Source organism: Pseudomonas sp. PDM18 (genome assembly GCF_014852585.1).
In the GTDB taxonomy this organism is placed as follows: Bacteria; Pseudomonadota; Gammaproteobacteria; order Pseudomonadales; family Pseudomonadaceae; genus Pseudomonas.
Genome location: NZ_JACVBX010000004.1, coordinates 1 through 57,514, shown reverse-complemented (window position 1 = coordinate 57,514; position 57,514 = coordinate 1). Strand labels below are relative to the sequence as shown.

The 57,514-nt window shown below is 64.2% G+C and carries 51 protein-coding genes; 35 read left to right on the top strand and 16 right to left on the bottom strand.

Annotation, left to right across the window (positions count from 1 at the left end):
• The first annotated feature begins 211 nt into the window (after positions 1 to 211).
• Both IB274_RS10280 and dapC read left to right on the top strand, forming a co-directional pair.
• A complete protein-coding gene (locus IB274_RS10280; protein WP_192431844.1) occupies positions 212 to 2,911 on the top strand; it encodes a [protein-PII] uridylyltransferase in 2,700 nt (899 codons plus the stop codon).
• A 28-nt stretch (positions 2,912 to 2,939) separates the two neighbouring features.
• Positions 2,940 to 4,136 carry a succinyldiaminopimelate transaminase gene (gene dapC / locus IB274_RS10275; protein ID WP_192431843.1) on the top strand — a complete coding sequence of 399 codons (1,197 nt, stop codon included), beginning with the start codon at positions 2,940 to 2,942 and terminating at the stop codon, positions 4,134 to 4,136.
• A gap of 184 nt (positions 4,137 to 4,320) precedes the next feature.
• Here the strand turns inward: dapC and IB274_RS10270 are convergent, their stop codons facing one another.
• Positions 4,321 to 5,985 carry a Na+/H+ antiporter gene (locus tag IB274_RS10270; RefSeq protein WP_192431842.1) on the bottom strand — a complete coding sequence of 555 codons (1,665 nt, stop codon included), beginning with the start codon at positions 5,983 to 5,985 and terminating at the stop codon, positions 4,321 to 4,323.
• A 170-nt stretch (positions 5,986 to 6,155) separates the two neighbouring features.
• Between IB274_RS10270 and IB274_RS10265 the strand changes: the two genes are divergently transcribed.
• The 5 genes from IB274_RS10265 to IB274_RS10245 all read left to right on the top strand — a co-directional run bounded on the left by IB274_RS10265 (position 6,156) and on the right by IB274_RS10245 (position 9,928).
• Positions 6,156 to 6,506, top strand: a complete 351-nt coding sequence (locus IB274_RS10265) for an ArsC family reductase (RefSeq protein WP_192431841.1) — start codon at positions 6,156 to 6,158, stop codon at positions 6,504 to 6,506.
• Between the two features lie 11 nt (positions 6,507 to 6,517).
• Positions 6,518 to 7,144, top strand: coding sequence for a LysE family translocator (locus IB274_RS10260; protein WP_192404103.1), 627 nt, complete (start codon positions 6,518 to 6,520; stop codon positions 7,142 to 7,144).
• 42 nt (positions 7,145 to 7,186) lie between these two features.
• Positions 7,187 to 8,221 carry a 2,3,4,5-tetrahydropyridine-2,6-dicarboxylate N-succinyltransferase gene (gene dapD / locus IB274_RS10255; protein WP_081517880.1) on the top strand — a complete coding sequence of 345 codons (1,035 nt, stop codon included), beginning with the start codon at positions 7,187 to 7,189 and terminating at the stop codon, positions 8,219 to 8,221.
• A 94-nt stretch (positions 8,222 to 8,315) separates the two neighbouring features.
• Positions 8,316 to 9,521, top strand: coding sequence for an aminotransferase class V-fold PLP-dependent enzyme (locus IB274_RS10250; RefSeq protein WP_192431840.1), 1,206 nt, complete (start codon positions 8,316 to 8,318; stop codon positions 9,519 to 9,521).
• Positions 9,518 to 9,928 (top strand): SufE family protein, encoded by a 411-nt coding sequence (locus IB274_RS10245; RefSeq protein ID WP_192431839.1) that lies wholly within the window; start codon positions 9,518 to 9,520, stop codon positions 9,926 to 9,928. Before IB274_RS10250 ends, IB274_RS10245 begins: the two co-directional genes overlap by 4 nt.
• A gap of 81 nt (positions 9,929 to 10,009) precedes the next feature.
• On the opposite strand, the gene tcdA is transcribed toward IB274_RS10245, so the two are convergent.
• Complete coding sequence (gene tcdA / locus IB274_RS10240; RefSeq protein ID WP_192431838.1) at positions 10,010 to 10,816, bottom strand: tRNA cyclic N6-threonylcarbamoyladenosine(37) synthase TcdA; 807 nt, start codon at positions 10,814 to 10,816, stop codon at positions 10,010 to 10,012.
• A 301-nt stretch (positions 10,817 to 11,117) separates the two neighbouring features.
• On the opposite strand from tcdA, the gene IB274_RS10235 reads away from it, so the two are divergent.
• From IB274_RS10235 to IB274_RS10215, 5 genes are all read left to right on the top strand, one after another.
• Complete coding sequence (locus IB274_RS10235) at positions 11,118 to 13,718, top strand: glycosyltransferase (protein WP_192431837.1); 2,601 nt, start codon at positions 11,118 to 11,120, stop codon at positions 13,716 to 13,718.
• An 82-nt stretch (positions 13,719 to 13,800) separates the two neighbouring features.
• Entirely contained in the window at positions 13,801 to 14,958 is a 1,158-nt protein-coding gene (dapE, locus tag IB274_RS10230) for a succinyl-diaminopimelate desuccinylase (RefSeq protein ID WP_192431836.1), read from the top strand.
• The gene (locus tag IB274_RS10225) at positions 14,955 to 15,140 is read left to right on the top strand and encodes a hypothetical protein (protein ID WP_192431835.1); all 186 of its coding nucleotides are present in this window, start codon (positions 14,955 to 14,957) and stop codon (positions 15,138 to 15,140) included. The genes dapE and IB274_RS10225 overlap by 4 nt, the downstream gene beginning before the upstream one ends.
• Entirely contained in the window at positions 15,140 to 15,949 is an 810-nt protein-coding gene (locus tag IB274_RS10220; protein WP_192431834.1) for a putative RNA methyltransferase, read from the top strand. Before IB274_RS10225 ends, IB274_RS10220 begins: the two co-directional genes overlap by 1 nt.
• 151 nt (positions 15,950 to 16,100) lie before the next feature.
• Entirely contained in the window at positions 16,101 to 16,472 is a 372-nt protein-coding gene (locus tag IB274_RS10215) for a hypothetical protein (protein ID WP_081517872.1), read from the top strand.
• A 65-nt stretch (positions 16,473 to 16,537) separates the two neighbouring features.
• On the opposite strand, the gene IB274_RS10210 is transcribed toward IB274_RS10215, so the two are convergent.
• Positions 16,538 to 16,747 (bottom strand): cold-shock protein, encoded by a 210-nt coding sequence (locus tag IB274_RS10210; protein WP_045209986.1) that lies wholly within the window; start codon positions 16,745 to 16,747, stop codon positions 16,538 to 16,540.
• 555 nt (positions 16,748 to 17,302) lie between these two features.
• Positions 17,303 to 17,773, bottom strand: a complete 471-nt coding sequence (locus IB274_RS10205; protein WP_192431833.1) for a YMGG-like glycine zipper-containing protein — start codon at positions 17,771 to 17,773, stop codon at positions 17,303 to 17,305.
• Positions 17,774 to 17,942: 169 nt separating this feature from the next.
• Here IB274_RS10205 and plsB point away from each other — a divergent pair, with 169 nt between their 5' ends.
• The 18 genes from plsB (at position 17,943) to IB274_RS10115 (ending at position 38,051) form a co-directional block, all read left to right on the top strand.
• Complete coding sequence (plsB, locus tag IB274_RS10200) at positions 17,943 to 20,453, top strand: glycerol-3-phosphate 1-O-acyltransferase PlsB (RefSeq protein WP_192431832.1); 2,511 nt, start codon at positions 17,943 to 17,945, stop codon at positions 20,451 to 20,453.
• Positions 20,454 to 20,544: 91 nt separating this feature from the next.
• Entirely contained in the window at positions 20,545 to 20,991 is a 447-nt protein-coding gene (locus IB274_RS10195) for a low molecular weight protein-tyrosine-phosphatase (protein WP_192431831.1), read from the top strand.
• A 149-nt stretch (positions 20,992 to 21,140) separates the two neighbouring features.
• On the top strand, positions 21,141 to 22,193 hold the full coding sequence (locus tag IB274_RS10190; protein WP_192431830.1) for a glycosyltransferase family 4 protein: 1,053 nt from the start codon (positions 21,141 to 21,143) through the stop codon (positions 22,191 to 22,193).
• Between the two features lie 301 nt (positions 22,194 to 22,494).
• The gene (locus IB274_RS10185) at positions 22,495 to 22,941 is read left to right on the top strand and encodes a low molecular weight protein-tyrosine-phosphatase (protein WP_192431829.1); all 447 of its coding nucleotides are present in this window, start codon (positions 22,495 to 22,497) and stop codon (positions 22,939 to 22,941) included.
• A 19-nt stretch (positions 22,942 to 22,960) separates the two neighbouring features.
• Positions 22,961 to 25,204, top strand: coding sequence for a polysaccharide biosynthesis tyrosine autokinase (locus IB274_RS10180; protein ID WP_192431828.1), 2,244 nt, complete (start codon positions 22,961 to 22,963; stop codon positions 25,202 to 25,204).
• 28 nt (positions 25,205 to 25,232) lie between these two features.
• The gene (gene rfaH / locus IB274_RS10175; RefSeq protein WP_192431827.1) at positions 25,233 to 25,739 is read left to right on the top strand and encodes a transcription/translation regulatory transformer protein RfaH; all 507 of its coding nucleotides are present in this window, start codon (positions 25,233 to 25,235) and stop codon (positions 25,737 to 25,739) included.
• 155 nt (positions 25,740 to 25,894) lie between these two features.
• The gene (locus tag IB274_RS10170; RefSeq protein WP_192431826.1) at positions 25,895 to 26,356 is read left to right on the top strand and encodes an adenylyltransferase/cytidyltransferase family protein; all 462 of its coding nucleotides are present in this window, start codon (positions 25,895 to 25,897) and stop codon (positions 26,354 to 26,356) included.
• A 5-nt stretch (positions 26,357 to 26,361) separates the two neighbouring features.
• Positions 26,362 to 27,630: an oligosaccharide flippase family protein gene (locus tag IB274_RS10165; RefSeq protein WP_192431825.1), complete on the top strand. Its 1,269-nt coding sequence runs from the start codon at positions 26,362 to 26,364 to the stop codon at positions 27,628 to 27,630.
• Complete coding sequence (locus tag IB274_RS10160; protein WP_192431824.1) at positions 27,614 to 28,297, top strand: CDP-alcohol phosphatidyltransferase family protein; 684 nt, start codon at positions 27,614 to 27,616, stop codon at positions 28,295 to 28,297. Before IB274_RS10165 ends, IB274_RS10160 begins: the two co-directional genes overlap by 17 nt.
• Positions 28,298 to 28,306: 9 nt before the next feature.
• A complete protein-coding gene (locus tag IB274_RS10155) occupies positions 28,307 to 29,497 on the top strand; it encodes a hypothetical protein (protein WP_192431823.1) in 1,191 nt (396 codons plus the stop codon).
• Positions 29,469 to 30,545, top strand: a complete 1,077-nt coding sequence (locus IB274_RS10150; protein WP_192431822.1) for a glycosyltransferase family 4 protein — start codon at positions 29,469 to 29,471, stop codon at positions 30,543 to 30,545. The genes IB274_RS10155 and IB274_RS10150 overlap by 29 nt, the downstream gene beginning before the upstream one ends.
• Positions 30,546 to 30,570: 25 nt before the next feature.
• The gene (locus IB274_RS10145; protein ID WP_192431821.1) at positions 30,571 to 31,986 is read left to right on the top strand and encodes an undecaprenyl-phosphate glucose phosphotransferase; all 1,416 of its coding nucleotides are present in this window, start codon (positions 30,571 to 30,573) and stop codon (positions 31,984 to 31,986) included.
• Between the two features lie 166 nt (positions 31,987 to 32,152).
• Complete coding sequence (locus IB274_RS10140) at positions 32,153 to 33,262, top strand: polysaccharide biosynthesis/export family protein (protein ID WP_192431820.1); 1,110 nt, start codon at positions 32,153 to 32,155, stop codon at positions 33,260 to 33,262.
• Between the two features lie 9 nt (positions 33,263 to 33,271).
• Entirely contained in the window at positions 33,272 to 33,928 is a 657-nt protein-coding gene (locus tag IB274_RS10135; protein ID WP_192431819.1) for a YjbF family lipoprotein, read from the top strand.
• The gene (locus tag IB274_RS10130; protein WP_192431818.1) at positions 33,925 to 34,698 is read left to right on the top strand and encodes a capsule biosynthesis GfcC family protein; all 774 of its coding nucleotides are present in this window, start codon (positions 33,925 to 33,927) and stop codon (positions 34,696 to 34,698) included. The genes IB274_RS10135 and IB274_RS10130 overlap by 4 nt, the downstream gene beginning before the upstream one ends.
• Positions 34,695 to 36,782, top strand: a complete 2,088-nt coding sequence (locus IB274_RS10125) for a YjbH domain-containing protein (protein WP_192431817.1) — start codon at positions 34,695 to 34,697, stop codon at positions 36,780 to 36,782. Before IB274_RS10130 ends, IB274_RS10125 begins: the two co-directional genes overlap by 4 nt.
• 81 nt (positions 36,783 to 36,863) lie before the next feature.
• A complete protein-coding gene (locus tag IB274_RS10120; protein ID WP_192431816.1) occupies positions 36,864 to 37,265 on the top strand; it encodes a YbaY family lipoprotein in 402 nt (133 codons plus the stop codon).
• 108 nt (positions 37,266 to 37,373) lie between these two features.
• Positions 37,374 to 38,051: a DUF4197 domain-containing protein gene (locus tag IB274_RS10115; RefSeq protein ID WP_192381878.1), complete on the top strand. Its 678-nt coding sequence runs from the start codon at positions 37,374 to 37,376 to the stop codon at positions 38,049 to 38,051.
• A 197-nt stretch (positions 38,052 to 38,248) separates the two neighbouring features.
• On the opposite strand, the gene IB274_RS10110 is transcribed toward IB274_RS10115, so the two are convergent.
• The 3 genes from IB274_RS10110 to IB274_RS10100 form a co-directional block, all read right to left on the bottom strand.
• Entirely contained in the window at positions 38,249 to 38,713 is a 465-nt protein-coding gene (locus tag IB274_RS10110) for a Bro-N domain-containing protein (protein ID WP_225614798.1), read from the bottom strand.
• A gap of 542 nt (positions 38,714 to 39,255) precedes the next feature.
• A complete protein-coding gene (locus IB274_RS10105; RefSeq protein WP_192431815.1) occupies positions 39,256 to 42,324 on the bottom strand; it encodes an efflux RND transporter permease subunit in 3,069 nt (1,022 codons plus the stop codon).
• Positions 42,325 to 42,330: 6 nt separating this feature from the next.
• Positions 42,331 to 43,434, bottom strand: a complete 1,104-nt coding sequence (locus IB274_RS10100; RefSeq protein ID WP_081517850.1) for an efflux RND transporter periplasmic adaptor subunit — start codon at positions 43,432 to 43,434, stop codon at positions 42,331 to 42,333.
• 97 nt (positions 43,435 to 43,531) lie between these two features.
• Here IB274_RS10100 and IB274_RS10095 point away from each other — a divergent pair, with 97 nt between their 5' ends.
• A complete protein-coding gene (locus tag IB274_RS10095; RefSeq protein ID WP_192431814.1) occupies positions 43,532 to 44,164 on the top strand; it encodes a TetR/AcrR family transcriptional regulator in 633 nt (210 codons plus the stop codon).
• A 202-nt stretch (positions 44,165 to 44,366) separates the two neighbouring features.
• Here the strand turns inward: IB274_RS10095 and IB274_RS10090 are convergent, their stop codons facing one another.
• The 8 genes from IB274_RS10090 to ppc all read right to left on the bottom strand — a co-directional run bounded on the left by IB274_RS10090 (position 44,367) and on the right by ppc (position 52,384).
• Positions 44,367 to 45,149 carry a class I SAM-dependent methyltransferase gene (locus IB274_RS10090; RefSeq protein WP_192431813.1) on the bottom strand — a complete coding sequence of 261 codons (783 nt, stop codon included), beginning with the start codon at positions 45,147 to 45,149 and terminating at the stop codon, positions 44,367 to 44,369.
• A gap of 53 nt (positions 45,150 to 45,202) precedes the next feature.
• Positions 45,203 to 45,895 carry an extensin family protein gene (locus IB274_RS10085; RefSeq protein ID WP_192431812.1) on the bottom strand — a complete coding sequence of 231 codons (693 nt, stop codon included), beginning with the start codon at positions 45,893 to 45,895 and terminating at the stop codon, positions 45,203 to 45,205.
• A gap of 3 nt (positions 45,896 to 45,898) precedes the next feature.
• Positions 45,899 to 46,726, bottom strand: coding sequence for an isocitrate lyase/PEP mutase family protein (locus IB274_RS10080; protein WP_192431811.1), 828 nt, complete (start codon positions 46,724 to 46,726; stop codon positions 45,899 to 45,901).
• A gap of 75 nt (positions 46,727 to 46,801) precedes the next feature.
• Positions 46,802 to 47,662 carry a DUF72 domain-containing protein gene (locus IB274_RS10075; RefSeq protein WP_192432140.1) on the bottom strand — a complete coding sequence of 287 codons (861 nt, stop codon included), beginning with the start codon at positions 47,660 to 47,662 and terminating at the stop codon, positions 46,802 to 46,804.
• A complete protein-coding gene (locus IB274_RS10070) occupies positions 47,659 to 48,006 on the bottom strand; it encodes a hypothetical protein (protein WP_192431810.1) in 348 nt (115 codons plus the stop codon). The genes IB274_RS10075 and IB274_RS10070 overlap by 4 nt, the downstream gene beginning before the upstream one ends.
• Positions 48,007 to 48,073: 67 nt before the next feature.
• On the bottom strand, positions 48,074 to 48,748 hold the full coding sequence (gene tsaB, locus IB274_RS10065) for a tRNA (adenosine(37)-N6)-threonylcarbamoyltransferase complex dimerization subunit type 1 TsaB (RefSeq protein ID WP_192431809.1): 675 nt from the start codon (positions 48,746 to 48,748) through the stop codon (positions 48,074 to 48,076).
• Between the two features lie 103 nt (positions 48,749 to 48,851).
• On the bottom strand, positions 48,852 to 49,499 hold the full coding sequence (adk, locus tag IB274_RS10060; protein ID WP_081517842.1) for an adenylate kinase: 648 nt from the start codon (positions 49,497 to 49,499) through the stop codon (positions 48,852 to 48,854).
• Between the two features lie 248 nt (positions 49,500 to 49,747).
• The gene (gene ppc, locus IB274_RS10055) at positions 49,748 to 52,384 is read right to left on the bottom strand and encodes a phosphoenolpyruvate carboxylase (protein ID WP_192431808.1); all 2,637 of its coding nucleotides are present in this window, start codon (positions 52,382 to 52,384) and stop codon (positions 49,748 to 49,750) included.
• Between the two features lie 197 nt (positions 52,385 to 52,581).
• Between ppc and IB274_RS10050 the strand changes: the two genes are divergently transcribed.
• A complete protein-coding gene (locus IB274_RS10050) occupies positions 52,582 to 52,917 on the top strand; it encodes a pilin assembly protein (protein WP_192431807.1) in 336 nt (111 codons plus the stop codon).
• Positions 52,918 to 52,993: 76 nt separating this feature from the next.
• On the opposite strand, the gene cadR is transcribed toward IB274_RS10050, so the two are convergent.
• Positions 52,994 to 53,461, bottom strand: coding sequence for a Cd(II)/Pb(II)-responsive transcriptional regulator (gene cadR / locus IB274_RS10045; RefSeq protein ID WP_192431806.1), 468 nt, complete (start codon positions 53,459 to 53,461; stop codon positions 52,994 to 52,996).
• An 87-nt stretch (positions 53,462 to 53,548) separates the two neighbouring features.
• Between cadR and IB274_RS10040 the strand changes: the two genes are divergently transcribed.
• From IB274_RS10040 to IB274_RS10030, 3 genes are all read left to right on the top strand, one after another.
• Entirely contained in the window at positions 53,549 to 55,897 is a 2,349-nt protein-coding gene (locus IB274_RS10040) for a heavy metal translocating P-type ATPase (protein WP_225614797.1), read from the top strand.
• A gap of 204 nt (positions 55,898 to 56,101) precedes the next feature.
• Positions 56,102 to 56,521, top strand: a complete 420-nt coding sequence (locus IB274_RS10035; protein WP_225614796.1) for a DUF4398 domain-containing protein — start codon at positions 56,102 to 56,104, stop codon at positions 56,519 to 56,521.
• A gap of 37 nt (positions 56,522 to 56,558) precedes the next feature.
• Positions 56,559 to 57,350, top strand: coding sequence for an OmpA family protein (locus IB274_RS10030; protein ID WP_192431805.1), 792 nt, complete (start codon positions 56,559 to 56,561; stop codon positions 57,348 to 57,350).
• The last annotated feature ends 164 nt before the right edge of the window (positions 57,351 to 57,514 follow it).

Here is a 57,514-nt window from a genome sequence, read left to right as displayed (position 1 = left end):
GAGTTTACGTGCTGTAAATGAGCAGTCCTCGCCTGTTTTTAACGCAGTTATGCCGACGCGCAGCAGATTTTGTGCGGTTTGCAATCTCGCCGACGGCTGGGTAGAACATACATCCCGGCCCGGCACAGCCATCGGGCCTGGCGCCATGCGCATAGGCCCGGTTGCCCTCTTGCCCCTGCCCTCCCCTAAGCCATTGATCAGGAAGGCCGCCATGCCGCAGGTGGATCCCGAGTTGTTCGACCGTGGGCAGTTCCAGGCGGAACTGGCCCTCAAATCCAGCCCCATCGCCGCCTTCAAGAAGGCCATTCGTCAGGCCAACGAGGTGCTCGACGCCCGCTTCAATGGCGGCCGCGACATCCGCCGACTGATCGAGGACCGCGCCTGGTTCGTCGACCAGATCCTGCAGCAGGCTTGGAATCGCTTCGACTGGGGCGACGACGCCGACATCGCGCTGGTCGCCGTGGGCGGCTACGGGCGCGGCGAACTGCATCCGCATTCGGACATCGACCTGCTGATCCTGCTCGACAGCGAGGACCAGGAAAGCTTCCGCGAGCCCATCGAGGGCTTCCTCACCCTGCTCTGGGACATCGGCCTGGAAGTCGGCCAGAGCGTGCGCTCGGTGGCCGAGTGCGCCGAGGAAGCGCGCGCAGACCTCACCGTAGTCACCAACCTGATGGAGTGCCGGACCATCTCCGGCCCGGACAGCCTGCGCCTGCGCATGCTCGAAGCCACCAGCACGAAGCAGATGTGGCCCAGCGGACAGTTCTACCTCGCCAAGCGCAAGGAACAGATTCACCGCCACACCAAATACAATGACACCGAATACAACCTCGAACCCAACGTAAAGGGGTCGCCCGGCGGCCTGCGCGACATCCAGACCCTGCTCTGGGTCGCCCGCCGCCACTTCGGCAGCCTCAACCTGCATGCCCTGGTCCGCGAAGGCTTCCTGGTGGAGAGCGAATGCGCGGTGCTGGCCTCCAGCCAGGAATTCCTCTGGAAAGTCCGCTACGCGCTGCACATGCTCGCCGGCCGCGCCGAAGACCGCCTGCTGTTCGACCACCAGCGGCGCATCGCCGGGATGCTCGGCTATGAAGGCAACGACGCCAAGCTGGCGGTCGAGCGCTTCATGCAGAAGTACTACCGGGTGGTGATGGCCGTTTCCGAGCTGAACGACCTGATCACTCAGCACTTCGAGGAAGTCATCCTGCGGGCCGGCGAGAACGGCCAGATCCAGTCGCTCAACAGCCGCTTCCAGTTGCGCGACGGCTATCTGGAGGTCACCCACGCCAACGTCTTCAAGCGCACCCCGTTCGCCCTGCTGGAAATCTTCGTGCTGCTGGCCCAGCACCCGGAGATCAAGGGCGTGCGCGCCGACACCATTCGCCTGCTGCGCGACAGCCGTCACCTGATCGACGACGACTTCCGCCACGACATCCGCAACACCAGCCTGTTCATCGAGCTGTTCAAGTGTCAGGAAGGCATCCACCGCAACCTGCGGCGAATGAACCGCTACGGCATCCTCGGCCGCTACCTGCCGGAATTCGGCTTGATCGTCGGGCAGATGCAGCACGATCTGTTCCACATCTATACAGTCGACGCGCACACCCTCAACCTGATCAAGCACCTGCGCAAGCTGCGCCGCCCGGACATGGCCGAGAAGTACCCGCTGGCCAGCAAGATCATGGAGCGCCTGCCCAAGCCGGAGCTGATCTACATCGCCGGCCTCTACCACGACATCGCCAAGGGCCGCGGCGGCGACCACTCGGAACTGGGCGCGGTGGACGCCGAGCACTTCTGCCAGCGCCACCAGTTGCCGCCGTGGGACACCAACCTGGTGTCCTGGCTGGTGCAGAACCACCTGATCATGTCCACCACGGCCCAGCGCAAGGACCTGTCCGATCCACAGGTGATCTACGACTTCGCCCAGCTGATGGGCAACCAGACCTACCTGGACTACCTCTACGTGCTCACCGTGGCCGACATCAACGCCACCAACCCGACGCTGTGGAACTCCTGGCGCGCCAGCCTGCTGCGCCAGCTCTACACCGAGACCAAGCGCGCGCTGCGCCGCGGCCTGGAGAACCCGGTGGACCGCGAGGAGCAGATCCGCCAGACGCAGAGCGCGGCCATCGACATCCTGGTGCGCGGCGGCATCGACCAGGACGACGCCGAGCAGCTCTGGAGCCAGCTGGGCGACGATTACTTCCTGCGCCACAGCGCGGCGGACGTCGCCTGGCACACCGAAGCCATCCTCCAGCATCCGGACGACGGCACCCCGCTGGTGCTGATCAAGGAAACCGCCCAGCGCGAGTTCGAGGGCGGCACGCAGATTTTCATTTATGCCGGCGACCAGCACGACTTCTTCGCCGTGACCGTGGCGGCGATGGACCAGCTCAACCTGAACATTCAGGATGCGCGGATCATCACTTCCACCAGCCTGTTCACCCTCGACACCTACATTGTGCTCGATGCCGATGGCGGCTCAATCGGCAACAATCCCAGCCGGGTCGAGGAAATTCGCGAGGGTCTGGTCAATGCCCTGAAGGACCCGGACGAGTACCCGACCATCATCCAGCGCCGCGTCCCGCGCCAGCTGAAGCACTTCGCCTTCAATCCGCAGGTGACCATTTCCACCGACGCGGCCCGTCAGGTCAGCGTGCTGGAGGTGACCGCACCGGACCGCCCCGGCCTGCTGGCGCGCATCGGCGGGCTGTTCCTGGACTTCGACCTGTCGGTGCAGAACGCCAAGATCGCCACCCTGGGCGAGCGCGTGGAGGACGTGTTCTTCGTCACCGACGCGCACAACCAGCCGCTGTCGGACCCGGAGCTGTGCAAGCGCATCCAGACCGCCCTGGTGGACATCCTCTCCGACGGCGGCCAGCCGAGCATGCCGGTGCGCATCAGTATCTAGTCAGCATTCAGAAAGAAAGAGCCTTGCCATGAACCCTGCCCTTGACTCGCTCCAGCCCTACCCCTTCGAGAAGCTCCGCGCACTGCTGGCTGGCGCCCAGCCGCCGGCGGAACTCAAGCCCATCGCGCTGTCCATCGGCGAACCCAAGCACCGCTCGCCCGACTTCGTGGCCAAGGCCCTGGCCGACAACCTCGACCAGTTGGCTGTCTACCCGACCACGCTGGGCATCCCCGCCCTGCGCGAAGCCATCGCCGCCTGGTGCGAGCGCCGCTTCAAGGTGCCAGCCGGCTGGCTGGACGCCGCGCGCCACGTGCTGCCAGTGAACGGCACCCGTGAGGCGCTGTTCGCCTTCACCCAGACCGTGGTGGACCGCAATGCCAAGGGCCTGGTAATCAGCCCGAACCCGTTCTACCAGATCTACGAGGGCGCAGCCCTGCTGGCCGGCGCCGAGCCGCACTACCTTCCGTGCCTGGAAGACAACGGCTTCAACCCGGACTTCGACGCCGTTCCGGCGGACGTCTGGGCGCGCTGCGAGATTCTTTTCCTCTGCTCGCCGGGCAACCCCACGGGCGCGCTGGTCCCGCTGGAAACCCTGAAGAAACTGATCGCCCTGGCCGACGAGCACGACTTCGTGATCGCCGCCGACGAGTGCTACAGCGAGTTGTACTTCGACGAACAGAACCCGCCGGCCGGCCTGCTGACCGCCTGCGCCGAACTGGGCCGCTCGGACTTTGCGCGCTGCGTGGTGTTCCACAGTCTGTCCAAGCGCTCCAACCTGCCGGGCCTGCGTTCAGGCTTCGTCGCCGGTGACGCCGAGGTGCTGAAGAAATTCCTCCTCTACCGCACCTACCACGGCTGCGCCATGCCGGTTCAAACCCAGCTGGCCAGCGTCGCGGCCTGGAAGGACGAGGACCATGTACGCGCCAACCGCGACCTGTACCGCGAGAAGTTCGATGCCGTGCTGGACATCCTCGGCGGCGTGCTGGACGTGCAGCGCCCGGACGGGAGCTTCTACCTGTGGGCGAAAACCCCGGTGGCCGATACCGAGTTCTGCCGTGGCCTGTTCGACCAGCAGCACGTCACCGTGGTGCCAGGCTCCTACCTGTCTCGCGAAGTGAATGGCGAGAACCCCGGCGCCAACCGCGTGCGCATGGCGCTGGTGGCTCCGCTGGCCGAATGCGTGGAAGCGGCCGAGCGCATCAAGCAGTACGTGCAGAGCCTCTAACCCTCTGCACTGGTCGGCCGGATAACGCGGCAGCGTTATCCGCCGTCCAGGTTCTCCGCCCTACAATCTGAACAATCCTTGTAGGAGCGAGGGGGGACGCCATCGTTATTGCTCGCGAACCGCCCAGCTCCGAATCCGTCGGGTAACTGGTTTCGCGAGCAAGCTCGCCCCTATGAAGAGCTCGTCACACCCAGCGCCCCGCCTTGCTGGTCACCCAGGCCTCCTGGTTATCCAGTTCGCCCAGCACCTCGCGCATGGTCTCGTCGTCGATCTCGTGTTCGCGGCGCATCCGATACAGCTCCAGCCGCTGCGCGCGCAGCGCTTTGATGCGTAGCGCCTGGTCGGCCAGCTCCAGTGCACGAGCACGCTCGCGGGCTTCCTTGCTGTCCGGCGCCGGGTCCAGCTCGTGGCGGTACTCGGCCATCAGCTTGGCCTTCATCTCTGCCAGCCGCGCCGTCTCATCGGCATCGCCGCCTCCTTCGCTGGCGGCCATTTCCTCGCCTTCCAGCATGTGAATGGCCGCCGCTGCCGTCTTGCGCCAGACCGCCTGGACCTCCAGCTCGCGCTGGTCGTTGCTGCGTACCGGCAGGCCGCGCAGGAGAATGGGCAGGCCGATGGTCGCCGAAAGGAGGGACACCAGGATCACCCCGGCGGCGATGAAGATGATCAGGTCGCGCTGCGGGAAGGCCGTGCCATCAAGCAGCAACAGGGGCACCGAGAGCACGCCCGCCAAGGTCACCGCCCCACGCACGCCGCCCAGCGCCGAGATGGCCGACAGCCGCAGCACCGGCTCGCCCGATTTGCCTCCCAGCTCGATGCCCCACCACTGCTCGAAGCGCACGGAGACCTTCCAGTAGCACCAGACCCAACCGAAGCGCAGCAGCAACAGCACCGCGTACACCGCCAGCACGTAGAACAGCAGCAGCGAAGAGCGCCACATCACATCGTCGGCGTGATGAGCGACGGATTTGAGGATGTCCGGCAGCTGCAACCCCAGCAGCAGGAACACCACGCCGTTGAAGGTGAACTCCAACATCGACCAGACGCTGCGGTTGAGCAGGCGGGTGTTGGTCTGCCGGGGTAGCAGGTCGACCCAGCTCTGCATCATGCCTGCCGCCACCGCCGCGAGGATGCCGGAGACGCCCAACTCCTCGGCGATCATGTAGCAGGCGAAGGGCAACAGCAGCATCAGCACCACGTGGGTAGCCGGATCATCCCAGCCGCGGCGGATCATCCAGGCGCGGATGCGCCCCAGCAGCCAGCTGAGAAAAACACCACTGGCGAGGCCGCCGACTGCCACCAGCAGGAAGCTCAGGCTGGCATCCATCAGCGAGAAGGTGCCGGTCAGGGCGGCGGCGATGGCGAACTTGAACGCCACCAGGCCGGAAGCGTCGTTCATCAGCGCCTCGCCCTGCAGCACATGCATCAGGCGCCTGGGCAGGCGATTCTGGGCGATGGCCGAGACTGCCAGCGCATCGGTGGGCGACAGCACCGCCGCCAGCGCGAATGCCGCGGCCCAGGGAACCTCGGGGATCAGCAGGTGGATGAACACGCCGCCGCCGACCACGGTGAACAGCACCAGGGCGAAGGCCAGGGTGAGGATCGGCCAGCGCATCTTCCAGAACTCGCCCTTGGGCATGCGCCAGCCATCGGCGAACAGCAGCGGCGGGATGAACAGGAACATGAACAGCTCGGGGTCCAGCCCCACGTGCAGCCCCAGGCTTGGCCAGGCCAGCGCGGCGCCGGCGGCGATCTGGATCAAAGGCAGGGGCAGCGGGATCAGCTGCGCGGCGAGCCGGGTTCCCCCTACGACCAGCAGCAGGATCAACACGGTGTAAACGGTTTGCATCGACGAACTCCAGCACAGCCATCCATTGAAGCACCCGGCGCGGGCCGGATCAGCCCCGCATCGGGCAAAAAACTGTTGCAATACGCCGGCCTCCCGGCGGCGTCCCGCAAGGCGCTGGGAAATGGCATAATCCCGCGCCTGAAAAATGTATCGAAAAGGAGTAGCGCCCCGTGAGTCAGCGGACGCTGTTTGGCATCAAGGCTTGCGACACCATGAAGAAGGCCCGCGTTTGGCTGGACGAACATGGCGTCGACTACGCCTTCCACGACTACAAGAGTAGCGGCATCGACCGCGAACACCTGCGCCAATGGTGCGCCGAGCATGGTTGGGAAACCGTCCTGAACCGCGCCGGCACCACCTTCCGCAAGCTCGACGACGCGCAGAAGGCCGATCTCGACCAGGACAAGGCCATCGAACTGATGGTCGCGCAGCCGTCGATGATCAAGCGCCCGGTGCTGGACCTGGGTGATCGCACCCTGGTCGGCTTCAAGCCCGACGCCTACGCCGCCGCACTGGCCTGAGCAACGCCACGATGAGCATCGCCTGGGCCCTGTTCCTCCCCGCCTGCTTCGCCCTGAATATGGCGCCGGGACCGAACAACCTGCTGTCGCTGAACAATGCCGCACGCTTCGGCCTGCTGCGCGCCACCGTTGCGGGCGGCGGCCGGCTGGTCGCCTTCGCCGGAATGCTGGCCCTAGCCGCTTCCGGCCTGGCGCTGGTGCTGCAGGCTTCGGCCTGGCTGTTCCTGGCGATCAAGCTGGTGGGCGCCGGTTACCTGTTGTGGCTCGCTGTACAGCTGTGGCGCGCCCCGACGGCGAACCTGTCGGTGGACGGCACCCCGGCTCCCGCCACCAGCCTGTGGCGCCTGGCTCGCCAGGAGTTCTGGGTGGCCGCTGGCAATCCCAAGGCAATCCTCATCTTCACCGCTTTCCTGCCGCAGTTCGTCGATCCGCGTCAGGCCGTGGGCGCCCAGTTCGCCCAACTCGGCGCAGCCTTCCTGCTTCTGGAATGGCTGGCCATCGCCCTTTACGGGCTCGCCGGGGTCCGCCTCGGCAAGCTGCTAGCCGGGGCACGCGCCCGGCGCCTGTTCAACCGTGGTTGTGCCGCGCTGCTGGGCAGCGCCGGGCTGGGCCTGCTGCTCAGCCGCCGTCCGGCCTGACCGAATTCGCTATTCGAGAATCTCTTTCAAGGAATCCCCCACATGTCGAAATCCCTGTTCAGCATCGCCTTCGGTGTCGGCACCCAGAACCGCCAGGGCAACTGGCTGGAAGTCTTCTACGCGCAGCCGCTGCTCAACCCCAGCGCCGAACTGGTCGCTGCCATCGCCCCGCTGCTGGCCTACGAAGGCGGCAACCAGGCGATCGCCTTCACCGCTCACCAGGCCTACCAGCTGGCCGACGCCGTCGAGACCGTCGACGCCGCCCAGGCCGCCCTGCTCAACCGCCTGGCCGAGAGCCAGAAGCCGCTGGTCGCCACCCTGCTGGCCGAAGACGCCGCCCCCAGCTCCACCCCGGAGGCGTACCTGAAGCTGCACCTGCTGTCGCACCGTCTGGTCAAGCCCCACGGCCTGAACCTGACCGGCATCTTCCCGCTGCTGCCCAACGTCGCCTGGACCAACCAGGGCGCCGTCGACCTGGCCGAACTGGCCGAGCTGCAACTGGAAGCGCGCCTGAAGGGCAAGCTGCTGGAAGTCTTCTCCGTCGACAAATTCCCGAAGATGACCGACTACGTGGTCCCGGCCGGCGTGCGTATCGCCGACACCGCCCGCGTGCGCCTGGGCGCCTACGTCGGCGAAGGCACCACCGTGATGCACGAAGGCTTCGTCAACTTCAACGGCGGCACCGAAGGTCCGGGCATGATCGAAGGCCGCGTCTCCGCTGGCGTGTTCGTCGGCAAGGGTTCGGACCTGGGCGGCGGCTGCTCCACCATGGGCACTCTGTCCGGCGGCGGCAACATCGTCATCAGCGTCGGCGAAGGCTGCCTGATCGGCGCCAACGCCGGCATCGGCATCCCGCTGGGCGACCGCAACATCGTCGAGGCTGGCCTGTACGTCACCGCCGGCACCAAGATCGCCGTGCTGGACGACCAGAACAACCTCGTGAAAGTGGTCAAGGGCCGCGACCTGGCCGGCCAGGCCGACCTGCTGTTCCGCCGCAACTCGCAGACCGGTGCAGTCGAGTGCAAGACCAACAAGACTGCAATCGAACTGAACGAGGCGCTGCACGCGCACAACTAAGCTGGGCGCCCCGCTCGCGCGGGGTACGCACTAAGCTTTGAGAAGCGGGGGCTGCGGCCCCCGTTTTCCATTCTCCACAACCGGCCGCACGCCCATGCCCATTCCCTCGCCCTGGCGCACCGACTTCCCGGCCCTCGCCGCCTTCGAGGCCGAAGGCCAGACCTACCTCGACAGCGCCGCCACCGCGCAGAAACCGCGCGCCATGATCGACGCCCTCGCCGGCTACTACGCCAACGGCGCCGCCAACGTGCACCGCGCCCAGCACCTGCCCGGCGAGCGCGCCACCCGAGCCTTCGAGGCGACCCGCACGCTGGCCGCCAACTGGCTCAATGGCGGCAGCCCGGCGCAGATCATCTTCACCCGCGGCGCCACCGAGGCGCTGAACCTGCTGGCCTACGGGCTGGAAGGCCGGTTCCGGGCGGGCGACGAGATCGTCGTCAGTGCGCTGGAACACCACGCCAACCTACTGCCCTGGCAACAACTGGCGCAGCGTCGCGGCCTGAAGCTGGTAGTGCTGCCGCTGGACGCTGACGGCCGCATCGATCTGAACCGCGCCGCGAGCCTGATCGGCCCGCGCACCCGCCTGCTCACCGTCAGCCAGCTGTCCAACGTGCTCGGCACCTGGCAGCCGCTGCCGGAACTGCTGCAGATGGCCCGCCAGTACGGTGCATTAAGCGTGGTCGATGGCGCCCAGGGCGTGGTCCACGGCCGGCACAACCTGTCCGCGCTGGGCTGTGACTTCTACGTCTGCTCCAGCCACAAGCTCTACGGCCCGGAAGGCCTCGGCCTGCTCTGGGGCCGCCCGGAAGCGCTGGAGCGCCTGGCGCACTGGCAGTTCGGCGGCGAGATGGTGCGCGTGGCGGACTACTTCGACTCGCAGTTCCACAGCGCGCCCATGGGCTTCGAGGCCGGCACCCCGCCTATCGGCCCGGTGATCGCCCTGGGCACCACGCTGGAATGGCTGGCCGCGCAGGACCGCGCCGAAGTCAGCGCCCACGAGGACTTCCTCCATGCCCGCCTGCTGGCCGGCCTGCGCGCCCGTGACGGGGTGCGCGTGCTGGGCGCCCCGGAAGTGGCGCTGGCCAGCTTCGTGGTCGAGGGCGTGCACGTCTCCGACCTCGGCCACCTGCTTACCGAGCAGGGCATCGCCGTGCGCGCCGGGCACCACTGCGCCATGCCGTTGATGAAGACCCTGGATGTCGCGGGCGCCCTGCGCGTCTCCCTTGGCCTGTACAACGACGGCGCGGATATCGAGCGCTTCTTCAGCGCGCTGGACAGCGCCCTGGAGCTGCTGCGATGAGCCTGCCCGTCGCAGCCGGCGAAGCGCTGCAGGCATTCATTTCCCTGCAGGGCTGGGAACAACGGGCCCGCCTGCTGATGCAGTGGGGCGAGCGCCTGGAGCCGCTGAGCGAAGCCGAGAGAAGTGACGAGCAGCGTGTGCAGGGCTGCGAGAGCAACGTCTGGCTGGTGGCGGATCGGCGCGACGAGCGCTGGCACTTCCGCGCCTACAGCGATGCGCGCCTGTTGCGTGGGCTGCTGGCGTTGCTGCTGGTGCGGGTAGATGGCCTGCCGGCGGACGAGCTGGCCACCATCGATCTGCCGGGCTGGTTCGAACAACTGGGGCTGGGCCGGCAACTGTCGCCGTCGCGCAGCAACGGCCTGAATGCCGTGCTGAAACGGATGCAGGAACTGATCGGAGATTTGTAGGAGCGAGCTTGCTCGCGAATCGCTTGATTCCGTAGCTGCCGGGAAACCCGTTCGCGAGCAAGCTCGCTCCTACAGATAGCTCTATTCCGCAACGCGCTCCGAAGGCCGCCGCGCCCCGGCCACGATCTTGTCCACAGCCCGCGCCGCCGCGACCATGCCGAAGGTCGCGGTGACCATCATCACCGCGCCGAAACCGCCGGCGCAGTCCAGTTTCACTCCCTCGCCGACGAAGCTCTTGGACTGGCACACGGTGCCGTCCGGCTTGGGGTAGCGCAGCTGCTCGGTGGAGAACACGCACTGCACGCTGTAATGCCGACCGGGCGTGCGCGAGAAGTTGTAGTCGCGGCGCAGCGTCGAACGGACCTTGGCGGCCAGCGGGTCGTTGAAGGTCTTGTTCAGGTCGGCGACCTGGATCTGCGTCGGGTCCACCTGCCCACCCGCGCCACCGGTGGTGATGATCTGCAGCTTGCGGCGCTTGCACCAGGCAATCAGCGCGGCCTTGGCGGCAACGCTGTCGATGCAGTCGATCACGCAGTCCAGCTCCGGGGTGATGTAGTCCGCCATGGTCTCGCGGGTAACGAAATCGGCTACGGCGTGTACGACGATGCCCGGGTTGATCGCCTTCAGGCGCTCGGCCATCACCTCGACCTTGGGCTTGCCCACGGCGCCCTGGATGGCATGCACCTGGCGGTTGGTGTTGGTGACGCAGACGTCGTCCAGGTCGAACAGCGAAATCTCGCCCACGCCGCTGCGCGCCAGGGCTTCGGCCGCCCAGGAGCCAACGCCGCCGATCCCGACCACCGCCACATGGCTGGTCGCCAGCCGCTCCAGGCCCTCACGGCCGTACAGCCGCGCGATTCCGCCGAAACGCTGTTCATCCAGTTGCATCGCCCACACCTCATCTCGAAACGGCCGGCATTCTATAACGACCGGCCTACTGTAACGACCGGGCTCCCATAACAATCAGCCTGGGCCTGCCTGCAACAAAGCCCAATTGCCGCAGTCTCAGTCACGCGCCTGCCACACATTCTAAACTGTCGGAAAATGCCCACGAACGCCCATGCGGCGGAAGGTGCCGGCAACCTGTACAGCCTCCGGAGTGCGGGGTAGGATGCGCCCCGACCGAGCTATCCCGTACAGAGATTGTCCCGGCCCCTCCCCGTTCCACCCTTTGGAACCCGATCGCACCATGCCTGCACGCAAGTTCGGCCTCAACCTGGTGGTGTTCGTTGCCCTCGCGGCACTCTTCACCGGCTTCTGGGCCCTCTATAACCGTCCCGTCAGCGTTCCCGACTGGCCGGAAAGCATTTCCGGATTCTCCTTCTCGCCCTTCCGCCTGAACCAGAATCCGCAGAAGAACCAGTTCCCCAGCGACGACGAGATCCGCTCGGACCTGGAACTGGTCTCCAAGAGCACCGACAACATCCGCACCTACTCGGTGAAGGGTTCGCTGGCGGATATCCCGCGCCTGGCCGAAGAGCTGGGCATGCGCGTCAGCCTCGGCATCTGGATCGGCCCGGACGAAGCGGAGAACGAAGCCGAGATCGAGCGCGGCATCGAGATCGCCAACAACTCGCGCAGCGTGGTGCGGGTGATAGTCGGCAACGAAGCGCTGTTCCGCCGCGAGGTCACGGTCGAGCAACTGACCGCCTACCTGGACCGCGTGCGCAAGGCGGTGAAGGTGCCGGTGACCACCGCCGAGCAGTGGCACATCTACGAGAAGTACCCGGAGATGGCCAAGCACGTCGACCTGATCGCCGCCCACGTGCTGCCCTACTGGGAATACACGGCGATGAACGATGCCATCCCGTTCGTCCTCGAACGCGCCAAGGAGCTGCGCGCCAAGTTCCCGCGCAAGCCGCTACTGCTGGCCGAAGTCGGCTGGCCGAGCAACGGCCGCATGCGCGGCGGCGCCGACGCCACCCAGGCGGACCAGGCCATCTATCTGCGCACGCTGACCAACGCACTGAACAAGCGCGGCTACAACTACTTCGTCGTCGAGGCCTTCGACCAGCCGTGGAAAGTCGGCGACGAGGGCTCGGTGGGCGCCTACTGGGGCGTCTACAACGCCCAGCGCCAACCGAAGTTCAACTTCGACGGGCCGGTGGTGAACATTCCGCAGTGGCGAGCCCTGGCAGTCGCCTCGGTGGTGATGGCGCTGCTCGCCTTGACCCTGCTGATGATCGACGGCAGCGCCCTGCGCCAGCGCGGGCGGACCTTCCTCACCGTGGTCGCCTTCGCCGGCGGCTCGGTGCTGGTGTGGATCGCCTACGACTACAGCCAGCAGTACAGCACCTGGTTCAGCATGACCGTCGGCGGCCTACTGGGCATCGGCGCACTGGGCGTGTTCATCGTCCTGCTCACCGAAGCCCACGAACTGGCCGAGACCGTCTGGGTACGCAAGCGCCGCCGGCCGTTCGATCCGGTGCTCGCCGATACCGGCTACCGGCCCAAGGTCTCGGTGCACGTACCCTGTTACAACGAACCGCCGGAGATGATGAAGAAGACCCTGGATGCGCTGTCCAGGCTCGACTATCCGGACTTCGAAGTCCTGATCATCGATAACAACACCAAGGACCCGGCCGTTTGGGAACCGGTGCGCGACTACTGCGAAGTGCTCGGCCCGCGCTTCCGCTTCTTCCACGTCGCGCCGCTGGCCGGCTTCAAGGGTGGCGCGCTGAACTACATCCTGCCGCACACCGCACCGGACGTCGAAGTCGTCGCAGTGATCGACGCCGACTACTGCGTCGAGCCGAACTGGCTCAAGCAGATGGTGCCGCACTTCAGTGATCCGAAGATCGCCGTGGTGCAGTCTCCGCAGGACTACCACGACGGCGAGGAAAACCTCTTCAAGAAGCTCTGCTACGCCGAGTACAAGGGCTTCTTCCACATTGGCATGGTTACCCGCAACGACCGCGACGCGATCATCCAGCACGGCACCATGACCATGATCCGCCGCACCGTGATGGACGAGCTGAAATGGGCCGACTGGACCATCTGTGAGGACGCCGAACTGGGTCTGCGAGTGTTCGAGAAAGGCTACTCGGCCGCCTACTCGCACCAGAGCTTCGGCAAGGGCGTGATGCCTGACACCTTCATCGACTACAAGAAGCAGCGCTTCCGCTGGGCCTACGGCGCCATCCAGATCATGAAGGGCCACGCCCGCGCGCTGTTCCAGGGCAAGGACAGCAAGCTCACCCTCGGCCAGCGCTACCACTTCATCGCCGGCTGGCTGCCGTGGATCGCCGATGGCATGAACATCTTCTTCACCGTCGGCGCGCTGCTCTGGTCCTCGGCGATGATCATCGTGCCCAAGCGGGTCGACCCGCCGCTGCTGATCTTCGCCATCCCGCCACTGGCGCTGTTCTTCTTCAAGTTCGGCAAGATCATGTTCCTCTACCGCCGCGCGGTGGGCGTGAACCTGCTGCGCTCGTTCCAGGCAGCCGTGGCCGGCCTTGCGCTGTCCCATACCATCGCCAAGGCGGTGCTCTACGGGACGTTCACCAAGACCATCCCGTTCTTCCGCACGCCGAAGATGGCCTCCAACCACGGCCTGCTGGTCGCACTGGCCGAAGCCCGTGAGGAGGTATTCATCATGCTGCTGCTGTGGGGCGCGGCGCTGGGCATCGTGCTGGTGCAGGGCGTGCCGAGCCGCGACATGATGTTCTGGGTCGCCATGCTGCTAGTGCAGTCGCTGCCCTACCTTGCCGCCCTGGTGATGGCGATGCTGTCCGCGGCGCCCAAGGCCCAGGAAGCGCCGGTAGCCAGCTCGGCGACACCAGCGGCCTGACCGCCCATCCGTAACCAAGAACGCCGGCCATGCGCCGGCGTTTTTGCTTTAAGATGGGCGCCTTTTTCCGTTCCACCCCAGGATGCCCTCAATGTCCCTCTCGCCGACACTGGCCCTCGCCTGCGAGCTGATTCGCCGTCCCTCCGTCACACCGGTCGATGCCGACTGCCAGCAGTTGATGATGCAGCGCCTGGACGCCTGCGGCTTCGCCCTGGAGCCCATGCGCATCGAGGATGTGGATAACTTCTGGGCCCTGCGCCAGGGCCGCGACGGCGCCAACGGCCCGGTGCTGTGCTTCGCCGGCCACACCGACGTAGTCCCCACCGGCCCCGAGCAGGCCTGGCAGCACCAGCCGTTCGACGCTCTGATCGACGCCGACGGCATGCTCTGCGGCCGTGGCGCGGCTGACATGAAAGGCAGCCTGGCGTCGATGATCATCGCCACCGAGCGCTTCGTCGCCGACCACCCGGACCATCGCGGTAGCATCGCCTACCTGATCACCAGCGACGAGGAAGGCCCGGCCCATCACGGCACCAAAGCCGTGGTCGAACGCCTGAAGGCGCGCAACGAGCGCCTGGACTGGTGCATCGTCGGCGAGCCGTCGAGCACCACCCTGGTGGGTGACATCGTCAAGAACGGCCGTCGCGGCTCCCTCGGCGCCACCCTCAGCGTGCGCGGCAAGCAGGGCCACGTGGCCTACCCGCACCTGGCGAAAAACCCGATCCACCTCGCCGCCCCGGCCCTTGCCGAACTGGCCGCCGAGCACTGGGACAACGGCAACGACTATTTCCCGCCGACCAGCTTCCAGATCTCCAATATCAATGGCGGCACCGGCGCGACCAACGTTATCCCCGGCGAGCTGAAGGTGATCTTCAACTTCCGCTTCTCCACCGAATCCACCGTCGAAGGCCTGCAGCAACGCGTCGCGGCGATCCTCGACAAGCACGGCCTGGACTGGCACATCGACTGGGCACTGTCCGGCCTGCCGTTCCTCACCCAACCGGGTGAGCTGCTCGATGGCGTGGCGGCGGCGATCCGCGCGGTCACCGGCCGCGAGACTACTCCGTCGACCTCCGGTGGCACCTCCGACGGCCGCTTCATCGCCACCATGGGTACCCAGGTGGTCGAACTCGGCCCGGTGAACGCCACCATTCACCAGGTGGACGAACGCGTGCTGGCCAGCGACCTCGATGTGCTGACCGAAATCTATTATCAGACCCTGGTGCGACTGCTGGCATGAGTGGACCGAACAAAGGCTTTTGCCTGGGCGCCGTACAGCCCGATACCCCGCCGCCCGCACCAGCCGCCGAGCGGCGCTATTCCCTGCGCGTTTATCAGATTGCCCAACGTCGTCGCTCCCTGCCCACCGTGCTGCGTAATGACCTGCCGCAGCCGCTGGTGCCTGCGCCGGTGACGAAGTGATGCTGATCTGTCCGCTGTGCCGCGAGGCGCTGACTGAAGTCGACAACGGCGTCGCCTGCTCCGCCGGCCACCGCTTCGACCGCGCCCGCCAGGGTTACCTGAACCTGCTGCCGGTGCAGCACAAGAAGAGCCTCGACCCGGGCGACAACGCCGCCATGGTCGAGGCACGCCGGCACTTCCTTGGCGCCGGCCACTATGCTCCGCTGGCCAAGCGCCTGGCCGAACTGGCCGCCGAGCGCGCTCCAGGGCGCTGGCTGGATATAGGCTGTGGCGAGGGCTATTACACCGCACAACTCGGTGAGGCCCTGCCGCAGGCCGACGGCTATGCGCTGGATATCTCCCGCGAGGCCGTCAAACGCGCCTGCAAGCGCGCTCCGCAGCTGACCTGGATGGTCGCCAGCATGGCCCGTGTGCCGCTGGCCGATGCTTCCTGCCAGTTGCTGGCCAGCGTGTTCAGCCCGATCGACTGGAAGGAAGCGGCTCGCCTGCTCACTCCCGGCGGCGGCGTGTTGCGCCTGGGCCCGGCGCGCGACCACCTGCTGGAACTGCGCCAGCGCCTGTACGACGAAGTTCGCGAGTACGTCGAGGACAAGCACCTCGCGGACCTGCCCGAAGAGCTGAAACTGGCGCACACCGAACAACTGAGCTTCAAGCTGCCGCTGCACACCCGCGAAGCCCGCGAGCACCTGCTGGCGATGACGCCCCACGGCTGGCGGGTCAACCCCGAGCGGCGCGAGCGCATCCTTGCCGAGCCCTTCGAGGTGACGGTCGCGGTACGCTACGATTGGCTGGAACGCCAAGAACCCTGAAGCCGGCCCCAGGCCGGCCTGCGCTCGCTCACGCGGCGTTAAAAACAAATTCAAAATGCTCATTTACTGCACGTAAACTCCGCTTTTGAATTTATTTTTGCCTAGCCTGAGCATCGCTCGGCTCGGCCTTGAACCGGCTTACGAGGACGCCATGCGCCAACCGGATATCGAGATCTACATCAAGGATGCCGACCAGGCCGCCGTCGGCGCCTGGCTGGAAAAGGCCCTTGGCCCCTGCTCCGAATGGCGCGCCCAGGGTGAGACCTTCAAGTGCACCGCCGGCAGCATTCCCGCCACCTGGCTGCCCAAGGCAGTGGGCAAGTGGAACAGCCTGTTCCTGGACAGCGACAAGACCCCGTGGGACGACGACGTCGCCTGCGCTCGCGATGCCTGCGCCGCTCTGGAAGTGGAGGTACGCTGTGCACCGGGCAGCTGGAGCGAGGATCAAGGCGAGGAAGACGCCGACCGCTGGCTGAAAGTAACCGCCGCGGGCGTCGAAGAGATTACCTGGCGCACGGGCTGAAACCGTGCCGGCAGAGAGTGAAAATCAAAGGCCCGTCCATTGGACGGGCCTTTGATTTCGGGGGCTCAGACCTTCGACACGTCTTCTGCCTGGAGGCCTTTCTGACCCTGGATCACCGAGAACTCCACTTTCTGGCCTTCGACCAGGGAGCGGTGACCGTCGCCACGAATGGCACGGTAGTGAACGAAAACGTCCGGACCGCTATCGCGTTGAATGAATCCATAACCTTTGGCGTCATTGAACCACTTGACGGTTCCGACCTCACGATCAGCCATTACCACACTCTCCAACTTGCCTATTATTTTTGGATGGCCCCCGGGAATGAGGACTTCGGCAGTCGCCGGCTGAACGCTTTCCTTATCATCCAACCCGCGCCGAAAGGCACGTAGGAAGGTAATTCGAATAACGCCCAAGGGCGACAGCGCTCCCGAGTATATAAATCAAAAGTTACAGCTGAAAAGCACTTTTTCATCAACTCCCCGCCCCTATGACCAATCAGGCCAAAGTGCCATTTTTCGGGGCCTGCAGAGCCATTTTGGTGCTCGTTACCCTGCGTAACGAAAGTGTTTCGAACGTGGACCCTTTCGCACTTTCGCGTATTTACGGCGGGTAGTTTCGTTCCCGTTCATCCGTTTTCAGCGGTATTGGGAAATGTCTTTCGGAGGCAGTCGGAATGCGCCCTGCAGTTTCTGCCGCGGCAATATGCCCAATCATCTGTCTGCTGAATTGGCAGTCCGCCAATCCATTGAGTTCAATGAACAGCGGACATGAAACAGCCCTGACCGCACCTCAAGCGTGGTCAGTCGTGCACCATCAAAGGACTCGCACGCTCAGGGGCTGACCTGATAACCCCGTCCCTGAAGGCAACCGCTGTAAGCACTAGCACTGGCCGAGCTCTGCGCCTCGCCCTGCGCGCGACGGTCCTGCCGACGATCCTGGCGCTGGCGCGAAGCGCCCACCGCAGCTCCCGCCGCCGCCACCTCGCCCGCGCGGTTCTGCCGGTACTGCTGCTTGGCGTCGTCACTCGCCCGGTCATACAACTCCTCATGTTGCTGCCCGCGAACTTCGGCGGCGACCGCACCCGCCGCCGCGCCCTTGGCTGCGCCGCGAACCCGCCCGCCGACTTTCGGGTCCGAGCTGCTGGTCGCGCTGCTGGCCGCATTGGCGGCAACGCTGTTGCACTCGCTCATGTCCTGCTGCATCTGCTGGCTGCTCTGGCCCTTGAGCGGGACGACAGTCTGGGCCGCGGCGGGCAGCACGACCGACAAGGCGAGCAGGCATCCCCAGGTGAACGTACGCATCGCGGAACCTCCATAGAATGTCATCCCCTAAATGGCAGGATAGCCTCAGTCCACGGGGTGTCTGCCCACGCCGACCAAGCGCTCGCGACTTTGCTGGCGAGGGCCTAATCCGGCAAACTAGCCGGCCTGAGCAATCGCTCGTTTTACCTACGCCAGCCATAGGGCCTGTATGCCTCGTTACCCGTTCCGCCGCTTCGGTTTTGGTGCCCTGCGCCGCCTGCTGTACCTCTGGGTGCGCTCGGAAACCATCAACCAGTCGGCCTTCAGCCTGAAGATCGACCGCAGCAAACCGGTCCTCTACGTCCTGCAGCAGCCCTCGGTGACCGACCTTGCCGTGGTCGATACCGAGTGCCGCAAGGCCGGCCTGCCGCGTCCGGTGATGCCGGTGGCAGTGGGTGAATCCATCGAGCCGGCGGCCTTCTTCTACCTGACACCCGAGCCTGACTGGCTCGGCCGCCAGGACAAGCGCGGCGCGCCGCCAGCGTTGGTACGCATGCTCGGCGCCATTGGCCAGAACGGCATCGACGATGCGCAGATCGTTCCGGTCAGCGTGTTCTGGGGCCAATCCCCGGACAGCGAGAAGAGCGCCTGGAAGTTGCTGTTCGCTGACAACTGGGCCGTCACCGGACGCCTGCGTAAACTGGCGCGTATTTTGATCCTCGGCCGCAAGACCCGCGTGCAGTTCTCCGCGCCCATCCACCTGCGCGAACTGGTGGAACAGGGCAAGGGCCATGAGCGCACCCTGCGCATGGTCCAGCGCATCCTGCGCGTGCACTTCCGCAACCAGAAAACCGCCGTGATCGGCCCGGACCTCTCCCACCGCCGCACCCTGGTCAAGGGCCTGCTGCGCGCACCGCTGGTGCGCCAGGCAATCCAGGAAGAGTGCGAGACCCAGAAGATCTCCCAGGACAAGGCCGAGGCCGCTGCCCTGCGCTACGCCAACGAGATCGCCGCCGATGTTTCCTACCCGGTGATCCGCTTCCTTGAAGTGACCCTGACCTGGTTCTGGAACAAGCTCTACGAGGGAGTGAAGGTCAACCATATCGAGCGCGTGCAGGAAGTCGCCCAGGGCCACGAGATCGTCTACGTGCCCTGCCACCGCAGCCACATCGACTACCTGCTGCTGTCCTACCTGCTGTTCCGCAACGGCCTGACCCCGCCGCACATCGCCGCCGGCATCAACCTCAACATGCCGGTGGTGGGCTCAATCCTGCGCCGTGGTGGCGCCTTCTTCATGCGCCGCAGCTTCAAGGGCAATCAGCTCTACACCGCGGTGTTCAACGAATACCTGCACACCCTGTTCAGCCGTGGTTTCTCGACCGAGTACTTCGTCGAAGGCGGCCGCTCCCGCACCGGGCGCATGCTGCACCCGCGCACCGGGATGCTGGCGATCACCCTGCGCAGCTTCCTGCGCGACTCGCGCCGGCCCATCGTCTTCGTCCCCGTGTACATCGGCTACGAGCGCGTGCTCGAAGGCCGCACCTACCTGGGCGAGCTGCGCGGCGCAGCGAAGAAAAAGGAATCGATCTTCGACATCTTCAAGGTCATCGGCGCGCTGAAGCAGCGCTTCGGCCAGGTCTGGGTAAACTTCGGCGAGCCTATCCACCTAGACGCCTTCCTCGACCAACAGAAGCCCGACTGGCGTCAGCAGGAGCTGGGCCCGGAATACCGCCCGGCCTGGCTCTCGGAAACCACCAACCACCTGGCTCGCGACGTTGCCCGTCACCTCAACGACGCAGCGGCGATCAACCCGGTGAACCTCGTCGCCCTGGCGCTGCTCTCCACCACCCGCCTGGCGCTGGACGAGACCGCCCTAGCGCGGGTGATCGACCTCTACCTCGAGCTGCTGCGCAAGGTGCCCTACTCGCCCAGCGCCACGCTGCCCGACGGCGACGGCCACCAACTGATCGAGTACGTGAAGAGCATGAACCTGCTCAGCGAGCAGAAGGACGCCCTCGGCCGCATCTGCTACCTCGACGAGCAGAACGCGGTGCTGATGACCTACTACCGCAACAACGTGCTGCACATCTTCGCCCTGCCGGCGCTTATCGCCAGCTTCTTCCAGAACAGCGGACGGATCAGCCGCGAGCAGCTGCTGCGCTACACCCGCGCGCTGTACCCGTACCTGCAGGCCGAACTGTTCATCCGCTGGAGCCTGGACGAGCTGGATACAGTGGTCGATCAGTGGCTGCAGGCCATGGTCGCCAGCGAACTGCTCAAGCAGGAGAATGACACCTTCATCCGCCCGCCGCCCAGCTCGCGCCAGTATGTGCTGCTGACCCTGCTGGCCCGCGCCATCGCGCAGACCCTACAGCGCTTTTATATGTCCATATCCCTGGTGCTCAATGCCGGACAAAAGCAGCTCACCGCCGAGGAACTGGAAAATCTCTGCACCGTAATGGCCCAGCGCCTATCGGTCCTCCACGGCCTCAACGCCCCGGAATTCTTCGACAAGAGCCTGTTCCGTCACTTCATCCAGACCCTGCTGGACGAAGGCGTGCTGCGCAAGGACGAGAACGGCAAGTTGAGCTACCACGAGTTGCTCGGCGAACTGGCCGAAGGCGCCGCCAAGCGCGTGCTACCAGCGGAGATTCGACTGTCCATCCGCCAGGTAGCCCTGGAACGGCCGCCTCAGGAAGAAAGCGCCTCCGTCGAGCCCCCGACGACCAGCCAGGGCTGATCCGCCCTCCCTGCCGGTTGCTTGACGCACCTGCACCGCGACCGATAGATTTCTGACGATCCACCATCGGTCGCGGTCAGGGACGCTCCCCGTGTTCAACAGGATTCTGATCGTCTGCGTCGGCAACATCTGCCGCAGCCCAATCGCCGAACACCTGCTGCGCGAATCCCTGCAGGACAGCGATATCGCCGTGGCCTCCGCAGGGCTCAGCGCACTGGTCGGCCACTCCATCGACAACACCGCCCTCGCCATCCTCCGCCGTCACGGCCACCATCCCCAACCGCATCGCGCCCGCCAACTCACTGCCGAAATGGTCCACGAGGCCAACCTCGTCCTGGTGATGGAGCAATCGCAGATCCAGAGCGTGATCCGCCTGGCCCCCGAGGCTCGTGGCAAGACCTTCCTGCTGGGTAAATGGCAGACCGACCAGGAAATTCCGGACCCTTATCGCAAAGGCCCGGAAGCCTTCGAGCGCGCTTACGCGCTGATCGAATCCGCAGTCACCCCCTGGGGCGACCGCCTGCGAGTTCGCCGATAATTTGGCGGAATATTTTTCTTCCGACAAAAGCGTCAGAAAACCTTACAAAGCCATGCTGAAAAAGGCTACGCTCTAGCCCAGCAAGACCATATTCAGCTGTTTGGTCTCCCAGTTACGACAAGTAATTTTCCAGGGGCCTACATCGATTTATGAAGATCCTGCACATCACCGAGTCCTTCGGCGGCGGCGTCACCTCGGCCATCAATTCCTACATCCTCAACTCCCAGCAGCATGAGCACTACCTGCTGGCCTCGGTGCGCAAAGGCGACACCACAGGCGAGGAAAGCCAGGGCCTGTTCAAGCATATGGAACTGGTGCCTCGCCGTCTTTCCAGCCTCGCCCGAATAAAGCCGTACATCGATCGTGTGCAGCCGGATGTCATCCACCTGCACAGCACCTATGCCGGCGCACTGATCCGCGCCCTGCCCTTCATTCCCGCGCAAAAGATCGTCTACACCCCGCACGGGTTTGCCTTCCTGCGTGGCGACCATCCGATGATGCTCAAGGCCTACCGCACCATCGAATCGCTGCTGGCGAAGCGGACGGCGGTGATTGCCGGCTGCGGCCTGGACGAGCAGCGCATCGCCGGGGAACTGATCGAACCGACGCATACCCTGGGACTGGTGAATGTCTGCGACGACCTGCCGGAAGTACCGGCCGTGCGCAGCCTCACCAGCAAACCCGTAGTCGGCATGGTCGGGCGCATCAGCCGGCAGAAGGGCCACGAGTACTTCCGTGCACTGGCGGAAAGCTGCGCGGACGTTGCCCACTTCAAGTGGATAGGTGGCGGGGACGCCCAAGTCATGGCGGAGATGGTCCAAGCCGGTATCGAAGTGACCGGGTGGCGCACACGCGGCGAGGTCATCGCCCACATGAAAGGGCTCGACCTGTACTTTCACACAGCGGCCTGGGATGGCTTCCCCATCTCGGTGCTCGAAGCGGCGAAGCTCGACCTCCCCATCGCACTCCGACGCATCGGCCCCTTCGTTGCAGAAGGCCTGTCCACCGCCCAGGACCTGTCGGAAGCACAGCGGCAAGTCATCGCCTTCTCCAAGGGCGACCCGACTGCCCTGGCTGAGCTGGCACGCAATAGCCAGAACATCCAGCGCCTGCACTCTGGCGAACAGCTGCAGTCTTCGCTGGAACACCTCTACTCCCGCTTCACCCCGCAACACTCCGTCAATCAGCTCGCCGCAGGCTGACATCGAGGCCTGCCCTGGCGGGCGGGCCGAGTGCCCCCCCAGCCAGGCCGACTTCATCCCTTCCTTCGCTCCTGCCACTGCTCGATCCGACGGCAGAAGCTGATCATCGATCAGCAATCGGAGACGGCATTGCGCCACCAGAATTCTCCGCCCTCATCGACTATTTGAAGGGATTCCCTTTAACCCTCCTCAGAGAATTCCTAAACCCCCGAAACGGGGGAGGCACGCATTGAATCGCCTCGGCGCGAAGATTAATTTTCGCGGCCCATAGGTAGCGCCAATCAATGCAGCGGTGGTCAGCGTGTTCAAGAACGTACTGGTTATCTGCGCAGGAAACATCTGCCGCAGCCCGACAGGCGAGCATCTGCTCCAGCAACATCTCGCCGGTACCGGCATCCGGGTCAGCTCTGCAGGCCTCACCGCGGTGGTCGGTCACCCGTTCGAACGGAACGCTCTCGAAACCCTGCAGCGTCACGGCCAACAGCCCCACGAACATCAGGCACGGCAACTGACACCGCAGATCCTGCAGGCCTCCGACCTCGTGCTGGTCATGGAGCGTCGCCATCTGCAGGACGTCATCCGGTTATCGCCCGTCTCGCGTGGCAAGACCTTCCTGCTCGGCAAATGGCAGAGCGAGCGGGAAATCCCCGATCCCTACAAGCGCGGAACGGCAGCTTTCGAGCATGCCTACGCCCTGATCGAGGAAGGCGCTGTCGCCTGGTCACGACGTCTTCAACCTCAACGCTGATTACTTCAAGAAGCCTCTCATGCAATACCCTCAAACGCCCGCTCTTCCGCCGGCCGTCAGCGATGACGACGAAATCGACCTGCTCGCCCTGTTCGGCACCCTGCTCGATCACAAATGGCTGATCGCAGGCATCACCGCGGGCTTCATGGTCGTGGGCGCCGCCTATGCCGTACTCAGCGCACCGATCTATCGCGCTACCGCGACCATTCAGGTGGAGCAGAAGAAGCCCGGCATCCCTGGTCTGTCGGACATGAGCGACCTGTTAGGTGCGCAGTCGCAGGCGGTGACCGAGATCCAGTTGCTGACCTCGCGCAGCGTGATTGGAAAGGCTGTGGATGGTCTCAAGCTGGATATCAATATCCAGCCGACCTTGTTCCCAGTGATCGGTAACTTCCTGCATCGTCGCTACAGTCCAGAAGCTGATGGAGACGTGGCGTCACCACTGCTGGGCATGAGCCGCTTCGCCTGGGGCGGGGAAACGCTGAAAATTTTCCAGCTCGATGTGCCCAATGCGCTGCTGGAGAAAAAGCTAAAGCTAGTCGCCGGCGAGAAGGGCCGATACACCCTGCTCGATGATGACGACAATGTTCTGGTGGAAGGCCAGGTAGGTCAGCCTGCTGAACACAACGGCGTTAACGTCCAGGTCGAAGTCCTGAACGCCAACCCTGGCACACGCTTCACGGTCGTCCGCGAGCGTCGGCTGAGCGCCATTCTCGATTATCAGCAGGCACTCAATGTCAGCGAGACCGGCAAGGAGTCCGGCATTCTAACCTTGTTGCTGGATGACGAAGAGCCGGATCAAGCGCTCGCCGTCCTCAACGCCATCAACCAACAGTACGTGCTGCAGAACGTCGAACGCGCCTCCGCCGAGGCGGCTTCTAGCCTCGATTTCCTGCGTGGCCAACTGCCGGAAGTACGGCATGACCTGGAACAATCGGAAAACGCCCTGAGCGGTTACCAGTCCCGCGCAAAATCGGCGGACATCAGCCTGGAAACCAAGGCCCTTCTGGACCAGATAGTCGCGCTGGACACCAATATCTCCCAGCTCAAACTCCAGCAAGCCGAGATGGATCACAAGTTCACCCGCCAGCACCCGGCCTACCAGGCCCTGATGCGGCAGATCGGCGAACTCACCAGCAAGCAATCCGGCCTCGCCAAGCGCGTGGAGGCCCTGCCGGAAACACAACAGGACCTGCTGCGCCTGACCCGCGACGTGCAGGTCAGCACCGCCATCTATACGCAGATGCTGAACAAGGCCCAGGAACTCGACGTCATGCGCGCCGGTGCCGTCGGCAACGTGCGCATCATCGACCCTGCCGACGTCGATATCACCAAACCGGTTAAACCGAAGCAGCCACTGATCGTTGCCATCGCCACGCTGCTCGGCCTGTTCTTTTCCATCGCTTTGGCACTGCTGCGCAAGAGCCTGAATCGCGGAATCGAAAACCCGACGGCGATTGAACAACTTGGCCTGCCGGTCTACGCCTCCATTCCCTACAGCGAACTGCAGAAATCGGAAGAGCAAGAACGCAATAAGAAGAACGGGAATCGTAAAGCCACCATCACCCCGGCTCCACTGCTGGCGTCCGGCCATCCAACCGACCTCGCCATCGAATCCCTGCGTAGCCTGCGCACCAGCTTGCACTTCGCCATGCTGGAGTCTGGCGACAATCGCCTGATGATCTCCGGCCCTAGCCCCGCAGTAGGCAAATCCTTCGTGAGCTCCAACCTGGCCGCCGTGATTGCCCAGGCGGGCCAGCGCGTACTGCTGATCGATGTCGACATGCGCAAGGGCTACCTGCACAAAGTCTTCGGCACCGATGACAAGCAGGGCCTTTCCGACCTGCTCATCCATCGTTGCACCTTCGAGCAGGCAGTCCGGGCCACTGATGTGGAGAACCTCAGCTTCATCTCTCGCGGGCAGATCCCGCCGAATCCGTCGGAACTGCTGATGCACCCCAACTTCACCGACCTGCTGGAGCGGGCCAGCACCAAATTCGACCTGGTAATCCTCGACACCCCCCCTCTGCTCGCCGTTACCGATGCTGCCATCGTCGGCCGGCAAGCTGGCACCAGTCTGATCGTCACCCGCTTCGGCAAGAACGCCCCACGGGAAATCGAACTGACGATTCGCCGCTTCGAGCAGAACGGTATCGAACTCAAGGGGGCGATTTTCAACGGCGTCGAGCGACGAGCCTCGGACTACTACGGCAACGGGGCGTATGCCAACTACCAGTATGAATACCTGTCGGGAAACAGCTGACACCAGCTGGGCATTCCGGAGCGAATCTATGCAAACAGTCACAGAAAAGCGCTGGTACCTCGTGCAATGCAAACCCAGGCAAGACCTGCGCGCACTGGCCAATCTGCAACAACAGCACTACGAGTGCCTATTGCCAATGCGCCAGGTCGAGCGGATCAGCCAGGGAACCCTCCAGCTCCGATCGGAACCACTGTTTCCTGGCTACCTATTCATTGAGCTCGACACGCTGCAGGACAACTGGATGCCGATTCGCTCCACTCGAGGTGTCAGCCAGATGGTTCGCTTTGACAACGAACCACTGCCCGTCCCGCAGTCGGTCATAGCAGGAGTGCGATCACACACCTCCGCCGTGATCCGGCTGCTTCAGCCAGGGGACCGAGTTCGAATCAGCACTTCAGAATCCGTCGGAGTAGAGGCGATATTCGAAGCCCGGGACGGTACCGAGCGAGTGATCCTGCTGCTCAATCTGCTGCAAAGAGATTCACGTGTCAGCGTGCCAGTCACCCACATCCAGCGGCTCGCACGCCACAGTTAGAACCAGCACGCGATAACCCGCAACGCCAGCAACTCGGCCCTGGTGGCCGATAACAACAACCCGCATCCGCGTTCTCAGGAAATCAACCAAAAATCCTGGGGCGGTAGCGTGCCGACGCCTTGATGTTGAAGCACGCGCCACGAACTCTATGCTCTATGAAAACGACCGTTCTGACTTATGGCACCTTCGATCTTTTCCACCACGGCCACCTGAAACTGCTGACCCGCCTGAAAGCCTTGGGCGATAGATTGATCGTTGGCGTTTCCACCGACGAGTTCAACGCCGGCAAGGGCAAGAAGACCATCATTCCGTTCGCCGATCGAATAGAAATCGTACAGTCAATCAAGTTCGTCGACCTGGCGATTCCAGAAACTGACTGGGCTCAGAAAGCACAGGATATCGTGACCTACGACGCGTCGATTCTCGGCATGGGACACGACTGGGAAGGGAAGTTCGATCACCTGAGTTCGCTGTGCAAGGTCGTTTACCTGCCTCGCACCGAAGGCATCTCCAGCACGCAGATCAAACAAAGCCTGGGCTACTTCGACAAGTCTCATCTCTCAGACCTGAAGGCTTCGCTCGACACCATCTCATCGATCATCGAGCGCCTGCGCTGATTCCCATGAGATCGATCACTCGGCTTGTCACCCACCCGCTGGCAGCAAACACGCTCGCTGCCAGCCTGACGCAGCTGGCCAATTTCCTGCCGTTGCTTTTGTTGCCGATCCTTACCCAGCGACTGGGCATCGCCAGTTTCGGCTCGGTCGCCATGGTGCTCTCCCTCAGCCAGTTGTCGCTGATCATCACCGACTTCGGCTACGGCCTCTCGAGCACCTACAAGATCGCTTGCCATCGTGAAGAACCTCAGCTGATTGGCCGACTGCTGGGCGCGGTATTCCTGGGCAAGCTGCCACTCGTTGCTGGAGCGTCGTTGATCAGCATGCTGGTCCCGATGCTGATTCCTGCATACCGCCAGGATACTCCGCTCTTCGCCCTGGGCCTCCTCGCCATCGCGGGCCAGGCTTATCAAGCCAACTGGCTGTTTATCGGGCTGGAACGCATGAAGGTCATCACCTTCTACAACCTTTCGACCAAAGCTCTTTACCTGTCGATCGTGCTGTTGTTCGTCCACGATGGCGGCGACGCGTGGCTAGTGATTCTCGGTTGGGGACTCGCCCAACTGGCTGCGGCAGGACTTTCAATCCACCAGATATACCGTTGCAACTTTCGTGTGCTCAGGCCACGAGTGCACGAGGTCGCGCAGGAGTTTCGCACAGCGCTGCCTTTCTTCACTTCACGAATCGCCGTGGCGACCTACACCTCGGCAGCCACGACTGTCGTCGGCCTATCCGGGCAGGTCCAGGCAGCACAGTTCTATGCCTGCCAGCAGGTCTATCGGATTGGTTCTGCCCTGCCGGTGAACCAGGTGCTCTATCCATTCATGGCCAAGCATCGCAACTGGCGGGTATTCCTGCTGGTGACTCTGGGCTCCGCCTCGGCACTCGCCATGCTGGCTGGTCTGCTTGCAGCCTTTTCCGGAGAAATACTGCAAAAAGCCCTGGGCGATGACTTCATCGAAGCCAGGAGCACTTTCATCATCATGCTCGCCGCCATGGTGGCGAGTTATCTTGCCGCCGCGTTCGGATATCCCGCCTTTGCCGCTCTGGATCGTCTGGACCACGCCAACCGCACGGTCGTGCACGCCTCGATTGCCAACATCTTCGTGCTGGCATGCCTCTATGTTTTCGACCAGATCAACGCCCGCAACGTCGCCCTGACAATCTTGGCAACCGAACTTCTGGTGCTTGTGCTGCGCATCCGCGCACTCCTGAGTTGCCGGAAATCCATTCCTCAACCAATCGCTATCGATAGCCATGCCGACCATTACTGAAATCAAACAGTCCATGCCACGGGACAAGAGCCAATATGATCGCTGGGGGAATCCGGCGGCCTATTTCTGTGCCAGGCCACTATCCTACCCCGTCACCGCCCTCTTCATCGCCCTAGGCCTGGGCGCAAATACGGCGTCTGCCGCCTCCATCGTTTTTGCCCTGCTCTCCATCGCCGCAGCGGCAATGGCGTCATCGGCCTGGCTGGTCGGTGGACTCGTGATGATGTGGCTCATACTCGACTGCGTGGACGGCAACATTGCCCGATTTACGCGTACCGGCTCCAACCGAGGAGAATTCCTCGACGCCATGGGCGGCTACACCATTACTGCGGGTCTCTACCTGGCAATTGGCTACGGCTCGGGAAATATGGAAAGCCTGGTACTGGGCGCACTGGCCAGCATTTTTTCGCTCTTTTCCCGATTGATTCTGAACAAGGTCAACGTACTCTCGGGGGGACGCCGAGACGGATCTGGGGACACCGGCTCAGGCAAGGTGGCCATGTGGCTGCTGTCCGTCTACAACCTCTCCGGAATCGGAATGCTCCTGCTGCTCCTCGCCATCCTGTTCCAGCATGAAGCAGAGTATCTCGCATTCCAGGCACTGACTGGAGCGGCCCTCACCGGTGGAGCATTCTTGCAAGGCTGGAAGAAGCTTCAGGCAAGCTGATCTCCGAACATGCCCACGCAACTCTCCCGGATGCTCTGCTGCATCGTCGTCATATTCCTCGTGGCACTTCCCAAAAGTGGCTTCTATGTAGGAAGCACACCGATCTACAGCCTTTACCTGATCGTCCTGCTGATCACCCCGATCCTGCTGATGCTTCGGCTGAGCACGCCCGTGCGACAAATCGGACCGCTATCACGCTGCACTTTGGCAATTGTGCCCTTCTGGGCAATCTGGGTTGCAACGGAGTTGATAATCGGCCACGAGAACGTCGGTTATCTGGGTGGACATATGTTCGTGTTCATCCTGATACCGACCTTCTTCTACCTGCTGTCTCTGCTTTACGACGAACGGACCCAAGCAACCATCTTTCGAACACTGACACTCTGCATTCGAATGGTCGCGGTGTTCGGAATTATCTCTTTTCTGCACGCAGTGCTGACCGGCGACTATCTCAATATTCCCTATCTGACGACTGGGGGCGGCGATGATGTGCTTTCCGTATGGCAGCGCAATAACCAGCGAGGAGAACTATTCAAGCTGGTCTCCACCTACAACAACGGAAACATCTATGGCCTTTGCATGGCCATGCTTACTCCGCTGTATTTCCGTCTAGAACAGCGATCGATCTTCAAGGTGATACTGATCGCCAGCATGATCCTCACCCTATCGCGCACTGTGTGGTTGCTCACCATCCTTGCCTTGCTAATGACATTCGGGCAAGGGCTCACACTTCGCCGGCTCATAGCCCTGGTCGCAAGCCTCTTTGTCTGCGTCACAGCCGCCATATTCCTCTCCGCCAACTACCTCGGCGGCGATCGTTTCCTGATGGATAGATCTCTGGGCAATCGTGATCAGTTCTTCTGGATGCTCAATGAGTTCCGGCTCATGCCTCAGGAGCCCATATCCGCCATCACTGAAATTCCTTATCTGTCGATCTATTACGACTTCGGCCTGATAGGCCTGGTCTGCTTTGTACTTTTCTTCATCTCGCCGTTGCTGATCGGCAATCCGAGCCCATTCAGTCTTCGGCTCCGCCCCGAACTGCGCGCGTTAAATGCAGGCGTACTGATCTATCTGTTCGCATCCTTGAGCGACTCGGCACGGCTCTTCGTACCAAGTTTCGCCTGCTTCGGATTTCTCGCATTCCTGAAACTATCCCTGTCACGCCGCCATGAACAAACTTTCCCTCCGAACCTTTAAAATCCTCCACGTTGCAGAGACCATCCAGGGTGGTGTTGCCACCTACCTGGAAACACTGGACAAGACATCGCCCCACGAAAATCGGTATCTGATCCCAGGCAGCCAGCGCGAGTGCATCGCCATAGACAGCTCGAAGCTCCAGCTGTTCAAGGGGGGCGGGCGCCTCAGCCGGGCAACTCATCTTTTCCAGGCACTTAGTAAGACACTCAAACAGGATCGCTTTGATCTGATTCACCTGCACAGTTCGCTGGCCGGCTACAGCTTCGTATTGCGGCGACTGATGCTGCTGAAGAGTCCCCCGGCGATCTATTGCGCTCATGGCTGGTCATTCCTGCGCGAAACCTCGCGCATGGAGAACCTGGCTAGCAGGTTTCTGGACCTCCTTACCGGAATGCTTTCCGACGGCATCATTCATATTTCCAGGACCGAGCAGAAACGAGCGTCGTTCATCCCCAATGCCAATCAGGCGATCATCTACAACCCGGTCGATCCGCATTACCTGTCCGAACCAGCTTGGCAAGGTCGCAAACTGGACAGTACGGTCCTGTTCGTCGGCCGACTGGACCGCCAGAAGGGATTCGACCTCCTCTACCGCGCGTTCAATAGTCCATCTCTCAAGGGTGTCCAGCTCCTGGTCGCCGGCTCGGCAGTACTGGAAGGCCGTGAATACGCCGCTACCGACAATGTTCGCTTCCTGGGATGGCAGGACAAGAACTCCCTGTCCGAACTCTATGAACGAGCAACGCTAACAATCATGCCGTCTCGCTGGGAAGGCTTCGGTCTGGTCGCCATCGAGTCCCTCGCCAAAGGCACTCCGGTACTGGTCAATCAGACTGGCTCGTTACCGGAAATCGTCGCCCCCGTGGGACTGGTAGCGGACCTTTCCAGCGAGGAAACGATGATAAGGCATATCAAAAGCGCCCTCTTGACGGGGACGACTCGATCCCCCGAGGAACTGCGCGACTTTGTGCGCCAGCACTTCGCGCCCGACAGATTCGCCCGAGAGCTCTCCGCGTTCTACGCCCGCACCCTGCGCCTCACTGTCTGAACCAATTGTCCTAGAGACTCACTCGATGAACACCTTGGACCGTGGAATTCTCCGCCCCCATCAAGCCACTATCTCCGTCCTGCAGAAGCTGCTCGATCTTTGTGTCATCTGCTTCAGTATGGAACTGGTGCTCATTGCCAACAAAGACCACTGGGACTATTCAGCGGTCATCGCAACGCTGTTTGCCCTGGTTATCTTCTATCTGCTCAGCGACTTCGGTCAGCTGTACACCTCCTGGCGAGGTGAGCGAACGCGCGAAGAACTACGCAAGGTAGCCGGCATCTGGGCAGTCAGCTTCGCGGGAGTGGCTGTCGCGGATTATCTGATTCCTGAAATCACCCTGCTCGATGCAAAAGGTCAGGTTCAATGGTTTTCTCTGGTACTGATCAGCCTCGGTGGCTATCGCATGGTGCTGCGCTCCGGCCTGCATGCGCTGCGACGTCGCGGTTTCAATACCCGCTCGATCGCCATTGCCGGGGCCGGCGCGCTGGGGCAACGCCTGGCCAGTAACATTGCCAGCGCTCCGTGGATGGGCTTGGAACTTGCCGGCTTCTACGATGATGTTCGCTATGAGCCGGTCAGCCTGGGCAAGGGAAAGGTCCAGCTCCCCATTTCCGGTGATATGGAGAAGCTGGTCGAGCAAGCGCGCGCCGGCAAACTGGATCGCGTCTACATCACCCTGCCTATGCGCAGCGAAGAGCGCATCAAGTGGCTGGTCAGGCAATTGAGCGATACCACCGTATCCGTGCACATCGTGCCCGATGTTTTCGTCTTCGACCTGCTCCACGCCCGCGCACAGAACATCGACGGCATCCCCACCATCAGCATCTTCGACAGCCCCATGGTTGGCGCTGGCGCGCTGGTGAAGCGCCTGGAAGATATCGTGCTGTCCACACTGATCCTCTGCCTGATCGCCGTACCGATGCTGCTGATCTCTGCGGCGGTGAAGTTCACCTCGCCGGGCTCAGTGTTCTTCAAGCAGAAGCGCTATGGCATCGATGGCCGCTCCATCGAAGTCTGGAAGTTCCGCAGCATGCGGGTGATGGAAAACGGTGCGAAGGTCACACAGGCCACCCGTAATGACAGCCGCATCACCCCGGTCGGCGCCTTCCTGCGCCGCACGTCGCTGGATGAGTTGCCGCAGTTCATCAACGTGCTGCTCGGCGACATGTCCATCGTTGGTCCACGCCCCCATGCAATCGCCCACAACGAGGAATACCGCGGGCAGATCAGCAGTTACATGCTGCGTCACAAGGTCAAGCCGGGCATCACCGGGTGGGCGCAGGTGAATGGCTGGCGCGGGGAGACCGACACGCTGGAGAAGATGCAAAAGCGGGTCGAGTTCGACCTCGCCTACATCAATAACTGGTCACTCTGGTGGGACCTGAAGATCGTCTTCCTGACCTTGTTCAAGGGCTTCGTTCACCAGAACGCCTACTGAACCGCCACCAGCACGCCTTAACCAGATATCCCCTTCACCAGCGTCTCTCTTTTCTGACAGCCACCTTCCAAGTCGGTTGCTAACCTGCGCCACCTCCCAGGCTCCCGCTGCCAAACGCCGCTGAGGAAGCCTCACTGTCCACTCCATTTCCTATCCTGGCTTCGTCATGATTCGTCCATTGTCCGTCGCTATCCTTACCGCCCTCGCCTTGCAAGGCTGCATGTTCTCCCCCGGCCAGTACCTGGATACAGGGCGACTGACGCAGGAAGATTCGGCTGAATCCAGCCGCGTCCAACTGGTGCAGATCACTCCCAAACTGCTCACGGTCGAAGCCGCGACGCAAAGAACGGAGTCGATCCCGACGGAGCTGACCAGCTTCCACCCCGAGAGCTATCAGATCGGCGCCGGTGACCTGCTTTACATCACCGTGTGGGACCACCCCGAGCTCACCTCTCCGGCTGGCCAGCAACAACAGACCGACGCCAACGGGCGACTGGTCCGGCCCGACGGCACGCTGTTCTACCCCTACATTGGCACCTTGCAGGTCGCCGGTCACACCATCGAAGACGTCCGCAAGACCATCAGCCTGGCGCTCTCGGCCTATGTGGAAGAGCCGCAGGTCGATATCGCCATCCTGCGCTTCGCCAGCCAGCGCGTGCTGCTCAATGGCGCCTTCATCAAGGCCGGGCCACAAGCGATCACCACGACTCCGCTGACCCTGATGGAAGCCATCGGTGCCGCCCAGCTCGACACCGTCAATGCCGACCTCTCCGGCCTGACCCTACAGCGCGACAACCAGGTCTACCCCTTGAACCTGGATGCCCTGAATACAGCGCAGGGCTCCGACCTGTACGGCCTTTACCTGAAGGACGGCGACCGCATCTATCTGCCCTACAACGACCGCAAGAAGGTCTACCTGATGGGCGAGGTCAACGCCCCGCGCGCGCTGAACTTCAAGACCCGCGACATGAACCTGGCCGATGCGCTGGGCAGTGTCGGCGGCCTGAACCAGACCACGGCCAGCGGCAAGGCGGTCTATGTCATCCGCGGAGTCGAGAACCTCGAACAGGAACGCGCCACGGTCTTCCAGCTCGACGCCAACTCGCCCACCGCGTTCATCCTGGCCCAGCAGTTCCAGCTACAGCCGCAGGACGTGGTCTACGTTGGCCCGGCCGGCGTGACGCGCTGGAACCGCCTGATCAGCCAGTTAGTGCCGTCCGCCGGCATCCTGGGCACCGGTTCAACCGTGCAGCGCAACCTCACAAACAACAACTGACCTCCAGCCATGAACGCCCTTCGCTTGCCGCTGCTGGCCTCTCTGGCCACCTCGCTGTGCGCCTGCAATCCCCTGATGCAAGGTTCCCTGAACACCCTCGGCGCCAGCCTCAGCCGCCCAGCGCCGCTGGAGCTGACCCGCGCTCAGGTCGAAGCCCTGCCCTATTACCAGATCCAGGTCACCACCGTGTATGGCTCGGCGGTGATGGCTCTGGTACGCATCCAGGGCGACCTGCAGTACTGGCGCACTTCTTCAGGCCAATTTCTGCTGCTGCAGGATGGCATCGTGGTGCGCACCCTGGGCTTCCCGAATGACCTGTTGAGCACAAGGCTCAGCGCAGATTCGCCCTTCCATCGGGGGTTGCACCAGATCACAGACGGCCAGCAGAGCCAACGCACGATCGATCTCGGACCTGATTATCAGCTGGGCGTCCTTGTCAAAGGCCACCTCTCCCACAGCGGCACCGAGACCGTACGAGTTCTCGATCAAGACCTGGCTCTCCTGCGCATCGACGAGCAGTTGAGTGCGCCTATCGACGGAATGTCGTCGACCAATCGCTACTGGGTCGATCCCAAGGACGGTTTCATCCTGCAGAGCCAGCAGCAGGTCGCACCGGGCTTGAACGTCACCATCACCCAACTGCGCCCACTCCGGGGGCAACCATGAAGTTCGCTCGACTCTCCTGCCTGGCCGCCTGCTTCCTGGCCAGCACCTCGCTCCTCGCCGCTACCCGTATCGAAGTACTGGGCTCCCTGCCCTCCCCCGGGGAAAAGCAGATCGCCGAAGGCCTGCGCCTGGGGCAGTTGCTCGGGCAGTTGCAGGTGGACCCTCTCGGTTACTGGCTCGGTGCATCCTGGCAACGTCAAAGCCTGAAGCAGGAGCAACAGCGGCTGAAGGCCGGCATCCTGTTTGATCTGATCCAGTTGCAACGTCTGGCCCGACTGCAGGACAACCCCAGCCTGGCGAACGCCGCGCGGCAGTTGAACGAGCAGGTAAGCGCACTTCCGGTGACCGGTCGAAAGATCTACCCGCTGGACCCACTGGCCGTCGAACTGAACATGGCGCACTCACCGAAGCTGCAGGGCGGCGACCGCCTGATCTTCCCGCCACGCCCGGACTACGTTCGCATCGTCGGCGCGGTATCGCAGGACTGCGCACTCCCATTCGTTCCGTTGCAGCAGGCCTATCGCTACGCACAACAGTGCCCCGCATTGGCCGACGCAGACCCGGACTACCTCTACCTGATCCAGCCCGACGGCCAGGTGACGCGCCTGGGCATTGCCCTGTGGAACCGTGAAGAAGCGGTTCCACCGGCTCCCGGTGCCGTGTTGCTGGTTCCACTGAACGCCAGCGATATCAATGCCATCGCCCCGGACCTGAACCGCGAGCTGGCCGAATTTCTCGCCACCCAGCCCTTGCCGGCGGACGCACCATGAACCTTCGCTACGGTCTTTACCCCCTGCTGGTCGTTGCCAGCCTGGCGAGCGCCGAACCCCGCTATACCCAGAATGATTTCGGCGGCGTCGGGCTGCTGCAAACACCCACTGCACGCATGTTGCCGGCCGGGGAAATCAGCATCAACGCCAGCCGCACCGATCCCTACTCACGCTACAGCTTCTCGTTGCAGCCGTTCGACTGGATGGAAGGCACCTTCCGCTATACGTCGATCAGCAACCGCAAATACGGAGTGGCAGACGAGAGCGGCGACCAGAGCTACAAGGACAAGGCCTTCGACGTCAAATTCCGTCTCCTGCAGGAAAGTCGCTGGGTACCGGAAATCGCCTTGGGCGGGCGCGACGTTGGCGGCACTGGATTGTTCTCCAGCGAGTATCTCGTGGGGAACAAGCGTGTGGGTGATCTGGATTTCAGTCTTGGGCTGGCCTGGGGTTACATCGGCAACCGTGGCGAACTGGATAATCCGCTGGGGTGGATCGATGACAGATTCAACACGCGGCCTACTTCCGAGGGCACGGGAGAGCTGAGCTCCAACAGCTACTTCCGCGGCCGCCCCTCCCCCTTCGGCGGCATCAACTGGCAAACCCCCTGGGAGCCTCTCTCGCTCAAGCTGGAATACGACGGCAACGACTACCAGCACGAACCGCTGAACAACAACCAGAAGCAGAGTTCGCCCTTCAACATCGGCATGGTTTTCAAGGCCAACGACGCGATCGACCTGACTGCCGCCTTCGAGCGCGGCAACACGGCAATGTTCGGCATCACCTTGCACACCAACTTCGCCACACGCACGGCACCGGCCAAGGTCAGCGACCCGGCCCCCGAACCCCTGGTGGAGCGCACGCCCGAGCCCGGTACCAGCTCGGCGGATTGGGCAGACGTCTCCCGCCGCGTTGAGGAAAATGCCGGCTACAAGGTCGAACGCATCACCCGCAAGAACAGCGAAGTGGTGGTCTATGGCGAGCAGACCCGCTACCTCTACCCGCCCGAAGCCGTCGGCCGTACCGCGCGCATCCTCGACAACAGCGCCGATGACGATGTCCAGTGGTTCACCGTCGTCGATACCCGCTACGGCCAGCCCATGGTCGAAACCAGCGTACCGCGCAAAGTATTCCGTGACGTGGCCAACCAGGAACGCCCGCTGGAAGACCTGCGCCGCAGCACCGAACAGAACGTACCGCTGCCGCAGCAGGAAGAGTTGCTCTACGCACAGCAACCCGACCCGTTCAGCTACAACGTCGGCCTGGGCTACAACCAGAGCATCGGCGGGCCGGACAACTTCCTCCTCTACCAATTCACCGCCGATCTCGACAGCGAATACCGCTTCACGCCGAGCCTGTGGGCGAACGGCCTGCTCAGCGTCAACCTGATCAACAACTACGACGACTTCAAGTACGACGCCCCCAGCGGGCTGCCGCGAGTGCGCACGGACATCCGTCAGTACATGACGACCTCCAACGTCACCCTGCCGACCTTCCAGCTGAACAAGACCGCACGGCTGGACCAGGACCTCTACGGCATGGTCTACGGCGGCTACCTGGAAAGCATGTACGCCGGCGCTGGCGGCGAATTGCTGTACCGCCCAATGAATCAGGACTGGGCGCTGGGCGCCAACCTTGACCTGGTGCGCCAGCGCGATTTCGACCAGCACTTGGGCTTGCGTGACTACCAGACGGCGACCGGCTTCGTCACCCTCTACTGGCAGACCGGCTTCGAAGACATCCTCGCCACCGCAAGCGCCGGCCGCTATCTGGCACGGGACTGGGGTGGCACCCTGGACCTTTCACGGCAGTTCCGCAACGGCGTCCGCTTCGGCGCCTGGGTGACACTGACCACCGCCAGCAAAGACGAATACGGCGAAGGCAGCTTCGACAAGGGCATGTACGTATCGATCCCCTTCGATGAGCTGATGAGCAGCTCCACCATGCGCCGCGCCAATCTCTCCTGGGACCCGCTGACCCGCGATGGCGGCGCAAGGCTCAACCACTACTACTCGTTGTATGACCTCACGGACGGGCGCGACCAGACGATGTTCCAGAACCTCTTCGGACGTATCGTGAAATAACTCGACGCTCACTTGGATCATGGCGCGGAAACCGAAGTCCCCCACAATGGTCTGACGCCCCTTGGTTCAAAGGAGAGCTCCATGAAGAAAACCCTTCCCCTGCTGCTGATGACCGGCCTGCTCACCGCCTGTAGTTCCAACTTCTCCGGCGACAAGGCGTCGCTGGATGGCGAAGTCTTCTACCTGCAACGCATCGCCCTGCCGCCTACCGCCCAGGTCACCGTCAGCCTGCAGGACGTATCGCTGGCCGATGCCCCGGCGGTCGATCTGGCCCAGCAGCAACTGGAGTCCGGGCGTCAGGTGCCGCTGGCGTTCCATCTGGATTACGACCGCAACCAGGTCAAACCGGGCCACACCTACGCCGTCAGCGCGCGTATCGAGGACAGCGGCCGCCTGCTGTTCATCACCACCGAGCGCCACAGCGTGAAACTCGATGGCAGCGATCCGCAGCCGCTGCGCGTCCGCGTCGACCCCGTGCGCTGATTCACCGCGCCGCCGGGTTTTCCCCGGCGGCCATCCTCCGTTAATCTCCCCCCTCCATTCTCCACCTCGGCGGTTCGCAAACCGCCGGGTTTCGCCAAGGAAGTACCGATGCTGCGATTCCCCGTTCTGCTGGCCGGCGCCCTGCTGTCCGTCAATGCCTTCGCCCTGTCCCTCTCCGACCTCAGCCAGAGCGACGCCACCGGCGGCCTGAAGGATGCGCTGACCCAGGGTGCACAGGTGGCCGTGAAGCAGCTCAGCCAGCCCGGCGGTTTCAGCAATGACCCCGCCGTGCGCATCGAGCTGCCCGGCAAGCTGGGCAAGGCCGCCAAGACCATGAAGCAGTTCGGCATGGGGGCCCAGGTCGACCAGCTCGAGGCGAGCATGAACAAGGCAGCCGAGGCCGCCATGCCGCAAGCACAGGCGCTGCTGGTCGATGCGGTGAAGAAGATGAGCGTGACCGACGCCAAGGGCATCCTCCAGGGCGGCGAGCACTCCGCCACCGACTACCTGAACCGCAGCAGTCGCGATCAACTGCGCGCCAAGTTCCTGCCGATCATCAAGCAGGCCACCGACCAGGTTGGCGTGGCCAAGCAGTACAACGCCTTCGCCAGCCAGGCCGCCGCCTTCGGCGTGGTCGATGCGAAGAACGCGAACATCGAGAACTACGTGACCGAAGAAGCGCTGGACGGCCTGTTCAAGCTCATCGCCGAGCAGGAAAAAACCATCCGCCAGAACCCGACTGCAGCGGCCACCGGGCTGGCGAAGAAGGTGTTCGGGGTGCTCTGACTTCGATCCGAACGAGACAAGGGAAAGCCCGGCAACTGCCGGGCTTTTTCGTGCCTGCTTATCTCTCCCCTGTAACAGCGCGCCGGGTCGTAAGCGATGGGTATCGCTTCGCTCCACACCATCCTACGAAGAGTTCCCCTTTCCGTAGGGCGCATAACCCGGAACGGGTTATCCGCCGTGATGGCTACGTCCGTCTCTCAGCCCAGCAAGCAGGCGGCATCGCCGAAGCGCAGCCAGACGCCGCCTTGCCACTCCAGTACCGCCAGCGGGTAACCCTGCACCTCGCGCACGGCGTGGCGGGGGACGAACCCCGGTGGCAACTGCGCGTCACGCAGGGCCGGCACGACTTCGTTGCTCAGCCACTGGCGCAGGTTGCGGTTTTCCGGATGGTAGAAGTACACCAGCAGCAGGGTGTAGAGGCCGCTTTCGCTGACCAGTAGCTCGTCCTCTTTCCCGCCTTCGAGCCGTACCCAGCGGTACTGGTCGGCGTCGAGCTTGCGCGGTACGCGGGCGGCGAAGTGGGTATTGGTCAGGCGCGCGAGGTCGCGGGCGGAGAACCAGGCCTGCCGATCAATCATCAGACCGCGCAACGGGCGATCGTAGCGCTGGAAGGTGTGGAAGCTCAGGCCGTTGTCGGCTGGGAACATCGTCGAAGGGTTCATGCGGTCTCTCCCTGTACAGCTCAGTTGGCTACAGCTGGAAAGCCGCCATCCCGGAAAGGGAGGCGGACCGTGCAAGGGTGGAAAACCGGGAGCTTTAAGCCAAAGACCGGCCGGGCCGAAGCCCGCCTCGCACGGTCCGCCATGGACAGCCAGAGTCGGCCCGGCCTTTGAAAAGGCCGGGCCATTCCCTGCTATGGCGAATGCTTAAAGCTCACAGGTTTCCACACCTGACCACGGCTGTTCCGTGGCGGAGAGAACGCTAAGCAGTGGCTTTGTAGGACCGCAACGCCGTTGATGAGTCAGGCGGTTCCCGAATGAATGTCCCGAGCCTGACGGAGTGATCCAGGCTTGGGAATCGTACTCAGGAAAGGACAGCGAGGGTGACAGGTCGAAGGGTTCGCGTCTGTCGGGTTATTCGCCTCAGAGCGTCGGACGGCGGATAACGCTGCGCGTTATTCGCCCTACATCGGGGTTCGACCTGTAGGAGCGCGCCATGCGCGCGATTCGCGGGCATGGACCGCTCCTACAGGGAGGTACTGAAGCTAGGCCTCTTTCTTCACGCGGAACCAGGCCGCATAGAGCGCCGGCAGGAACAGCAACGTCAGCGCCGTGGCAACGATCAGGCCGCCCATGATCGCCACGGCCATCGGCCCGAAGAACACGCTGCGCGACAGCGGGATCATCGCCAGCACGGCGGCCAGGGCGGTCAGCACGATGGGGCGGAAGCGCCGCACCGTGGCCTCGATGATGGCGTGCCAGGTGTCCAGGCCGTGGGCGCGGTCCTGTTCGATCTGGTCCACGAGGATCACCGAGTTGCGCATGATCATCCCCGCCAGGGCGATGGTGCCGAGCATGGCGACGAAGCCGAAGGGCTTCTGGAACACCAGCAGGAACAGGGTCACGCCGATCAGCCCCAGGGGCGCGGTGAGGAACACCATGATCATCCGCGAGAAGCTGCGCAGCTGGATCATCAGCAGGCTGAGCACCACCACGATGAACAGCGGCACACCGGCGTTCACCGAGTTCTGCCCCTTGGCCGAATCCTCCACGGTGCCGCCGACGTCCAGCAGGTAGCCGTCGGGCAGCTCGGCGCGGATCGGGTCCAGCGTCGGCGAGATCTGCTTCACCAGGGTCGCCGGCAGCGAGTCGTCGTAGATATCGGCGCGAATGGTCACCGTGGGCAGGCGATTGCGCCGCCAGATGATGCCTTCCTCGAAGCCGTACTCCAGCGTCGCCACCTGCGACAGCGCCACGCTGCGGCCACTGCTGGTCTGCATCGACAAGCTGGGCAGCTGCGAGAGGTCATGCCGGCCACGCTCGTCGCCACGCAGGAGGATCTCGATCAGCTCGTTGTCCTCGCGGTAGTAGCTGACGGTGGAGCCGGTCAGCGAGCTCTGCAGGAACTGCGAGATGTCCGAAGTACTCACGCCCAGGGCGCGGGCGCGTTCCTGGTCGATGTCGAGGAAGATCGCCTTGCTCGGCTCTTCCCAGTCCAGGTGCACGTTCACCACGTGGGGGTTCTCGCGCATCTTGTCGGCGACCTTGCGCGCCAGTTCGCGGACCTCCGGGATGTGCTCGCCGGAGACGCGGAACTGCACCGGGTAGCCCACCGGCGGGCCGTTCTCCAGGCGGCTGATACGGGTACGCAGGGTCGGGAAGTCTTCGTTCATGTGCTTGATTAGCCACTGACGAATCTCTTCACGGGACTCCAGGCTCTTGGCCAGGACCACGAACTGCGCAAAGCTCGCCGCCGGCAGTTGCTGGTCCAGCGGCAGGTAGAAGCGCGGCGAACCGGTGCCGATATAGGCTACGTAGTTGTCGATGCCCGGATGCTCGGCGAGCATTTTTTCCAGGCGGTTGACCTGCTCGGTGGTGGCGGTCAGCGAGTCACCCTCGGCCAGCTTCAGGTCCACCAGCAGTTCCAGGCGCGCCGAGGGCGGGAAGAATTGCTGCGGCACCAGGCGGAACAGCATGATCGAGCCGATGAAGGCCACCACGGTGAGCAGGATCACCGTCTTGCGGTAGCGCACACACCACTCCACCACACGGCGGAAGCGCTGGTAGAAAGGCGTCGAATACGGGTCATGGCCCTTGTCGCTGCCGCCATGTTTTTCCGCATGGCGCTTGGCGAGGTCGGGCAGCAGCTTCTCGCCCAGGTAGGGCACGAAGACCACGGCGGCGATCCAGGAGACCAGCAACGCGATGGTCACCACCTGGAACAGCGAGCGGGTGTATTCGCCGGTGCCCGACTGCGCGGTAGCGATGGGCAGGAAGCCGGCGGCGGTGACCAGGGTGCCGGTGAGCATCGGGAAGGCCGTGCTGGTCCAGGCGTAGCTCGCCGCCTTGAGCCGGTCGTAGCCCTGCTCCATCTTCACCGCCATCATCTCCACGGCAATGATCGCGTCGTCCACCAGCAGGCCCAGCGCCAGCACCAGCGCGCCGAGGGATATCTTGTGCAGGCCGATGCCGAAGTAGTACATGCAGGCGAAGGTCATCGCCAGTACCAGCGGGATCGACAACGCCACCACCAGGCCGGTGCGCAGACCGAGGGAGAAGAAGCTCACCAGCAGCACGATGATCAGCGCCTCGGCCAGCACGCGGACGAACTCGCCCACGCCTTCGCGCACCGCTGCCGGCTGGTCGGACACCTTGCGCAGCTCCATGCCCGCCGGCAGCGTCTGCTGTAAGCGTTCGAACTCGGCGTCGAGCTTCTGGCCCAGCACCAGGATGTCGCCGCCGTCCTTCATGGCCACGGCGATGCCGATGGCGTCCTCGCCCATGAAGCGCATGCGCGGAGCGGGCGGATCGTTGAAGCCGCGATGGACCTCGGCGACGTCGCCGATGCGGAAGGTGCGATCGCCGACGCGGATCGGGAAGGAGCGGATGTCCTCCACCGAGTCGAAGCGACCGGAGACGCGCAGTTGCACGCGGTCGGTCGCGGTCTCGAAGAAGCCGGTGGCGGTCACCGCGTTCTGTTCTTCCAGCGCCTTCTGCACAGCCGCCAGCGGCAGGCCAAGGGTGGCGAGCTTGGTATTGGACAGGTCGATCCAGATTTTCTCGTCCTGCAGGCCTACCAGCTCGACCTTGCCGACGTCCTTGATCCGCTGCAATTGCAGTTGCAGGCGGTCGGCGTAGTCCTTGAGCACCGCGTAGTCGAAGCCCTTGCCCGACAGCGCGTAGATGTTGCCGAAGGTGGTGCCGAACTCGTCGTTGAAGAAGGGCCCCTGGATGCCCTGCGGCAAGGTGTAACGGATGTCGTTGACCTTCTTGCGTATCTGGTACCAGAGCTCGGGAATGTCGCGGGAATGGAAGTCCTCGCGGGCGACGAAGGTCACCTGGGATTCACCGGGGCGGGAAAAGGAGACGATGCGGTCGAAGTCGCCGGTCTCCATCAACTTCTTCTCGATGCGCTCGGTGACCTGGCGCGAGACTTCCTCGGCGGTCGCGCCGGGCCAGTTGGTCTTAACCACCATGGCCTTGAAGGTGAACGGCGGGTCTTCGCTCTGCCCCAGTTTGGAGTAGGACAGCGTCCCGACTATGCCCAGCAGGAGCATGAGGTACAGGACGATGGAGCGGTTCTGCAGCGCCCAGGCGGAAAGGTTGAATTGCATCGGGCGTTACTCCTTCGCCACCAGCTTGACCGACCGGTTCTCCCGGTCGACCGGCCGTACCTCCTGACCTTCACGCAGCACCTGCACGCCCGCTGCCACCACCCAGTCGCCATCCTTCAGGCCTTCGAGCACCGGCACGCGATCCTCGGCGTAAGGGCCGATGCGCACCGGGCGGCGATGCAGGGTGGAAGTTTTCGGATCGACCACCCAGACGAACGGCTGGCCGGCTTCGGACGTCAGCGCAGCGAGCGGCACGGCGAGCGGTACGGTGCCCTCGGCATGGATGTAGACGCGGGCGCTCTGACCCAGCTCGGCCGGAACCTTGGCATCGTCGAAAGCCACCCGCGCGGCAAAGGTGCGCGACTGCGGATCGGCCGCCGGCGACAGCTCGCGGATCTTGCCGCTGAAGCGCTTGTCGCGCTGCGACCAGAGTTCGACGCTCACCGCCTCGCCGACGCGGAAGCGTTCGAAGGCATGCTCGGGGAAGCTGATCAGCACTTCGCGGTCGCCATCGGCGGCCAGGGTGAAGACGGTCTGCCCAGCGGCAACCACCTGCCCCACTTCCACCCGACGGGTGGCGATCACGCCGTCCTGGGGCGAGCGCAATACCGCGTAGCCGGCCTGGTTGCTGGCCACGTCGTACTCGGCGCGAATCTGTTTAACCCGCGCCTCGCCGGCGCGGTAGGTGTTCTCGATGTTGTCGAACTGCGACTGGCTGACCAGCTGGCGCTCCAGCAGGGTCTTGTAGCGGGCGTATTCGGAGCGCACCGTCTGCAGGTTGGCTTCAGCGGCGGCCACCTGGGCGCGCGTGGCCTCGAGCTGCAGGCGAACGTCTTCTGGATCGAGTTCCGCCAGTGGCTGGTCCTTCTTCACCCGTTCGCCCGTTTCCACCAGGCGCTTGCTGACTTTTCCGCCGATGCGGAAGGCCAGTTCCGGCTCATGGCGCGCATGCACTTCACCGGGATAGGCCTCGGTGATATCCCGCGCCGGCAGAGGCTGTACAACGATGGCAGGGCGCACCGCGGGCTTAGGCGGTTCGCCGTTACCGCAGGCGGAAAGTGAAAGGATGAAGGCAGCAGGCAGCGCGACAGACAGAGCATGGCGGAACATGATGTGTGACCTTTCGCAAAATGCGGTTGGAATTCTTATACTCGCCGGTATAGTAAAAATACAGAACCCATCAGTCCAGTATTAGAAATGTAAAGACATGTCACCAACGAACTCATCGAACGGACCGGGTCGCCCCAAGGATCCGGCCAAGCGCAAGGCCATTCTGGAAGCCGCCAAGGAGCTGTTCGTCCGCTACGGCTATGACGGCAGTAGCATGGAGGCCATCGCCGCCGAGGCCGGGGTGTCCAAGCTCACCGTTTACAGCCACTTCACGGACAAGGAGACGCTGTTCGTCGAGGCGGTGCAGTCCAAATGCGCCGAGCGGATGCCCGAGCTGTTCGCCGAGCCGCCGGCCAATGCGCCGCTGGAAAGTCTGCTGCTGAACCTGGGCCGCGGCTTCAACCAGTTGATCAACAGCCCCGAGGCGATTGCCCTGAGCCGGTTGATGGTGGCCCAGGGGGCGGGCAACCCGCACCTCTCGCAGCTGTTCTTCGAGGCCGGCCCGCAGCGCGTGCTGGACCAGATGGAGCGCCTGCTGGAGCAAGCCCGTCAGCAGGGCAAGATGAAGATGGACTGCCCGCGCCGGGCCGCCGAGCATTTCCTGATGCTGGTGCAAGGCTGCGTGCACTTCCGCCTGATGATCGGCTGCGAGAACGCTCCTACTCCGGAAGAATCCGAGGCGCATGTGCAGGAAGTGGTGGCGTTGTTCCTCAAGGCCTTTGCGCCCTGAAGCAGCCGTGGCCGGAGGATCGCGGGCATGGCCCGCTCCTGCAACAGCGCCGTACCTCGATACCCCGCGTAGGGCGCATAACGCCTGTGGCGTTATCCGCCGCCCTGGCGGATAACCCGTTCCGGGTCATTCGCCCTACGGGTGCGGGCCCCGACCTGTAGGAGCGAGCCACTCCTGCGAACCGCGCCGACAGGCGCGTCTCTCAGCCCTTCAGGCTTTTCAGCGGATAGATATCATAGCGGCTGGACTTGCCTTCCAGGCTGTAGCCGGGCTTCTGCCCCTCGATGATCGGCGCCTTGCGCGGGCGCTTGACCACCACGCGGTGGCTGGCCAATTTCAGCGCCGCTTGCAGCAGCGCCGGGGCGTCGAGGTCGTCGCCCACCAACGGGCGGAACAGGCGCATTTCCTTCTTCACCAGCGCACTCTTGTCGCGATGCGGGAACATCGGGTCGAGGTAGATCACCTGCGGCGCGTCCCCCTCCCAAGCGGTCATGCGCTCAATGGAGTTGCCCTGCAGCAGGCGCATGCGCGCGACGATGGCGCCCACCTCGAAATCCCCTGCCGCGCGGGCCAGGCCGTCCTCCAGCAACGCGGCGATGATCGGCTGGCGCTCGGTCAGGTCCATCTCGCACCCCAGCGTCGCCAGCACAAAAGCGTCCTTGCCCAGGCCGGCAGTGGCGTCCAGCACGTGGGGACGCACGCCCTGCTGGATCCCCACGGCCTTGGCGATCATCTGCCCCGCGCCGCCGCCGAACTGCCGGCGATGCGCAGCAGACCCTTCGAGGAAATCCACCCGCACCGGGCCGGGCGAATCCGGCCCCAACTGCAGCAGCTGCAAGCCGTCATCACCCAGTTGCAGGGCGAAATCGGCATCGCCCTCGCCCATCGACAGACCGAGCCGCTGCGCCCACTGCTCGGCTACGGCCTGCCAGGCAGGAGCCAGCGCCTGGACGACGATGCGCGGCGGTGTGAGGACTTCGATCATGACAGGGATCCTGGGAAAAACCGCGATTCTACCGCAGCGCGAAGCTGGCAGGCTCAACGGCAGACCTTCCAGCCGCCCAGGTCGAGATGGAAGTGATCGTGGTGCGCACGGTTGTAGTCCGGCCCGAGCACGCCGTCGAAGTTGCCGCATGCGCGGTCGCGCACGGTACGCAGGAAGCGCGCGGCGTCGCCATCCTCGCTCCAGTCTGTCGCCACCACGATGCGCCGGCCATCAGCCAGGCGGAAGGCGGTGATGTCCAGCGCATTGGCCGTGGCGTGCTGGCTGCGGCGGCCATCGGCGCGGCCATAGATATTGCGGCAGGCGAAGCTGCCCAGGTGCTCAACCGCCGATACCGACCGGCCGTAGACTTCTCGTGCGGCCGGTTGCAGGGAGTGGCGCTCGAACAGCGCAAAACTCACCGCCAGCGGGCAACTGGCGAGGAAGCTGCTGCTCAGCTTCACCCCGGCAGCCTGTACACGCCAGACGTTGTGCAACGGGCAGCCAGCGACGGGTTCGCTGTCGGCCATGGCCTGGGCCTTGAGGTCGGAGCTTTGCAGCGCCAGCCGGCACAGCTCGGCGTCATCACGCAGGCGCCAGAGCTTGTAGCGGGTTAGCAGATTCGGCTCGTCGCGCACGTCCAGTGGTGCCCAGGGATTCCATCGACTGGGTAGCTCCACCCATCGCTGCTGCACCGCCAAAGCAAAGCCCGCGCAGGCAACGAGCAACCCGAGCAGCCACCAGCGCAAGAGTCAGCCCCGGAACAATCCGTTGATGCGGTCGAATGGCATGGCGCCGTGCATGGGCTTCAGATTGCCCTTGGCCAGTGCCTCGGAGGCGCTGAAGAAGGCACCGTAAGCGGCCCGAGCCAGACAGGAGCCGACGCTGACGCGCTTCACCCCCAGTTCAGCCAGCTCATCAAGGCTCAGCTGCAGCGCCGGCGACCCCACCAGCACATTGACTGGGCGCGGCGCTACGGCGCTGACCACGGCGGCAATTTCCTCGCGGGTCTTCAGGCCCGGCGCGTAGAGCACATCCGCTCCGGCTTCGGCGAAGGCCACCAGGCGGCGAATGGTGTCGTCCAGGTCGACGCGGCCGTGCAGGAAGTTCTCCGCCCGCGCCGCCAGGGTGAAGGTGAACGGCAGCGCACGGGCGGCCTGCACGGCGGCAGCGACGCGCTCGACTGCCAACTCCAGCGGATAAATCGGCGCATCCGAACGGCCGGTGGCGTCTTCGATGGAACCGCCAACCAGCCCGCAAGCAGCAGCCAGACGGATGGTTTCAGCGCAGTCTTCCGCTGCACCGCCGTAGCCGTTCTCCAGGTCGGCAGCGACCGGCAGGGGCGTTGCCTCGAGGATCTCGCGCGCATTGGCCAAGGCTTCATCGCGGCTCACCGCGCCTTCGGCGTCGCGCCGGCCGAGGGCGAAAGCCAGACCGGCACTGGTGGTCGCCAAGGCTTCGAAGCCCAGGTGGGCGAGCATCTTCGCCGAGCCGGCATCCCAGGGATTGGGCAGGACGAACAGGCCGTCGCGCTGGTGGAGCGCGCGGAAGGCGTCACCACGTTGCTGTTGATTGGTCATGGCGGACTCCTTGCCAAACGAGGGAAGGAGCAGGTTAGTCCCCTCGCCTGCATGACGCCATGCACAGTTGGCGGCTCAGAGCAGGCCGAGCTGTTCCACTTCCGGCTTGGGCTCGAGCAGCGCTGGCAGCCCAGGCAGGCGCTCGCGCAGCAAGGCGTGGAAGCGCTTCGCCTGCTCGGCAGCACGGTGGTTGTCCGGGGTATGAAGGAAAACATAGGGCGTCAGGCCCTGTTCGATCCACTCGGCAACCTTGCCGATCCAGGGCGCGAGATGGACGAGATTGGCGTCCAGGTCCGGCCCGCCGATGAAGCGCACCTGCGGGCTGTCGCTGAAGGCTGCCGGACGCACTGGCACCTTGGGCTTCTTCGACTGGGCATGGAGCACGGCCGGATCATCGGACTGCACGGCGAACAACGCCCGCGAGTCCAGGCAGATGCGTTCGACGCCTCGGTCCAGCAGCAGGCGGTTCAGCGCCCGCTCCTCGTCGCCCTTGGCGAAGAACGCCGGGTGGCGCACTTCCACGGCGATGCGCCGCTCGGAGAACTCATCCAGCCACGTAGCCAGCTCGCCCAGGCGATCCGGGCCGAAGCTGGCGGAAACCTGCAGCCACAGCGGCGCCACGCGCTGGCCCAGCGGCGCCAGCAGGTCGAGAAAGTCTCGGGTGTTTTCCAGCTGACCGCGCAAATCGCCCTCGTGACTGATGTCGCGCGGCAGCTTGGCGCAGAAGCGGAAGGTCTCCGGCATGGTTTGCGCCCAGCGCGCGAGGGTGTCGGCATTGGGACGGGCGTAGAAGGTGGTGTTGCCTTCCACGGCGTTGAACACCTGGGAGTAGAAGGACAGTGTTTCGGCGGGACGCAGGTCGGTGGGATAGAAACTGCCGCGCCAGGCGGGCTCGTTCCATGAAGGGCAGCCCAGGAAATACGGCAAATGCATCAGGCGTAGAGGTCGAGACCGACGACTTCCTGGCCTTCGTACTGGCTGACCATGCTGGCGGTGCTGGTGTAGCTGGCGAGCGCCTGCGCCGCGCGTGAGGTCAGCGGACGCTGGTAGTCGAGGTTGTCGCGCAGGGTCGCCGGCAGGTTGTAGCTGCTGGCGTTGGAGGACTCCACGCGGCGGGTCTGCGATTGCGAGTCGAGTCCCTGGCTCGCCGAGGTCGGCGCGGGCTGCTCGCGGCGGGTCTCGACGTCGCGCTGCACTTCCCGGAACGGAGTGACAGCAGTGCCCGTGCGGGAACTGCGCTCCGTGGTCTGGGATGTGGAGGTAAAGCCGTCGATACGCATGGCGAAAACTCGGTGGGAATGCCCATCACTCTAGCGACCGCGCGCGGCTGCGGTCAATTGGCACAGGTCAGGCTTTCTTGGGGGTCGCCACGTTGTCGCGCAGGTAGACCGGCTGGGCCTGCTCTGCATCAACCGCATCGCCGCGGGCCCAGGCGAATTCGGCCAGGGTCAGCAGGTCTTCGGAGTGCGGCAGCAGGCTGGCGTCGCAGGCGGCAACCTTCACTGCCAGGCGTTCTTCGAAGCCCCAGCCAGTGCCGGAGCCGAACCACTCGCCCTGGACATCGCGCGGCAACTCGACGCGCTCCGGCGGCAGCACTGCCTCGGCGCCGGCCAGACGCATCTCGCCCTGCTCCAGGCGGTAACACCCCCAGTACACCTCGTCCATGCGCGCATCGATGGCCGCTGCCACCTGGCTTGCGCCGTGCTCGCGGTAGGCGCGCTGGGCCAGCACCGACAGGTCGGAAATCGGCAGCACCGGCTTCTGCAGCGCAAACGCCAGGCCCTGTACCACGCCGATGGCAATCCGCACGCCGGTGAAGGCGCCGGGGCCGCGACCGAAGGCAATGGCGTCGACGGCGGAGAGCGCGATGCCGGCCTCAGCGAGGATGTCCTGCACCATGGGCAGCAGGCGCTGGGCATGCAGGCGCGGGATCACCTCGTGGCGTACGAACCGGCGGCCGTCATGCAGCAGGGCGACGGAACAGGCTTCGGTCGAGGTATCCAGGGCCAGCAGCGTGGGCATGGTGTTTTCCATAGGACGTTGAGAACAGGGCGATAAAAAACGGGCGGGCATTATAAACGCCAAAGGCCCGCGTGTGCGGGCCTTTGGCTGATACGGCGATGGATCAGTTCAGAGCGCCGAGCACCTTGGAGGTGATCTGCTCGACCGAACCGACACCCTCGACGCGGGTGTACTTCGGAGTGCCCTGCGCATCCGCCAGCTTCTGGTAGAAGTCGACCAGCGGCTTGGTCTGCGAGTGGTAGACCGACAGGCGGTGACGCACGGTGGCTTCCTTGTCGTCTTCGCGCTGGATCAGCTCTTCGCCGGTCTCATCGTCCTTGCCAGCCACTTTCGGCGGGTTGTGCTCGACGTGGTAGACGCGACCCGAGGCCGGGTGAACGCGGCGACCGGCGATGCGGCCGACGATTTCCTCGTCGTCCACGGCGATCTCGACCACGTGATCGATGGAGACGCCCGCTTCCTTCATGGCCTCGGCCTGGGGAATGGTGCGCGGGAAGCCGTCGAACAGGAAGCCCTTGGCGCAGTCGGGCTGGGCGATACGTTCCTTGACCAGGTTGATGATCAGGTCATCGGATACCAGGCCGCCGGCGTCCATTACGCTCTTGGCCTGCAGGCCGAGCTCGGTGCCAGCCTTGACCGCTGCACGCAGCATGTCGCCGGTGGAAATCTGCGGAATGCCAAACTTTTCAGTGATGAAGCGAGCCTGGGTACCTTTGCCGGCACCGGGCGCCCCGAGCAGAATCACACGCATCGATATGCTCCTTAATACTTGTTAAGCGAAATCACGGATCCGCCTCGTGGGGCCAATCTCATCATGCTTGGAATGGCGCAGAGGTGCGCCGAAAGGTTGCTCACGATACACAGCGGTCCCACACCACACAAGCCAGCCATGGGGACTGCGCACGCCGATCCCGGGCCGTTTCCGCACCCAGGATCAGCCATCAAATTAATCTCATCTGGCGGCTCGGCAATCCACCTTTGGTGGGGGGTGGTAGTGCCTCAGCCGGTATTTCGCAACCCGGCTGCAATCCCCGCCACCGTCACCAGCATGGCTTGCTCCAGACCGCCGCAGGCGTCGCCCGTGCAGCGCCGCGAGCGCGCCAGCAGCTCGGCCTGGAGCAGGTGCAGCGGGTCCAGGTAGGTGTTGCGCACGCCAATGGATTCACGCGTCTCGGCGGCGTGGGCGAGCAGCTGCGATTGCCCTGTAAGCCCCAGCACCACTCGCACCGACTGCGACAATAGGTCGCGTAAATGCGCACCTAATGGTCGCAGTTCCGATTGCACCAGTCGCTCGTCGTAGAGTTGGGCAATTTCCCGGTCGGCCTTGGCCAGTACCATCTCCAGCATGTCGATGCGCGTGGTGAAAAACGGCCACTCCTTGCGCATGCGTCCCAGCAGTGCGCCTTCGCCGCGTTCGATGGCCTTGAACAGGGCGTCTTCCCAGCCCAGCCAGGCCGGCAGCATCAGGCGCGTCTGGGTCCAGGCGAAGATCCAGGGGATCGCCCGCAGGCTTTCCACCCCGCCCTCGCGACGCTTGGCCGGGCGGCTGCCCAGCGGCAGGCGGCCCAGTTCCTGCTCCGGCGTGGCCTCGCGGAAGTAGTCAACGAACTGTGGGTTCTCCCGTACCACCGCGCGGTAGGCGAGCACGCCGTCGGCGGCCAGGCGGTCCATCTCCTCGCGCCAGGCCGGCTCGGGCACCGGTGGCGGTTGCAGGGTCGCCTCCAGCACGGCGGCGAGGTAGAGGTTGAGGTTCTGCTCGGCGATGTCAGGCAGGCCGAACTTGAAACGGATCATCTCGCCCTGCTCGGTGGTGCGGAAGCGCCCGGCCACCGAACCCGGCGGTTGCGAGAGGATCGCCGCATGGGCCGGACCGCCGCCACGCCCGACGGTGCCGCCGCGGCCATGGAACAGCAGCAGTTCGATGCCATGGTTGCGGCAGATGTCCACCAGCGCCTCCTGGGCGCGGTACTGTGCCCAGGCCGCAGCCAGGGTCCCGGCGTCCTTGGCCGAGTCGGAGTAGCCGATCATCACTTCCTGCGGACCGGCCAGGCGGGTGCGGTAGCTGTCCAGGCTGAGCAGGCGGTCGATGCAGGGGCCGGCGTTGTCCAGGTCATCCAGGGTCTCGAACAGCGGCACCACGCGCATCGGCCGCTCCAGCCCGCATTCCTTGAGCAGCAACTGGACGGCGAGCACGTCGGACGGCTGCCCGGCCATGGAGATGACGTAGGAACCCAGCGAGGCGGCCGGCGCCTGCGCCACCACGCGGCAGGTGGCGAGGACTTCGGCGGTCTCGGGCGTCGGAGCGTAGTTCGCCGGCAGCAAGGGCCGGCGGCTGGCGAGTTCTTCCAGGAGAAATTCCTGCCGCACGCTTTCGTCCCACTCGGCGTAATTGCCCAGGCCCAGGTACTCGGTGATTTCGCTCATCGCCTTGGCGTGGCGCGTGGAGTCCTGGCGCACATCCAGCCGTGCCAGGAACAGCCCGAAAGTGGCTGCTCGGCGCAAGGTATCGAGCAGGTCGCCCTCGGCGATCACGCCCATGCCACAGGCCTGCAGCGAGCGATAACAGAGCAGCAGCGGCTCCAGCAGTTCGCGGTTGTCCTGCAGCACGTCAGCGCCCGGCTCCTCGCCGGTGTGGATGGCACGCTCGGCCCAGGCGCGGGTAGCGCGCAGGCGTTCGCGCAGTTGCTTGAGCAGTGCGCGGTAGGGCTCGGCGAGGTCGCCGACTTCGGCGCGTAGCTCGTCGCTGGCCTGCTGCATGGAGAGTTCGGCGGCAAGGCTGTCGACGTCACGCAGATAGAGGTCAGCCGCCATCCAGCGCGCCAGCAGCAACACCTCGCGAGTGATGGCGGCGGTGACGTTGGGGTTGCCGTCACGGTCGCCGCCCATCCAGGAGGCGAAGCGAATCGGCGCGGCGCTCAGGGGCAGGCGCTCGCCGAGGGTTTCCTGCAGGGTTCGATCAACGTGGCGGAGGAAGGCCGGCAAGGCGTGCCAGAGGGAATGCTCGATCACCGCGAAGCCCCATTTCGCCTCGTCCACCGGGGTCGGGCGGGTGCGGCGGATCTCGTCGGTGTGCCAGGCCTCGGCGATCAGGCGCTGGAGTTTTTCCTGCACCGCCTGGCGCTCCTCGGGCAGCAGGTCGGAGTGGTCACCGGCGGCCAGTTGCGCAGCGATGGCGTCGTACTTCTGGATCAGCGTGCGGCGCGCCACTTCGGTGGGGTGCGCGGTGAGCACCAGCTCGATTTCCAGCTCCGCCACCTGGCGCGCCAGGCCCTCGGCGCCCAGGCCGGACTTGCGCAGGCGGCCCAGCAGTTCGGCCAGCACACGGTTCTCGAAGGGCTCCGGCTCCTTGGGCGTGCGCCGGCGGATGCGGTGGTACTGCTCGGCGATATTGGCCAGGTTGAGGAACTGGTTGAAGGCGCGAGCCACCGGCAGCAGCTCATCCTCGCCCAGGCCGTCGAGGGTCGCGGTCAGCTGTTTTGCGCCTTCGGCTGAGCCGCGCCGGGCAGCCTTGGCGCCGGTGCGGATGAGTTCGATCTTGTCGAGGAAGCCCTGCCCGTACTGGGCACGGATGGTCCGCCCGAGCAGCTCGCCAAGCAGGTGAACGTCCTCGCGCAGGCGCGCATCGATATCCGGCATCGCAGTCTCCTGGATCAGAGAGAGAAAGGGCATCGCAGGGTTTTACAGTGCCGCCGGCCGGGCCGGCAGGCAAGCGCTCGACGAACGCCCGCAATCCTGCTCGGACAACGTCTAGGCTGAAAGTTATCCCCATCGATGGGAAAACCTGCGGCGACCTCACGAGGGCCGACCGCCACGTAACGACCCTAGAGGTGAATATGAAAATCCGCGAGCTGGTACGCCATTGGGAAAAGAACGCCAGGGGGCGCATGACCAACCACCAGTACAGCATTCCGCTGGACGTCGAGACGGCCGCGCGTCTGGCCGCGCTGCACGACATGTACCCCAAGCGCAGCGTCGAGGAGCTGCTGGGTGAACTGGTCAGTGCGGCGCTGGAAGAGCTGGAGGCGAGCTTCCCCTACGTGCAGGGGACCAAAGTAGTGGCGCAGGACGAACAGGGTGACCCGATCTATGAGGACACCGGCCCTACGCCGCGCTTCCTGGCACTGTCGCGCAAGTACCTGCACGAGCTGACGGAGGCCGAGCACTCCTGAACGAAACGCCCCGGCAAGTGCCGGGGCGTTTCGTTTGGCACTTCTTGTAGGAGCGAGCTTGCTCCTACGAATGCGATCAATGCCGGCCATGGACGCCGGGCACGTGCAAATGCCCCGCTTCCGCACAGGATTCCGGAATCACCGACGGCTCCGCCGGCTGCTCCAGCTCGCGCAGGATGCCGCAATCCTCGCTGCTGCCCTCTCCCTGGCACTGCGCGCGCAGGTCGCGCAGTTGCTGGCTGAGCGACTGCAACTCGGCGATGCGCACTTCGACGTGGTGCAAGTGCTCGTCGATCAGCCGGTTGGCGGTGCCGCAGTCGGATTCAGGGCGGTCGCGCAGGCCGAGGAGGATGCGGATTTCCTCCTGGGTCATGTCCAGCGAACGGCAATGGCGAATGAACGACAGCCGCTCGACGTGGCTGGCGTCGTACTGCCGGTAGTTGCCCTCGCTGCGCGACGGCGCGGGCAGCAGGCCTTCGCGCTCGTAGTAGCGGATGGTTTCCACCGGGCAGCCGGTCAGTTTCGCCAGTTCACCGATCTTCATGTGCGACTCCTCGCCAACGGATGCTTGACTCTGTAGTTGCTACAGGGTGTGCAATCGGCAGCAACTCGTCAAACAGGAACGGACGACATGACTGCCAATCGCCAGGGGCCGACCATCCACGGCCCTGTACAGGACCGTGAACATGACGCCGCCGACTACTGCGGCTGCGACAAAGGCGCGCAGCTGCGCGCCCCGGCTGCCGAACCTGCCCCGCACAAGCATGACCACGGCCATGATCACGATCACGATCACGATCACTCCCATGATCAGGACGAAGATCGCAGTGCGCGCGCAGAAAGTGCCGCCACGGCCGCCGCCGGCTCGGCCAGCGGCGAGCTACGCTGGACGAGTCTGCGCATCGAAGCCATGGACTGCCCCACCGAGGAACGCCTGCTGCGCGATGCGCTGGGTCGCGTGTCCGCCGTGGAAGACCTGGACTTCAACCTCATGCAGCGCCTGCTGCGTGTGCAGCATCGCTTCGACAGTACCGAGCCGCTGCAGAAGCTGGTGGCCTCCCTCGGTATGCAAGCCGAGCCGGTAGACGAAAACGCCCCCGTCTCGGCGCAGCCCGCCCAACAGAAGCCCTGGTGGCCACTGGCTCTGGCCGGCGTCGCAGCGGCGGGCGCGGAGTTTTTCGAATGGTTCGCCATCGGCCCGCACTGGCTGGTGGCAGTACTGGCCATCGCCGCGATTGTCGGCGCCGGCCTGCCAACCTACCGCAAGGGCTGGATCGCCCTGAAGAACCGCAACCTCAACATCAACGCCCTGATGAGCATTGCCGTGACCGGTGCCATGCTGATCGGCCAGTGGCCGGAAGCGGCTATGGTGGCGGTGCTGTTCGCTATCGCCGAATTGATCGAGGCCAAGTCGCTGGACCGCGCGCGCAACGCCATTCGCGGCCTGCTGCAGCTGGCTCCGGAACAGGCCACGGTGCAGGTGGACGGGCAGTGGCAGGAGGTTCCCGCCAAGTCCGTCGCCCTCGGCGCGCGGGTGCGGGTGCGCCCCGGCGAGCGCATCGCACTGGACGGCGAGGTGCTCGATGGCCGCTCCAGCGTCAACCAAGCCCCCATCACCGGTGAAAGCCTGCCAGTGGAAAAGCAGGCCGGTGATACCCTGTTCGCCGGCACCATCAACGGCGAAAGCGCACTGGAATACCGTGTCACTCGCGTGGCCGACGACAGCACCCTGGCGCGCATCATCCACGCCGTGGAAGAGGCCCAGGGCTCGCGCGCACCGACCCAGCGCTTCGTCGGCCAGTTCTCGCGCATCTACACCCCGGTGGTGTTCCTCATTGCCATCGCCACCGCGCTGCTGCCCCCGCTGTTCTTCGGCGGCGCCTGGCTGGACTGGGTGTACCGCGCGTTGGTGCTGCTGGTGATCGCCTGCCCCTGCGCGCTGGTGATCTCCACCCCGGTGACCATCGTCAGCGGCCTGTCGGCGGCGGCGCGCCTGGGCATCCTGATCAAGGGCGGGGTGTTCCTGGAGATGGGCCGTTCCCTGGAATGGATCGCCCTGGACAAGACCGGCACCCTCACCGAGGGCCGCCCGCGCCAGACCGACTTCACCGCCCTGCGCGAAAGCGCCGCCGGTGATGTGCGCGCCCTGGCCGCCAGCCTTGCCGCCCGCTCGGATCACCCGGTATCCCACGCCGTGGCCCAAGCCGCCGAGGCCGACAATATCGCGCTGTATAGCGTAGGCGAGCTGACCGCCCTGCCCGGCCGTGGCGTGAAAGGCGAGATCGACGGCCGCACCTACCACCTGGGCAACCACCGTCTGGTGGAGGAACTGGAGCTGTGCTCGAAGGAGCTGGAAGCCCGCCTCGACGCTCTCGAGCAACAGGGCAAGACGGTCATCGTGCTGCTCGACACCGAAGGCCCGCTGGCGCTGTTCGCCGTGGCCGATGGCGTCAAGGAAACCAGCCGCGAAGCCGTCGCCCAGTTGCACCAACTGGGCGTGAAGACACTGATGCTGACCGGCGACAACCCGCACACCGCCAACGCCATCGGCGCCCAGGTGGGCATCGACCAGGCGCTGGGCAACCTGCTGCCCGAGGACAAGCTGCGCGAAGTGAAGCAGCGCCAGGCAAGCGGCAAGCGCGTCGGCATGGTCGGCGACGGCATCAACGACGCCCCGGCCCTGGCCCGCGCCGACATCGGCTTCGCCATGGGTGCGGCAGGTACCGACACGGCCATCGAAACCGCCGGCGTCGCGCTGATGGACGACGACCTGCGTAAGCTGCCGTCCTTCATTCGCCTGTCGCGCCAGACCCATCGCGTACTGATCCAGAACATCACCCTGGCGCTGGGCATCAAGGCGGTGTTCCTCGCCCTCACTTTGGCCGGCGAAGGCACCTTGTGGATGGCGGTGTTCGCCGACATGGGCGCCAGCCTGCTGGTGGTGTTCAACGGCCTGCAGTTATTGCGTCATCGCGTCTGATCGACGCTGCTCGCTGAAAATGCCCGCCATCACGGCGGGCATTTTTTTTGAACCCCCTGGCAAAACCCTTAGTCCCCTAAATAGATGCCCGCTGCTCTCAAGGCATGAGCCACATCGCGCAGAACCGCGCGGGAGAGCCGCCCGCATCCGCCGGCAATCGAAACGCCGAGGGAAACCCTAAGCAAACGTCAGAGGATTCACCCAATGGAACTGAAATCTCAAAGCGCTCGAACCGTCCCTGCCCTTTCCACCCGCGCCCCGCTGCGCAGTTGGCGCCTGGGGCTGCTCGCCCTCGGCAGCGCGATGCTGCTGGCCGGCTGCGCCGGTAACCCGCCCAGCGAACAGATGGCCGTCACCGAATCGGCGGTGAACGCTGCGGTCAGCAACGGCGGGCCGGAATTCGCGCCAGTGGAAACCAAGAACGCCCAGGACAAGCTCGCCCAGGCGCGCATCGCCCTGAACGACAAGGAATACGACCAGGCTCGCAACCTGGCCCAGCAGGCCGAGTGGGACGCCCGTGTGGCCGAGCGCAAGTCCCAGGCCGTGAAGGCCCAGAACGCGGTGAAGGACGCCCAGCAGGGCGTGATGGAGTTGCGTCAGGAAGGCCTGCAGCAGGCCCAGTGATCCCGCCCCCACGCCCGGTCATATAAGGAATTTCGACATGAACAAACTCATCGTACTGCCCGCCATCTCGACCCTCGCTCTGGCCCTGGCCGCCTGCTCGACGCCGCCCAACGCGAACCTGGAGAAAGCCCGTAGCGACTTCCAGGCCCTGCAGGCCGAGCCCCAGGCCACTCAGCAGGCCGCACTGGAAACCAAGGACGCTGGCGACTGGCTGGCCAAGGCCGACCAAGCCTACCGTGACGGCGCGAATCAGAAGGAAGTGGACCAACTGGCCTACCTGACCCAGCAACGCATCGAGCTGGCCAACCAGACCGTGGCCCTGCGCGACGCCGAGGATCAGTTGAAGAACACCTCCGCCCAGCGCGCCCAGGCCCGTCTCGATGCTCGTACCGCGCAGCTGAACAAGCTCAAGGGCGAGCTGAACGCCAAGCAGACCTCGCGCGGGACCATGGTGTCCTTCGGTGACGTGCTGTTCGATCTCGACCGCGCCGAACTCAAGCCCGGCGCGATGAGCAATGTGCAGAACCTGGCCGGTTACCTGCAGCAGAACCCGGAGCGCAAGGTCATAGTCGAGGGTTACACCGACAGCAGCGGCTCGTCCTCCTACAACCAGGGGCTGTCCGAGCGCCGCGCCGAGGCCATCCGCCTGGCGCTGCTCAGCCAGGGCGTGACGCCCGACCGCGTCGTCGCCCGTGGCTACGGCAAGGAGTATCCGGTATCGAGTAATGCCACCCCGGCCGGCCGCGCCATGAACCGCCGCGTCGAGGTGACCATCTCCAACGATGCCAACCCGGTGCAGCCGCGCTCTTCGGTAAGCGGCACCTACTGATCCAGCACAACGGCTCGCTCCTGCGAAGTGGCTCTTCGTAGGAGATTCTATGTCTACCCCACCGTATCGGCCGCAGTCCGATACGGTTGCTGAGTCGTCATCAGGGCAAAGGCAATCCGGGCCAATTTGCGGGCGAGGACGGTCAGCGCCTCGATCTTTTGCAG

Coding starts and splice junctions, on each gene's coding strand:
- IB274_RS10280 (WP_192431844.1), top strand. CDS start 212: ATGCCGCAGGTGGATCCCGAGTTGTTCGACCGTGGGCAGTTCCAGGCG.
- dapC (WP_192431843.1), top strand. CDS start 2,940: ATGAACCCTGCCCTTGACTCGCTCCAGCCCTACCCCTTCGAGAAGCTC.
- IB274_RS10270 (WP_192431842.1), bottom strand. CDS start 5,985: ATGCAAACCGTTTACACCGTGTTGATCCTGCTGCTGGTCGTAGGGGGA.
- IB274_RS10260 (WP_192404103.1), top strand. CDS start 6,518: ATGAGCATCGCCTGGGCCCTGTTCCTCCCCGCCTGCTTCGCCCTGAAT.
- dapD (WP_081517880.1), top strand. CDS start 7,187: ATGTCGAAATCCCTGTTCAGCATCGCCTTCGGTGTCGGCACCCAGAAC.
- IB274_RS10250 (WP_192431840.1), top strand. CDS start 8,316: ATGCCCATTCCCTCGCCCTGGCGCACCGACTTCCCGGCCCTCGCCGCC.
- IB274_RS10245 (WP_192431839.1), top strand. CDS start 9,518: ATGAGCCTGCCCGTCGCAGCCGGCGAAGCGCTGCAGGCATTCATTTCC.
- tcdA (WP_192431838.1), bottom strand. CDS start 10,816: ATGCAACTGGATGAACAGCGTTTCGGCGGAATCGCGCGGCTGTACGGC.
- IB274_RS10235 (WP_192431837.1), top strand. CDS start 11,118: ATGCCTGCACGCAAGTTCGGCCTCAACCTGGTGGTGTTCGTTGCCCTC.
- dapE (WP_192431836.1), top strand. CDS start 13,801: ATGCCCTCAATGTCCCTCTCGCCGACACTGGCCCTCGCCTGCGAGCTG.
- IB274_RS10225 (WP_192431835.1), top strand. CDS start 14,955: ATGAGTGGACCGAACAAAGGCTTTTGCCTGGGCGCCGTACAGCCCGAT.
- IB274_RS10220 (WP_192431834.1), top strand. CDS start 15,140: ATGCTGATCTGTCCGCTGTGCCGCGAGGCGCTGACTGAAGTCGACAAC.
- IB274_RS10215 (WP_081517872.1), top strand. CDS start 16,101: ATGCGCCAACCGGATATCGAGATCTACATCAAGGATGCCGACCAGGCC.
- IB274_RS10210 (WP_045209986.1), bottom strand. CDS start 16,747: ATGGCTGATCGTGAGGTCGGAACCGTCAAGTGGTTCAATGACGCCAAA.
- IB274_RS10205 (WP_192431833.1), bottom strand. CDS start 17,773: ATGCGTACGTTCACCTGGGGATGCCTGCTCGCCTTGTCGGTCGTGCTG.
- plsB (WP_192431832.1), top strand. CDS start 17,943: ATGCCTCGTTACCCGTTCCGCCGCTTCGGTTTTGGTGCCCTGCGCCGC.
- IB274_RS10190 (WP_192431830.1), top strand. CDS start 21,141: ATGAAGATCCTGCACATCACCGAGTCCTTCGGCGGCGGCGTCACCTCG.
- IB274_RS10180 (WP_192431828.1), top strand. CDS start 22,961: ATGCAATACCCTCAAACGCCCGCTCTTCCGCCGGCCGTCAGCGATGAC.
- rfaH (WP_192431827.1), top strand. CDS start 25,233: ATGCAAACAGTCACAGAAAAGCGCTGGTACCTCGTGCAATGCAAACCC.
- IB274_RS10170 (WP_192431826.1), top strand. CDS start 25,895: ATGAAAACGACCGTTCTGACTTATGGCACCTTCGATCTTTTCCACCAC.
- IB274_RS10165 (WP_192431825.1), top strand. CDS start 26,362: ATGAGATCGATCACTCGGCTTGTCACCCACCCGCTGGCAGCAAACACG.
- IB274_RS10160 (WP_192431824.1), top strand. CDS start 27,614: ATGCCGACCATTACTGAAATCAAACAGTCCATGCCACGGGACAAGAGC.
- IB274_RS10155 (WP_192431823.1), top strand. CDS start 28,307: ATGCCCACGCAACTCTCCCGGATGCTCTGCTGCATCGTCGTCATATTC.
- IB274_RS10150 (WP_192431822.1), top strand. CDS start 29,469: ATGAACAAACTTTCCCTCCGAACCTTTAAAATCCTCCACGTTGCAGAG.
- IB274_RS10145 (WP_192431821.1), top strand. CDS start 30,571: ATGAACACCTTGGACCGTGGAATTCTCCGCCCCCATCAAGCCACTATC.
- IB274_RS10140 (WP_192431820.1), top strand. CDS start 32,153: ATGATTCGTCCATTGTCCGTCGCTATCCTTACCGCCCTCGCCTTGCAA.
- IB274_RS10135 (WP_192431819.1), top strand. CDS start 33,272: ATGAACGCCCTTCGCTTGCCGCTGCTGGCCTCTCTGGCCACCTCGCTG.
- IB274_RS10130 (WP_192431818.1), top strand. CDS start 33,925: ATGAAGTTCGCTCGACTCTCCTGCCTGGCCGCCTGCTTCCTGGCCAGC.
- IB274_RS10125 (WP_192431817.1), top strand. CDS start 34,695: ATGAACCTTCGCTACGGTCTTTACCCCCTGCTGGTCGTTGCCAGCCTG.
- IB274_RS10120 (WP_192431816.1), top strand. CDS start 36,864: ATGAAGAAAACCCTTCCCCTGCTGCTGATGACCGGCCTGCTCACCGCC.
- IB274_RS10115 (WP_192381878.1), top strand. CDS start 37,374: ATGCTGCGATTCCCCGTTCTGCTGGCCGGCGCCCTGCTGTCCGTCAAT.
- IB274_RS10110 (WP_225614798.1), bottom strand. CDS start 38,713: ATGAACCCTTCGACGATGTTCCCAGCCGACAACGGCCTGAGCTTCCAC.
- IB274_RS10105 (WP_192431815.1), bottom strand. CDS start 42,324: ATGCAATTCAACCTTTCCGCCTGGGCGCTGCAGAACCGCTCCATCGTC.
- IB274_RS10100 (WP_081517850.1), bottom strand. CDS start 43,434: ATGTTCCGCCATGCTCTGTCTGTCGCGCTGCCTGCTGCCTTCATCCTT.
- IB274_RS10095 (WP_192431814.1), top strand. CDS start 43,532: ATGTCACCAACGAACTCATCGAACGGACCGGGTCGCCCCAAGGATCCG.
- IB274_RS10090 (WP_192431813.1), bottom strand. CDS start 45,149: ATGATCGAAGTCCTCACACCGCCGCGCATCGTCGTCCAGGCGCTGGCT.
- IB274_RS10080 (WP_192431811.1), bottom strand. CDS start 46,726: ATGACCAATCAACAGCAACGTGGTGACGCCTTCCGCGCGCTCCACCAG.
- IB274_RS10070 (WP_192431810.1), bottom strand. CDS start 48,006: ATGCGTATCGACGGCTTTACCTCCACATCCCAGACCACGGAGCGCAGT.
- tsaB (WP_192431809.1), bottom strand. CDS start 48,748: ATGCCCACGCTGCTGGCCCTGGATACCTCGACCGAAGCCTGTTCCGTC.
- adk (WP_081517842.1), bottom strand. CDS start 49,499: ATGCGTGTGATTCTGCTCGGGGCGCCCGGTGCCGGCAAAGGTACCCAG.
- ppc (WP_192431808.1), bottom strand. CDS start 52,384: ATGCCGGATATCGATGCGCGCCTGCGCGAGGACGTTCACCTGCTTGGC.
- IB274_RS10050 (WP_192431807.1), top strand. CDS start 52,582: ATGAAAATCCGCGAGCTGGTACGCCATTGGGAAAAGAACGCCAGGGGG.
- cadR (WP_192431806.1), bottom strand. CDS start 53,461: ATGAAGATCGGTGAACTGGCGAAACTGACCGGCTGCCCGGTGGAAACC.
- IB274_RS10040 (WP_225614797.1), top strand. CDS start 53,549: ATGACTGCCAATCGCCAGGGGCCGACCATCCACGGCCCTGTACAGGAC.
- IB274_RS10035 (WP_225614796.1), top strand. CDS start 56,102: ATGGAACTGAAATCTCAAAGCGCTCGAACCGTCCCTGCCCTTTCCACC.
- IB274_RS10030 (WP_192431805.1), top strand. CDS start 56,559: ATGAACAAACTCATCGTACTGCCCGCCATCTCGACCCTCGCTCTGGCC.